At 33.8% G+C, this 42,939-nt stretch carries 43 protein-coding genes, 1 tRNA gene and 1 pseudogene; 13 read left to right on the forward strand and 32 right to left on the reverse strand.

Annotated features, from left to right (window positions below; all coding sequences use genetic code 11):
• Positions 1 to 163: 163 nt before the first annotated feature.
• The 8 genes from EBF09_RS05890 to EBF09_RS05925 all read right to left on the reverse strand — a co-directional run bounded on the left by EBF09_RS05890 (position 164) and on the right by EBF09_RS05925 (position 6,702).
• On the reverse strand, positions 164 to 721 hold the full coding sequence (locus EBF09_RS05890) for a D-glycero-alpha-D-manno-heptose-1,7-bisphosphate 7-phosphatase (RefSeq protein ID WP_121764210.1): 558 nt from the start codon (positions 719 to 721) through the stop codon (positions 164 to 166).
• 8 nt (positions 722 to 729) lie between these two features.
• Positions 730 to 1,275 (reverse strand): queuosine precursor transporter, encoded by a 546-nt coding sequence (locus tag EBF09_RS05895; protein ID WP_121764211.1) that lies wholly within the window; start codon positions 1,273 to 1,275, stop codon positions 730 to 732.
• 86 nt (positions 1,276 to 1,361) lie between these two features.
• On the reverse strand, positions 1,362 to 1,619 hold the full coding sequence (gene rpsR, locus EBF09_RS05900) for a 30S ribosomal protein S18 (protein ID WP_034291136.1): 258 nt from the start codon (positions 1,617 to 1,619) through the stop codon (positions 1,362 to 1,364).
• Positions 1,620 to 1,631: 12 nt separating this feature from the next.
• Entirely contained in the window at positions 1,632 to 2,156 is a 525-nt protein-coding gene (locus EBF09_RS05905) for a single-stranded DNA-binding protein (RefSeq protein WP_121764212.1), read from the reverse strand.
• Between the two features lie 16 nt (positions 2,157 to 2,172).
• Positions 2,173 to 2,583: a 30S ribosomal protein S6 gene (rpsF, locus tag EBF09_RS05910; RefSeq protein WP_121764213.1), complete on the reverse strand. Its 411-nt coding sequence runs from the start codon at positions 2,581 to 2,583 to the stop codon at positions 2,173 to 2,175.
• 81 nt (positions 2,584 to 2,664) lie between these two features.
• The gene (locus tag EBF09_RS05915) at positions 2,665 to 3,666 is read right to left on the reverse strand and encodes a DNA polymerase III subunit delta (protein ID WP_121764214.1); all 1,002 of its coding nucleotides are present in this window, start codon (positions 3,664 to 3,666) and stop codon (positions 2,665 to 2,667) included.
• A 67-nt stretch (positions 3,667 to 3,733) separates the two neighbouring features.
• The gene (locus EBF09_RS05920) at positions 3,734 to 5,893 is read right to left on the reverse strand and encodes an RNB domain-containing ribonuclease (protein WP_121764215.1); all 2,160 of its coding nucleotides are present in this window, start codon (positions 5,891 to 5,893) and stop codon (positions 3,734 to 3,736) included.
• Positions 5,893 to 6,702 carry an HDOD domain-containing protein gene (locus EBF09_RS05925; protein ID WP_121764216.1) on the reverse strand — a complete coding sequence of 270 codons (810 nt, stop codon included), beginning with the start codon at positions 6,700 to 6,702 and terminating at the stop codon, positions 5,893 to 5,895. The genes EBF09_RS05920 and EBF09_RS05925 overlap by 1 nt, the downstream gene beginning before the upstream one ends.
• Before the next feature lie 159 nt (positions 6,703 to 6,861).
• On the opposite strand from EBF09_RS05925, the gene EBF09_RS05930 reads away from it, so the two are divergent.
• Positions 6,862 to 7,800, forward strand: a complete 939-nt coding sequence (locus EBF09_RS05930; protein ID WP_121764217.1) for a DUF2860 family protein — start codon at positions 6,862 to 6,864, stop codon at positions 7,798 to 7,800.
• The gene (locus EBF09_RS05935; protein WP_121764218.1) at positions 7,800 to 8,030 is read left to right on the forward strand and encodes a DUF2798 domain-containing protein; all 231 of its coding nucleotides are present in this window, start codon (positions 7,800 to 7,802) and stop codon (positions 8,028 to 8,030) included. Before EBF09_RS05930 ends, EBF09_RS05935 begins: the two co-directional genes overlap by 1 nt.
• Before the next feature lie 144 nt (positions 8,031 to 8,174).
• Here the strand turns inward: EBF09_RS05935 and EBF09_RS05940 are convergent, their stop codons facing one another.
• The 5 genes from EBF09_RS05940 to pheS all read right to left on the reverse strand — a co-directional run bounded on the left by EBF09_RS05940 (position 8,175) and on the right by pheS (position 14,338).
• Positions 8,175 to 8,717, reverse strand: coding sequence for a YceI family protein (locus EBF09_RS05940; RefSeq protein ID WP_121764219.1), 543 nt, complete (start codon positions 8,715 to 8,717; stop codon positions 8,175 to 8,177).
• A gap of 116 nt (positions 8,718 to 8,833) precedes the next feature.
• A complete protein-coding gene (locus EBF09_RS05945) occupies positions 8,834 to 9,667 on the reverse strand; it encodes a 4-hydroxy-3-methylbut-2-enyl diphosphate reductase (RefSeq protein WP_121764220.1) in 834 nt (277 codons plus the stop codon).
• 14 nt (positions 9,668 to 9,681) lie between these two features.
• Complete coding sequence (gene aroA / locus EBF09_RS05950; protein WP_121764221.1) at positions 9,682 to 10,986, reverse strand: 3-phosphoshikimate 1-carboxyvinyltransferase; 1,305 nt, start codon at positions 10,984 to 10,986, stop codon at positions 9,682 to 9,684.
• Complete coding sequence (gene pheT, locus EBF09_RS05955; protein WP_121764222.1) at positions 10,983 to 13,346, reverse strand: phenylalanine--tRNA ligase subunit beta; 2,364 nt, start codon at positions 13,344 to 13,346, stop codon at positions 10,983 to 10,985. Before pheT ends, aroA begins: the two co-directional genes overlap by 4 nt.
• A complete protein-coding gene (pheS, locus tag EBF09_RS05960) occupies positions 13,343 to 14,338 on the reverse strand; it encodes a phenylalanine--tRNA ligase subunit alpha (RefSeq protein ID WP_121764223.1) in 996 nt (331 codons plus the stop codon). The genes pheT and pheS overlap by 4 nt, the downstream gene beginning before the upstream one ends.
• A 137-nt stretch (positions 14,339 to 14,475) precedes the next feature.
• Between pheS and EBF09_RS05965 the strand changes: the two genes are divergently transcribed.
• The gene (locus tag EBF09_RS05965; protein WP_121764224.1) at positions 14,476 to 14,856 is read left to right on the forward strand and encodes a histidine triad nucleotide-binding protein; all 381 of its coding nucleotides are present in this window, start codon (positions 14,476 to 14,478) and stop codon (positions 14,854 to 14,856) included.
• A 147-nt stretch (positions 14,857 to 15,003) separates the two neighbouring features.
• On the opposite strand, the gene EBF09_RS05970 is transcribed toward EBF09_RS05965, so the two are convergent.
• The 10 genes from EBF09_RS05970 to EBF09_RS06015 all read right to left on the reverse strand — a co-directional run bounded on the left by EBF09_RS05970 (position 15,004) and on the right by EBF09_RS06015 (position 24,904).
• Positions 15,004 to 16,560: a YifB family Mg chelatase-like AAA ATPase gene (locus EBF09_RS05970; protein ID WP_121764225.1), complete on the reverse strand. Its 1,557-nt coding sequence runs from the start codon at positions 16,558 to 16,560 to the stop codon at positions 15,004 to 15,006.
• A 10-nt stretch (positions 16,561 to 16,570) separates the two neighbouring features.
• Positions 16,571 to 17,077: a peptide deformylase gene (gene def, locus EBF09_RS05975; protein ID WP_121764226.1), complete on the reverse strand. Its 507-nt coding sequence runs from the start codon at positions 17,075 to 17,077 to the stop codon at positions 16,571 to 16,573.
• Entirely contained in the window at positions 17,077 to 18,201 is a 1,125-nt protein-coding gene (locus EBF09_RS05980; RefSeq protein WP_121764227.1) for a diguanylate cyclase domain-containing protein, read from the reverse strand. The genes def and EBF09_RS05980 overlap by 1 nt, the downstream gene beginning before the upstream one ends.
• A 16-nt stretch (positions 18,202 to 18,217) precedes the next feature.
• Positions 18,218 to 18,808, reverse strand: a complete 591-nt coding sequence (clpP, locus tag EBF09_RS05985; protein WP_121764228.1) for an ATP-dependent Clp endopeptidase proteolytic subunit ClpP — start codon at positions 18,806 to 18,808, stop codon at positions 18,218 to 18,220.
• Positions 18,805 to 20,103 (reverse strand): trigger factor, encoded by a 1,299-nt coding sequence (tig, locus tag EBF09_RS05990; protein WP_121764229.1) that lies wholly within the window; start codon positions 20,101 to 20,103, stop codon positions 18,805 to 18,807. Before tig ends, clpP begins: the two co-directional genes overlap by 4 nt.
• Before the next feature lie 111 nt (positions 20,104 to 20,214).
• Positions 20,215 to 20,910 carry an ABC transporter ATP-binding protein gene (locus tag EBF09_RS05995; protein WP_121764230.1) on the reverse strand — a complete coding sequence of 232 codons (696 nt, stop codon included), beginning with the start codon at positions 20,908 to 20,910 and terminating at the stop codon, positions 20,215 to 20,217.
• Positions 20,897 to 21,673 carry an ABC transporter ATP-binding protein gene (locus EBF09_RS06000; RefSeq protein ID WP_121764231.1) on the reverse strand — a complete coding sequence of 259 codons (777 nt, stop codon included), beginning with the start codon at positions 21,671 to 21,673 and terminating at the stop codon, positions 20,897 to 20,899. The genes EBF09_RS05995 and EBF09_RS06000 overlap by 14 nt, the downstream gene beginning before the upstream one ends.
• Complete coding sequence (locus EBF09_RS06005) at positions 21,673 to 22,875, reverse strand: branched-chain amino acid ABC transporter permease (protein WP_121764232.1); 1,203 nt, start codon at positions 22,873 to 22,875, stop codon at positions 21,673 to 21,675. The genes EBF09_RS06000 and EBF09_RS06005 overlap by 1 nt, the downstream gene beginning before the upstream one ends.
• Before the next feature lie 9 nt (positions 22,876 to 22,884).
• On the reverse strand, positions 22,885 to 23,784 hold the full coding sequence (locus EBF09_RS06010) for a branched-chain amino acid ABC transporter permease (protein WP_121764233.1): 900 nt from the start codon (positions 23,782 to 23,784) through the stop codon (positions 22,885 to 22,887).
• A 13-nt stretch (positions 23,785 to 23,797) separates the two neighbouring features.
• Positions 23,798 to 24,904 carry an ABC transporter substrate-binding protein gene (locus EBF09_RS06015; RefSeq protein WP_121764234.1) on the reverse strand — a complete coding sequence of 369 codons (1,107 nt, stop codon included), beginning with the start codon at positions 24,902 to 24,904 and terminating at the stop codon, positions 23,798 to 23,800.
• Positions 24,905 to 25,287: 383 nt separating this feature from the next.
• Here EBF09_RS06015 and EBF09_RS06020 point away from each other — a divergent pair, with 383 nt between their 5' ends.
• The 4 genes from EBF09_RS06020 to EBF09_RS06035 all read left to right on the forward strand — a co-directional run bounded on the left by EBF09_RS06020 (position 25,288) and on the right by EBF09_RS06035 (position 29,199).
• Positions 25,288 to 25,635: an ArsR/SmtB family transcription factor gene (locus EBF09_RS06020; protein WP_121764235.1), complete on the forward strand. Its 348-nt coding sequence runs from the start codon at positions 25,288 to 25,290 to the stop codon at positions 25,633 to 25,635.
• Positions 25,636 to 25,646: 11 nt separating this feature from the next.
• Positions 25,647 to 27,584, forward strand: coding sequence for a heavy metal translocating P-type ATPase (locus tag EBF09_RS06025; protein ID WP_121764236.1), 1,938 nt, complete (start codon positions 25,647 to 25,649; stop codon positions 27,582 to 27,584).
• Between the two features lie 584 nt (positions 27,585 to 28,168).
• Positions 28,169 to 28,858: an AzlC family ABC transporter permease gene (locus EBF09_RS06030; RefSeq protein ID WP_121764237.1), complete on the forward strand. Its 690-nt coding sequence runs from the start codon at positions 28,169 to 28,171 to the stop codon at positions 28,856 to 28,858.
• Positions 28,855 to 29,199 (forward strand): branched-chain amino acid ABC transporter, encoded by a 345-nt coding sequence (locus tag EBF09_RS06035; RefSeq protein ID WP_121764238.1) that lies wholly within the window; start codon positions 28,855 to 28,857, stop codon positions 29,197 to 29,199. The genes EBF09_RS06030 and EBF09_RS06035 overlap by 4 nt, the downstream gene beginning before the upstream one ends.
• A 141-nt stretch (positions 29,200 to 29,340) precedes the next feature.
• Here the strand turns inward: EBF09_RS06035 and ilvD are convergent, their stop codons facing one another.
• From ilvD to fliW, 6 genes and pseudogenes are all read right to left on the reverse strand, one after another.
• Positions 29,341 to 31,116, reverse strand: coding sequence for a dihydroxy-acid dehydratase (ilvD, locus tag EBF09_RS06040; protein ID WP_121764239.1), 1,776 nt, complete (start codon positions 31,114 to 31,116; stop codon positions 29,341 to 29,343).
• 61 nt (positions 31,117 to 31,177) lie between these two features.
• On the reverse strand, positions 31,178 to 31,492 hold the full coding sequence (locus tag EBF09_RS06045; RefSeq protein WP_121764240.1) for a DMT family transporter: 315 nt from the start codon (positions 31,490 to 31,492) through the stop codon (positions 31,178 to 31,180).
• Between the two features lie 92 nt (positions 31,493 to 31,584).
• A pseudogene (locus EBF09_RS06050) lies at positions 31,585 to 31,896 on the reverse strand (DMT family transporter); the annotation flags it as partial.
• Position 31,897: 1 nt separating this feature from the next.
• Positions 31,898 to 32,788, reverse strand: coding sequence for a tRNA (adenosine(37)-N6)-dimethylallyltransferase MiaA (gene miaA, locus EBF09_RS06055; protein WP_121764242.1), 891 nt, complete (start codon positions 32,786 to 32,788; stop codon positions 31,898 to 31,900).
• Positions 32,789 to 32,791: 3 nt separating this feature from the next.
• Positions 32,792 to 33,532, reverse strand: coding sequence for a pyrroline-5-carboxylate reductase (proC, locus tag EBF09_RS06060; protein WP_121764243.1), 741 nt, complete (start codon positions 33,530 to 33,532; stop codon positions 32,792 to 32,794).
• A gap of 23 nt (positions 33,533 to 33,555) precedes the next feature.
• Positions 33,556 to 33,990: a flagellar assembly protein FliW gene (gene fliW, locus EBF09_RS06065; RefSeq protein WP_121764244.1), complete on the reverse strand. Its 435-nt coding sequence runs from the start codon at positions 33,988 to 33,990 to the stop codon at positions 33,556 to 33,558.
• Between the two features lie 218 nt (positions 33,991 to 34,208).
• On the opposite strand from fliW, the gene EBF09_RS06070 reads away from it, so the two are divergent.
• Complete coding sequence (locus tag EBF09_RS06070; protein WP_121764245.1) at positions 34,209 to 34,874, forward strand: outer membrane protein assembly factor BamD; 666 nt, start codon at positions 34,209 to 34,211, stop codon at positions 34,872 to 34,874.
• A 5-nt stretch (positions 34,875 to 34,879) separates the two neighbouring features.
• Positions 34,880 to 37,294 carry an endopeptidase La gene (lon, locus tag EBF09_RS06075; protein ID WP_121764252.1) on the forward strand — a complete coding sequence of 805 codons (2,415 nt, stop codon included), beginning with the start codon at positions 34,880 to 34,882 and terminating at the stop codon, positions 37,292 to 37,294.
• Between the two features lie 51 nt (positions 37,295 to 37,345).
• On the opposite strand, the gene EBF09_RS06080 is transcribed toward lon, so the two are convergent.
• On the reverse strand, positions 37,346 to 37,936 hold the full coding sequence (locus tag EBF09_RS06080; protein WP_157978173.1) for a hypothetical protein: 591 nt from the start codon (positions 37,934 to 37,936) through the stop codon (positions 37,346 to 37,348).
• A gap of 156 nt (positions 37,937 to 38,092) precedes the next feature.
• Here EBF09_RS06080 and EBF09_RS09095 point away from each other — a divergent pair.
• From EBF09_RS09095 to EBF09_RS06095, 4 genes are all read left to right on the forward strand, one after another.
• Positions 38,093 to 38,168: transfer RNA gene (locus tag EBF09_RS09095), tRNA-Glu, on the forward strand.
• A gap of 43 nt (positions 38,169 to 38,211) precedes the next feature.
• Positions 38,212 to 38,679, forward strand: a complete 468-nt coding sequence (gene queF / locus EBF09_RS06085; RefSeq protein WP_121764247.1) for a preQ(1) synthase — start codon at positions 38,212 to 38,214, stop codon at positions 38,677 to 38,679.
• A gap of 28 nt (positions 38,680 to 38,707) precedes the next feature.
• Positions 38,708 to 39,985, forward strand: coding sequence for a homoserine dehydrogenase (locus EBF09_RS06090; RefSeq protein WP_121764248.1), 1,278 nt, complete (start codon positions 38,708 to 38,710; stop codon positions 39,983 to 39,985).
• Positions 39,982 to 40,383 (forward strand): YraN family protein, encoded by a 402-nt coding sequence (locus tag EBF09_RS06095; protein WP_121764249.1) that lies wholly within the window; start codon positions 39,982 to 39,984, stop codon positions 40,381 to 40,383. The genes EBF09_RS06090 and EBF09_RS06095 overlap by 4 nt, the downstream gene beginning before the upstream one ends.
• Here EBF09_RS06095 and EBF09_RS06100 read toward each other — a convergent pair.
• Positions 40,380 to 41,045 carry a potassium channel family protein gene (locus EBF09_RS06100; RefSeq protein WP_121764250.1) on the reverse strand — a complete coding sequence of 222 codons (666 nt, stop codon included), beginning with the start codon at positions 41,043 to 41,045 and terminating at the stop codon, positions 40,380 to 40,382. The genes EBF09_RS06095 and EBF09_RS06100 overlap by 4 nt on opposite strands.
• Before the next feature lie 12 nt (positions 41,046 to 41,057).
• The gene (locus tag EBF09_RS06105; protein WP_121764251.1) at positions 41,058 to 42,395 is read right to left on the reverse strand and encodes a TrkH family potassium uptake protein; all 1,338 of its coding nucleotides are present in this window, start codon (positions 42,393 to 42,395) and stop codon (positions 41,058 to 41,060) included.
• Positions 42,396 to 42,939 lie beyond the last annotated feature (544 nt).

Raw genomic sequence — 42,939 nt, forward strand, 5'->3', positions numbered from 1 at the left:
TATTAAAGATTAATATTTTAAATTTTTGAATTTTATTATAATTTTTTTTAAATTTTGATTTATTATTTTTTATTTATAGAATCTTTATTTTTACTTTAAATATTTTCAAATTGATTTAGTAAAATTTCATAGACTTTGGAAGCTGGTAAGCTTCACTTTTGATTTAAAGAATAATTTTTAAAGCTTCTTGGATACTTTTAATTTGATGTGTAGAATTTGGGGCTTCTCCCTCACCTATGTAGATTCTATTTTTCACACCCACAGCTTTACCTGCTTGCATATCTGTGTCTTTATCTCCTAGAATATAACTTTCATAATCGTCTAAATTTAGCCTAAAATCCTCACAAGCATCTTGCAACATCTTACTTTGTGGTTTTCTGCATAGACAGCCTTCTTCTTTTGTATGCGGACAATAATAAATCCCATCAAAACCTATATTTTTTGGCACAAAACCGCTTTTTCTAAGGGGTATGGTAAGCATAGAGTTAATTGCATTTTGCACAAAAGTGTGTAGTTTCAAAAGATCTTCTTTGGTAAATAATCCTCTATTAATACCTGATTGATTGGTTACCATAATACAAAGTGAATCTTGCTTTTTAAGCTCCAAAAAAAGCTCCATAAATCCCGGAGCAAAAAAGAAAGTTTCTATCTTAAAACTATAAGGGGAATCTTCTAAATTCACCACTCCATCTCTATCAAAAAAAACAACTTTTCTTTTCATATCTATCCTTAACGCAAAAAGCCAAAAGCCCCTCTAAGTCTAATTGCAAAAAGATAAAACCAAGGAGTATTTAAAAACGCTAAAATAAATTTAATCAAATAATCACCTAAAATAATCATAACAATACTTTGCCATGGCATTACAAACAAAAATCCTACAAAGAAAAAGATTACAGTATCTACAAGCTGTGAAGTGGCTGTGCTTCCCGCACTTCTTAGCCACCAAAGGCGTGGAAATTTTGACTTTAGATAATAAAAAGCATAAACATCTACTTGCTGTGAGATGAAAAATGCCATAACACTTGCTAGTGCTATTCTAAATTCTGCTAAAAACATAGAAGGGATAAAAGCACATAATATCCCTAAGCGCACCACTTTTAATACTTCTTTTTTACTATAACGCTCTGCTAAAATATCTGCTAAAAGAAAAGTGAAAGGATAGGTTAAAGCACCATAGGTTAAAAAATCGTTGATTTTAAATTGCACTAAATAATTGGAAGCTACAATCAATGATGTAAAAATGGTAACTGAAATAAATATCACTGAAAAAGGCATAATTCTCCTTAACAAATTAAAAAAAGTTCAAAGTATAAAATCTTTTTAAAAAGTTAATCCCTCTAAAAAGAGGGAACTATAAAAACTTAGATTTTAAAAGGGTTTTCAACCACTTTCTTTCTATCTACGATATATGGAATAAGCGCCATATGTCTTGCACGCTTGATGGCTACTTCTACACGCTCTTGCCATTTTTTAGAATTCCCTGTTAAACGGCGAGGCATAATTTTATATCTCTCTGATAAAGAATGCTTTAGCATATCTACGTCTTTATAATCAATAAACTCAATCTTTGCCTCTGTGTATCTACAATATCTTTTAGAATATCTCTTTTTTTCTGCCATTATTTATCCTTTTTAGAATGGTATTTCATCATCATTAATGTCAATTTCTGGGATTACTGGCTCTTTAGGGGGAGCTTTTTTAGGCATTGCTTGAGTTGTCTGGACTTGTGTATTATAAGAAGGCGTGTTATATTCTTGCTCGTATTCATTATAAGAGCTTCCATTATAGCCACCGCCATTATAATTGCCACCATATTCTTGCCCTTGACTTTGGCGACCTCCTAGCATTTGCATACTTTCTGCTGTAATGCTATGGCGACTTCTCTTTTGCCCTGTGTTATCTACCCAACTTTCTAAAACCAATCTTCCCTCAATCAAAACTTGTGAGCCTTTTTTTAGATATTGATTTGCCACTTCTGCAGTTCTACCAAACAAATTTACATCAATGTAGCACACTTCTTCAGCGGGTGTGCCATCTTGCTTTTTATAGCGACGATTAGTTGCCAAGCCTATCTTTGCAAGTGCAGAACCACTTGGAAGATAACGCAACTCTACATCTCTTGTCAGATTCCCTGCTAAAATGACTTTATTAAACATCTAAAATCCCTTAAAATTAGGCTTCCTCAGCCTTATCTTCTTTTTTGCTCTCTTCTTTTTCAGAAACTTCTTTTAAAGGAGCACCTTTTTTATTATGAATTGCTCTATCTACTAGAACTTCCCAAGCTTTTTGCTCTTTTTTGCTCTCATATTTAATCACAATAAAGCGTAAAACATCTTCATTAATACGATACAAACGCTCTAGTTCTAAAACAAGCTTAGGCTCTGCTTTGAAATAAATTACAAAATAATAACCACGCTTATTTTTTTTGATTTCATAAGCAAGATTTCTCATACCCATATCTAAAGTGGCACTAATTTGCCCGCCATTGTTTAAAATCGCACTTTTATAAAAATCAATTTTTTGTGTGATTTCTTCTTGTGTAAGAGTAGGTTTGATAACAAACATAGTCTCATAAAAACGCATAAAATCTCCTTTTGGATTTTGCCCTTTATCTTTATAAAAAGAGCAAGGAATTAATTTACAAAATAATTGTAAGCTTTGATTTTAGCATAAAATTTCTTCTAATTTTATTAAAGTATTTAAAAGTCCATTTTCTTTATTAATGCCTTTAATAGCCTCTTCACGCCTTGCATTGAGTGTATATAAAATTTTCTCATATTGATCTTGCTTTATCATAATGGCTATTTTTTTACGCTTTTCTAAAAGGGCTGGAGGAAGCTTGTAGCCTAACACCTCTTCGGAAGTAGCATTGCCATGAAGTTTAATATGAGAAAAAAACAAAAAATGTGTGAAAAAATACTTTTGCATATCATTAAGCAGTGAAATCTCTTCATAACCTTGCTCCAAAAAAGAACTTAAAGTTTTCAAAAAAGGCTTTTTAAAAATAAGAGCTTCCAAAATCTCTTCATAATCTATACTTCCTAGCCCATAGCCCAAACTTTGCACTAAATTAGAATCTATCTCGCCTTCAAATATGCTATATTTTTGCAATTCTGCGATTGCAAGTGCTAAAGAGTTATTTTGCTCTTCTAAAATTTTACGCAACAAAAAATCTGTAATTTGAATAGAAAATTTACTAGCAAATTCCCTTAAAATCTCTAAAGATTCATAAGGGCTTGGCAAGAAAAATCGTACTTCATAAACATCTTTTCCTTTAAAGCTCCCTGCCATTGCTTTGCAATCTTGTGCGTATTCTGCTTGGGTTTTATTTTCTGCTTGATAAAACTCTATGATTAGGTATCCACTTTGTGCTTTTAAAATGCTATCTATTAGGCTATCTAGTTGTTTTTTGGCAATCTTTTTATCGCATTTTATCCATACAAGATTTTCATCTCCAAAAAGCGAACCTTGTGTAAAACAAGAAAGTATGCTTTCATAGTCGTATTCCCCAAAATAAAAAGCATTTTTTTGCACGCCTCTTTCTAAAAGTATATTTTCTATCTTTTGCCCATAAAATCCGGGCAAAAAGCTTTCTTGTCCATAGAGTAAAATCGCCCTTATAGTTGCATTGCTTTTTATTTTGCTATCTAGCTCTTTTTTATACATTTTGCCTCACTTTTGTCCTTTTCTTTCTTGTTCTCTTTGCCTTTCCATAGCTTTTTGACGCTCTTTTCTACGCTTTCTTTTTAGACGCCTTTTTTCTTTTCTTCTCTTCTTGCAAGGCTTTTTTGGTGGCATTTTTTATTCTATTGGCTTCGTTTTGTGCTTTTGCTTGTTGCTTTTGTCTTAGAATCTCTTTTTTTTCTTGCAAGTAATTTTGGGCATATTTTTTATTTTTTAATCCCATAACCTCTTCACTTATTAACTCTACAATACGCCCATATACCTTAGCAGTCGCAATATTTACTTCTAAGATTTCCACTCTTGCTTTTTGATATTTTACACCTGTTCCTTTTATGCAAGTAACTCTAGCTCCTATGAGTGGATAAGTTGTGAGCGTAATGAGTTGAGGAGTATTTTCATTTGTGATTATCCCCTCATAAGTTGCTCCTATATGTTCGCTTAAATAGCGCGCAAGCTTCCTATCTTTAAAATCAAGCTCTACCTTGCTTGCTTCTTGCTCTAAGCGATTAAGCTCTTCGCACAATAAAAAAGGAGAAGGTATAGTCTCATTCCCTTTTTTAATCTGGATTTTATCCTTAATGAGCCTATGAAGGATTAAATCACTATATCTGCGAATAGGGGATGTAAAATGGCTATATTCGGCAAATCCTAAACCAAAATGCCCTATATTATAAGAAGCATAAAAAGCTTGTTGCATAGATCGGATGATTAATTTATCCACCTGTTCTCTCATTTTTAACCGCTTTGCTTTCTTTTGCACTTCTTGAATGCTTTTATGAAGTTCTTCTAAATTCTTTGGATATTTTGCTTCTTTAACAAGCCCCAAAAGTTGCAATTCTAAAAATAAATCTTTAATGCTTGCAGAGCGAGGCTTTGGATGCACCCTATAAATTCCAAGCTTTAGCCCCTTATCTCCTTGTGTGTTTTTTTTAGATAAAAAAATTGCACTTTGGATATTTGCTAAAAGCATACATTCTTCTATGAGATTATGAGAGAGAGTTTGTTTCTCTTGCAAAATGCCACTAATTTTTTGATGACTATTTAAAAGCAATCTATGTTCATCGTTTAAAAAATCATATCCCACTTTTAAGCGTTTTTCCCTTAGCTTAATAATCACTTCTTTTAAGCTTTCTAACATTTTTTGTATTGTGGGCTTTATAAGTTTGCTCATCTTTTGCTCAAAGAATGAATCTACATCCTCATAAGTTAGCTTTTGTTTTACCTTGATAATCGCCTCAAACACTTCAGCTTCCAAAACAGCTTTTGTGCGCTTATGAAAACGCATTTTCCAAACCATTGCAAGACGCAAATAATTTTCTTTTAAAGAGCAGAGATTCTCGCTTAAATTTCTTGGAAGCATAGGAATGGATTTATGCGGAAAATAAATGCTAAAGCCTCTTTTTTGTGCTTCTTGATCTAAATAAGAATTAGGAGTTACATAATAGCTTACATCTGCTATTGCTACATAAAGTGTGGAATTTTGCGCATCATAAAAAATCGCATCGTCATGATCTTTTGCATTTTTAGGATCTATCACACAAAAAGGAAGTTGTGTAAGATTCGCCCTTTCTTTATGATTTTTTAATAGCAATCTATCGCCAAACTTTTTAGCTTCCAATTCTGCATTAAAAGAAAATTTCTCGCTTTTTCCAAAACTTGCTAGGGAGATTACCTCATCAATATTTGCATCTTGCAATCTTCCTATCACTTCTATAATCTCGCCATTATCAGGATCTATTTTTAAAACCACATCTTTGGGAAGTGTGCGAAGAGATTTATTAGAAGCTTTAAGCTTATAGGTTATTTCATTTTGCAAACCTATCCCCAAAAACTCAAGCCCATATTGCTCTAGGGTGCAAAGGACGCCTTTTTTTTCCTTGCGTAAGATACAAATCACCCTACATAAGCCTTCTGTTTTTCTTAATGTTTTTATAAGAGCTATATCGCCATTTTTAGCATTATTTACACAGCCCTCTGGCATAAATAAAGTTTTTGGACTAAAAGGGGGAATTAGCTTTGCAAAAGCTTTTTTGTTTTTCTTAATGCCACAGATTCTAGCAATGGCAAATCTAGGTGCTAAGCGATAAAAACCATTTTCTACTAAAATCGCCTCTTCTTTTAAAAGAAAATCTAAGTCCTTTTTTAAGGTATCAGCAAGTTTGCAATCTTGTTTAATTCCATCTAAGAGAAGATTAATTAATTCAATCATTATTTTAAAGACAACTTATGTTTGTTTAAAACATTCAAAAAAGCTTCTAAAGGCAAATTGTATTCTTTGACTTTTTCATAGGCTTCTTGGATTTGCTCTTGCGTAAAAGCATAATAAGGGGTAATCAAAGAATTTACCACACGCAAAGGATAGACATATTCTTTTAAAGATTCTAAAATATCCTTAGAATTAATAGCTGTAATCACATCTATCATATTTTCTTCAAAATTCCACTTTTTAAGAAGCTCCTTTAAAACCTCAAAACAATCCATTCCCAACATTTGTTTTTCAATTTCTTGATTATGCTTAAAATCAGCTTTGGAGATTTTTTCATAAAATTCTTTATCTTTATGTGTTTTTATAAGATAATCTGCAATCACCACATTGCCAATATGCATTAAAACTACACTAGGTATCAACACTTCTAGCTTTTTATCTCCACAATACCACTGATACAAAAAAGCACTTCTTGCTTCTGTTGTATCATAAAATTGTTGTGTATCTAGTCCATAAGGAGAAAAATTTGGCACAAAGCTAGATTTCAAAGCGCTCGCAATTGCAATCCCCTTAATAGATGCAATACCAAACAAACTCACAGCAAAGCTCAATGTCTTCACTTGTTTTACATGTCCATATAAAGGAGAATTTGCAATTTTAATAATATTTGCTACCAAAAAGGGATCTTGTTCTATTAGTTGCACCACTTCTTTTAAAGTTACATCACTTTTAGAGCAAAGCTCTTGAAGCTGGGTAATAACTTTTGGAAGTGGGGGTAAAGATTCAATATTAGATAAAATAGAAATTTCCATAAAATAATCACACTTTTTATTTTGATACTTTTTAAATTCTTTTTTATGAATTTACCATATTCTACCAAATAAATATAAAAATCAAATTTAATATCTTTTAAAGATTAAAAGAATAAAATTCCGCTTTTTAAAATTTTTATTACTCAATTAGGAGATTTTATGTTAAATAAAATAATTATGGGCTCTCTTGTAGCGAGTGTTCTTTTAATAAATGCTAATGCAAATGAATTTGAGCACGATGGATTTGGGGGAAGTATCAGTTTAGGAGGCGGTGCAAGAAGTTTAAAGAGTAACATCAATCCTGCAAACGATGCAAGAAAAATCGGAAGTTATAATGATACACACAAAAGCAATGATGGGACAATTTTTGTAGGGCTTGATTTATACTATAAAGGCATTAGAGGGGAAGATAAAATCTTCTTAAAAAACTACAATGGACGCGATATTAGCGGACTTAGTGCAGGATATGCTTTTAATTATGGTGCTAACACTACTGAAATTGCTTTAGTAAGTGCTTTTGGCGAAGAGGCTTATGCAAACCCTTACCAGCTTAATGTAGATAGAGAAGTGGTAGATCGTTATCAAATCGGTGGAAGAATCGGGCATACTTTTAGATTTGGAGAAAATAGCAAAGTTTATGGAAATTATACTTTTGCAAAAGACGATTATGATAAAGAAGTTCTAGCAGAAAGCCTAAAAAGAGATGGTTATTTAAATGAATTTGAAATTGGATACGGATACAAAGGATACAGCATTGGGGCTTTTTATGATTTCAAAGATGCTAAAGGAGGCGCTGAAAGCTATGATAGCTATGGAATAAAGCTTAAAGCTAGCAGTAAAATCTTTGATGATAAAACTTATGCAAAAGCTGGTTTTGAATATGGCAAAAGAAACTATGATGATAAAAACATCATTTTTGACAAAAAAAGAGAAACGGATGTTATCAAACTAGATCTTACACTAACGCGTGAAGATATTTTTGGCTTTAATAATTTCTATGTATTTGCTAGCTATCTTTATGGAAACTATGGAGATGATATTGGTTTCTTTGATGAGCGATACCATATCGGTTTAGCGGGTGTAGGATATAGATTTTAATGTTTCCTAGAAAATTCTACCGACTCATTTTTACAACTCTTATGAGTTTTACTATGAGTTTTATGATGTCTGGGATTATTACTTATTTAAATCTTGGGCTAAGTAAAGATTTTCTCTCACAATGGCTAATTCATAGCTTCCCAAAAGCTTGGGTGGCTGCCTTTATAGTGGCTTTTATTATTATCCCAAAAGTGGCTAAAATCAGTGAAGCACTGATTAAAAAAGATTAGGTGTTATAAAGCAATTTTACAAAACTACAAACACTCTTTTAAACTTGATTAGTCTTGAATTGCAAACACCATTATTAAAAAATATTAAAAGTTAGAATTTAAATTTAGAGGAAATTGCGGGATAAAAAGCCAAAAAAGGCTTTATTATTGTGCGTTTGCACTTAGAGTGAGAATAATCTCCACTTCATCGCCTACAAGGCTGTCTTTTAAGCTAGATTCCCAAACTACACCAAAATCAGAACGCTTAATTTTTGTGGTTGCATTGATTTTTAAAGTTTTCCCCTCTAACTTTGGAGTTCCACTAAAAACCACTTCTTTTGTTTTATCTTTAATAGTAAGATTACCATAAATTTTACCCGCTTCCATTTTAGTCATTTTAAAAGTCATCGCAGGATATTTTGCAACATCAAAAATATCAGGCGCTCTTAAATGATCATCTCTTTGCTTACTTGCAGTATCCACAGAAGCAATATCCACACTACCCTCAAATGTATTTAAAGCTTTTTTACCCTCATCATAGTCAATCACTGCACTAAATTTTGTAAATTTTCCATCTACTTTTGTAAGTTTTAAATGGGATACTTTAAAATCCACTTTAGAATTTGCATTATCCAAAGCATAAGGAGTAGCTAACGCAGGCAAACTAAGCATAGCAACAATCGCCGAAATTTTTAAGAATTTTCTCATCTTATTTCCTTTGTTTATAAAATATACTTTTATTCTAGCATACTTTAAAGAAAATAATAATTTTTATAAAATAATTATTTTTATTTTATAAAAATTTGTGAATTTTTGTGGCATTTTTAAGAATCATTAAAACTTTTCAAGCGTTCTACCACTTTATCAATAATCCAATTTGGAGTAGAAGCTCCCGCACTCACACCACAAATCTTCTTACCTAAAAACCAAGATTCTTCTAGCTCTTGTGCTTCTTCAATCAAATAACAATCTTCACAAAATTCCTTAGAAATATTATAGAGTTGCTTGGTATTTGCAGAGTTTTTACCCCCAACAATCACCATAACATCCACCTCTTTAGCCAAACTTCTAGCGGAATCTTGATTATCAAATGTCGCATTGCAAATCGTATTAAACACGCGACATTCCGAGCATTGCGGTATCAAAAAGTCAGCAATTTTTAAAAATATTTCCACATTTTTAGTGGTTTGTGAAATGAGTGCAACCTTATCTAAAATCTTCACCCCTTTTAATGCTTCTAATTTATCAATCACTATGGGTTCGTTTTTGCAATAGCTCATCACCCCCTTAACTTCAGGATGTTTTGCATCACCAAAAATAATAATTTGATAGCCCTCATTACTCATTTTCTCACAAATTTCTTGAGGTTTGGTTACAAAAGGACAGGTAGCATCTGTAATATTAGGAGTTATCTTTTTTAACTCCTCTAAATCACTTTTAGTAATTCCATGTGTCCTTATAATCACCTCTTGATTAGGCTTTACTTCTTTTATATTTTCATTCACCACTACATTGAAATTTTCCCTCAAGCGCTCAATTTCTTTTGCATTGTGGATAAGTGGCCCTAGAGTAATACTATTTGGCTTACTTTCAGCAAGCTTTATTGCACGCCTTACCCCAAAACAAAAGCCATAATTTTTTGCTAATTTTACTTCCATATTTTCCCTATCTTTTAATTTTTCTCTTCTAGTGTTGTAATTTCTTTTAAAATATTTAAAAAATTAGGAAAAGAAATATTAATATATTCTGCATCTTTTATACAAATACCACTTTTCAACCCCGCAATAGCAAAGCTCATAGCAATTCTATGATCGCCAAAACTTACAACTTCTGCTTTTTTAAATTCACCCCCTATAATACTAAAGCCATCTTCAAGCTCTTTTGCTTCAATTCCACATTTCTTTAGGTTTTCCACCACCGCTACAATGCGATCACACTCTTTTACTCTTAGCTCTTTTGCATTTTTTACGATACTTTCTCCCTCTGCACAAGCCATAGCAATAGCAAGAGCGGGCAACTCATCAATCAGCCAAGAAATCTTGGAGCTAACCTCCACACTTTGCAATTTAAGAGGTGCTTTTAAATAAATATCACCGATATCTTCATAAGCACTTTGTGTGATTTTATACTCTATTTGCACACCCATTTTTTCTAAAATTTTAAAAGCTTCAATCCTTGTAGGGTTTAGCAACACATTTCTTAAAACACCGCTAGAATCTGGAGTGATAGCAATCGCCACCGCAAAGAAAAAAGCACTTGATGGATCGCTTGGAACTTTAATCTCTAAAGCTTTTAACTTTTCTTTTAAGGGAGTGATTTTAATCTTCACTTCTGTATTAGAAATTTCACTTTGTATTTTTGCACCCATACCACAAAGCATTTTTTCTGTGTGATCGCGACTAAGCTCCTCTTCATAATAAAAGCTTGTTTCCTTGGCAAAAAGCCCTGCTAAAATCAGTGCAGATTTTACCTGTGCACTTGGAATTTGACTTTTAAAGGTAAAGTTTTGCAAATTAGGATTCCCAACAATCACAATGGGAGCATATTTCCCCTCTTCTCTACCATAAATTGTAGCACCTATACTGCTTAGTGGCTTAGCCACTCTTCCCATAGGACGCACATTTAAATATTCATCTCCGCTTAATACAAAAAGTCCTTTTTGAGCGCTTAAAAGCCCCATATAGAGCCTTATTGCTGTCCCTGCATTGCCACATTCTAAGATTTCTTTGGGTTCTTCTATGCCATTTTTTGGAGGGATTAATTCTAAGCCTTTTGTGTGCTCTTTAACGCTTAATCCAAGCTTTTGAGCAATTTTTAGAGAATTTAGCGTATCCTCCCCTAAAAGGTAATTTTCCACAAAAGAAGGCTTTTCACAAAGCAAAGAAAAAATAGCACATCTATGTGAAATAGACTTATCAGGAGCTATCGAGCTTGAATCAAGATGAAAATGTTTTGTGGGTGCTATACTTATCGTCATCTTAACTCTACTTTAAATTTATCTTTTAGGCATTCTAAAACTTTGCTAGTAATTTCTACAATATCTTTTTCCTCTAAAGTTTTATGATTAGATTGTAATTCTAAGCGAATTGTTAAGCTAATCTTATCCCCCAAGCTTTCTTCTTTATAAACATCAAGAGGATAACTACTTACAATCTCTTCAATCTCTAAAGCTTGAATGGCTTGTTGTAACTTGTAATAAGGGATTTGCTTATCTACTAACACACTTAAATCTCTAATGGTTTTTTGGTATTTAGAATACATTTTAACTTCTAATGGTTGCAAGCTTAAATTTTCTAATGCAATTTCACAAACAAAAACATCTTCTATTCCAAGCTCTTTAGATACTTTAGGATGAAGCTTAGAGATAATACCTACTTCTTTTTCATTCTTTAGTATCTTAGCACATTGTCCTTTGTGAAACAAATCCTCATTGCAATTAGGATTCTCTTCTAGTCTAAAATCTCCGATCACGCGTGAAACCCTATCTGCAAAAGTATAAAATTCCCCTTGAAGCCCTTTTGCATGAGGATAACGCTCCTCTTTTAAAAATCCACTTTGCAAAAATGCGATTTTAACACTTTCGTTGCGATTTTCATCATATACAGAGCCAATCTCCATTAAAGAAACTGCATTAAAGCCATTATTATGATTACGCAATGCTGCTTCTACAAGCCCCACAATCATCGTAGGGCGTAAAGTATTTAAATCATTTGTAATAGGGTTTAGTAGCTCCAAATCCTCTCTTAGTGTTTTAAAGCCATATTTTTGGAACTTTTCCTTACTTCCAAATACAAAATGTATAACTTCATTAAATCCTACCCCTATTGCTTTTTTAGCATATTCTCTTTTTTGATAATAAAGATTATGCGATGGGTTAAGTTTATTGCTTTGAATAAAGTCAAGAGGAGCACTAGGTACACTATCGATCCCTACAAAACGAATGATTTCTTCTAATACATCTTGATAGCTTACAATATCGTGCCTAAAAAATGGAGGTGTTACCACAAGCAAATTTTCATCGTTTGGAATCTCCACTTTAAATTCTAAGCGTTTTAAGAGATTTGCAACTTGTGAGCGTTCTAGCTCCACGCCTACTACCTTAGAAGCCCTTAAAATATCAATTGTGATAGGATTTACTTGTGGTAATTCTATAAAGTCATGCCAATCTGTAAAAAAAAGAGTGCTTTGATGATCTATAACTTTATCACTTAAAAAATCAAATGCCAATTTCAAATCCGGATTGCTTCCGCGTGATGTGCGTTGAAAGATTTTAAGATTTGTTTTTGCTTTGGTTTCTAGCACTCTTTGTGCAATAATATGAGGAGGAATATAACTCGCTTCCAAAATAATAAAATCTTTTCCACAACTTCCATTTAATTCCTCTGTATTTGCTTCTAAACCAATAGTAGAAAGCTTTGCTTCGCCATTATAAACACTCTCAAAGCCTTTTTCATCTTTTTTGATACTTAATACCACGCGCTCTTGTTCTGCCTTATCACGAATTTGACAAAAACTTTGGGGATACGCATTTAAAATTACTCCAGTATAAAGCATACACAAAGAACTAAGGTTACTTAAATACCCCGCTCCAAGCGCTTCATTAAACCCCAAAAATAATAAAAACTTAAGAGGGATTTTAGCGCAAGAACTCTCTAAGGCACGATAAGCTAGGGAGCTTTCTTTTTTATCTTGCAAAATTACTTGCAAAACTCTTCCAATTCCAGGAGCATTTTCACTCTCTTTGGACTTTGGCTTATTAAGCTCTAATTCAAAAGCAACGCTAATATCCCTTGCTATCCCATATACACTCATACAATCGCCACGATTTGGCGTGATAGACACTTCATACACTTCATCATTAAAGACTGCATACTCACTTAGCTCTTTTCCTATGATTAAATCCCCTAGGCTAGAATCTAGCTCCATAATTCCATCATTAACAGCAGGGAAGCCAAGTTCGCTTGTAGAACAAAGCATACCACAGCTCTCAACTCCTCTTAAAGTAGCCTTTTTAATGGTAATTTGTGGTAAATTTGCACCCTCTAATGCCACTGCGACATATAAACCCTCTTTGGCATTTTTTGCTCCACATACAATCTGTCGCACTTCATATGCACCCTCTTTGCCACCAATAGCCACTTGACACACATTAAGCTTTGTTGCATCAGGGTGCTTCACACATTCAAGTATCTTTCCCACAACGACATTTTTAGGAGCCTTCAAGGTGCTAAAAGATTCAACTTCTAGTCCTATTTTATTTAAAGTGCTACAAATTTCTTGTGATGAAATTCCATTTAAAGGAATGATCTCTTCTATAATACTTCTTGTAAATTTCATTTAAATTGCTCCAAAATTCTTAAATCACTTTCAAAAAATGCCCTTAAATCTGGCACACTATAAGCAAGCATTGCAAACCGCTCAACCCCCATACCAAAGGCATATCCACTTACATTCTCATAACCCACTGCCCTAAAGACATTATTATCCACACAGCCACAGCCTAAAACCTCTAACCAGCCCGTATGTGAGCAAACTCTACACCCACTTCCTCCACAAAAAATACAGCTCATATCTACTTCAGCACTTGGCTCTGTGAAAGGAAAGAAGCTTGAGCGGAATCGCACCTTTACTTCCCCAAAAATATATTTTAAAAAGTCCTCTAAAATAAATTTTAAATTTGCAAAACTCACACTATCGCTCCCCTCTTCCACCACTAAGCCCTCTACTTGATGAAACATAGGAGTATGGGTTAAATCATAATCGCATCTAAAAACACTTCCAGGGCAAATCATACGGATGGGTGGCTTTTGACTTTCCATTGTTCTAATTTGCACAGGAGAAGTATGCGTGCGTAAAAGCTTCCCATCTTTAAAATAAAAAGTGTCTTGCATATCTCTTGCTGGGTGATATTTTGGTAAGTTTAATGCTTCAAAATTATGAAAATCATCTTCTACCAGGGGTCCCATTTCTAGCGAAAAATTCATAGAAGTAAAATATTCTACAATTCTATCCATCATAAGCATTACTGGGTGAATAGAGCCCCTCAAACTTGAAGGCGTAAAAAGACTAACATCAATTTTTTCTTGTTCTAGTTTTGCTTGAAGCTCTAAAAAGCTCAAAGCTTCTTTTTTATCACTAAGTGCCTTTTCTACTTCTAACTTGAGTAAATTTAACTCTTTTGCCTTTTGTTTTCTTTCCTCTTCACCTAAATCCCTTAAAGCACTAAAACTTGCTGTTAAGCTCCCTTTTTTACCCAAAAGAGAGATTCTAATCTCCTCTAGCTTTGCAAGAGTAGAGGCTTCTTTGATTTGCGTAAATATTTCTTTCACCTTCAATATCCTAATTTTTTGTAAAGTAACTTTGTGATTATAGTAAGAAAAAGATTTACTTAACTTAAGTTATATAATATAATTACAAAAACTAAGGATAAAATTTCACTTTATCCATTAAAACACAAAGGAATCTTATGACTGTATTTGAAAAAATTATAAAAGGAGAACTTCCTTGCAACAAAGTTTTAGAAAATGATGATTTTTTAGCTTTTCATGATATTGCACCTAAAGCCCCCATTCACATTCTAGTAATCCCTAAAAAATTTTATAAAGACTTTCAAACAATAGCTCCCGATGCAATGGTAGGTTTCACAAGCTTTATCCAACAGGTTGCAAAAGAAGTAGGATTAGATAAAAGCGGTTATCGCCTCATTAGCAACATCGGCATTGATGGGGGACAAGAGATACCCTATATCCACTTTCATATTTTAGGAGGCACAAAACTAAGATGGGACAATCTAGCACAAAATATCTCCGAAAAAGAAAGATTAGAGGAAGCCAAAAAAAGCCTATAATTAGGCTTTTATGTGTCCTTGCAAATTCTGCACAAGTAAATCACAACAAATAGATTGCAAATCTAAAAATAATTTTACCTACTAATTTTAATATCTCTTTAAAGAAATAATCATGATTTTTTTAAAACTTTTTGATAAGTTCTAGTTTTAGTTAATTTTACGGAAACTAAGTGCCTCTAGCAAATGCTCCTTATTTATAGAGATACTGCCATCTAAATCTGCTATACTTCTAGCAACACGCAAAACTTTTGCCCTGCTACGCAAAGACAGCAAAAAACGCTCTTGCGCCATTTGCATTATCTTCTCTCCCTCTGTATCAAGCCTACAAAATCGTTCAAACTCTTCGCCTTCCAGCCTAGAGTTAAAGCAGCTTTGCCCCCTTTGCTTTTGTCTTTTAAAGGCTCTCAAAACTTGTTCTTGCAGACTTTTAGAAGTTATCCTATCTTTACTTTCATCACCTTCTTGCATTTGCACCACTAAATCAATCCTATCCCAAAAAGGCTCTGAAATTTTATTCTTATAAGCATTAATTTCTTTTTCCGTGCATCTGCAAGACTTTTTAGGATTCAAAAGATTTCCGCAAGGACACGGATTCATCGCACCCACAAACATAAAATTTGTAGGAGTAGTGACTTTAGCATGAAGACGCGAAATGCAAAATTCATAATTTTGTAAAGGCTCTCTTAAAGACTCTAAAATATTTTTTGAAAAATGGGGCAATTCATCAAAAAACAACACACCCAAATTTGCACGCGCAATCTCTCCAAATTTAATAGAATTTGCTATCGCACTTCCCAAAATTGCTGCTTTAGTTGCACTATTATGCGGACTAATAAAAGGACGATAAGGAGAGAGCTTTAGCGTATGGGAGGCAATCTGCAAAATCTCTTCTAATTTCAAGGGTGGTAAAATAAAAGGGATTCTTTTGGCTATCATACTTTTGCCACTCCCTGCACTGCCCTCATATAAAATATTATGAAAACCACATGCACTAATTAGGGCAGCCCTCTTTGCCCTCTCTTGCCCTATGACTTCACTAAAATCCAAAGGAAATTCACAAAGATAATAAAATCTCTCTCCCAAAATTTCAAAATTTTCAAATTCTAAGTGGCTCTCATCTCCTAATTTTGCCTCACTAGGACTTTTTAAAATCTCCACTCCCTCTTGGAGCGTTTCTATATAATATGCTTTTAAATGAGGGATTTTAGAATAAAATTCTTTAGCTTCTTTTGGCAACAAAAAGAAAGCTTCTTGATACTGCGTTTTACTCAAAAGAGAAAGGATGAGCGGATAAATAGAATCAGTATTTTTCACCCTGCCATCAAGCCCTAACTCACCAAACGCAAACCATTGCTCCCTAACTTGTGCTTTTTTGCTTTCATTGTTTGTCGTTTCTTCTAAACTTTGCTTGATTTTGCTTTCTTTATCTTCTCCTAAAACAATAGCAAGCGCAATAGACAAATCATAAAAACTTCCTTGCTTTGGCAAATCTGCTGGAGAAAGATTGAGAGTAATTTTAAGCGGAGGAAATTTAAACTCATTGATTAAAAGCGAGGATTGCACCCTTTGCTTAGCTTCTTGGATAGCATTACCTGCTAAACCTGTAATTTGAAAAGATGGAAGAGCTTTGGTAAAGCTTACCTCCACTTCCACGACTTTTGCTTCTATGCCCTCCATCGTGGCACAATATAGATTTTTTGACATAACTTAGCTTTTAAAGCTTCTTCTTTTTCTTTAATTCTTTTTCAAACTTCTTGCGTTTTAAGATAGGAAGTTTATCCACAAATAAAATACCATTTAAATGATCAATTTCATGCTGAAAAGCCACCGCTAGATAATCTTGTGCTTCTATTTTTTGTGGCTCTCCATAGCGGTTTTGATAGCTGATTGTAACTTTTTTAAAGCGTTTTACATCCTCATAAAACTCCGGAACAGATAAACAACCCTCATTAAAAGAAATCTCACCCTCTTTATCCAAAATTTCTGGATTAATCACTTCTAATAAATCCTCTTTATTTTGGTTACCTTCCTCATCTGGGATACAAATAAGCAAAGCCCTTATGGGTTTTGCAACTTGAATGGCTGAAATTCCAACACCATTTTTAAAAAGCATTGCTTCATACATATCATCTAAAAGCTTATGTAGCTCTGCATCAAATTTCTCTACTTTGCTAGAAATTTGTCTTAAAAGTGGGTTTGGATAAGTAATAATCTCTAACATTATTTTTCTCCATAACATACATAAGAAACATTGTTTTGTATAGCTTTTTTCAATGCCTCATTAGCATTTTTCATAGCATCCTTAAAATTAAGTGTAGAATTTAGCTCTAAAATCCCACAATTAATGCCAAGCGTAACTTCCTCTTCTTCTAAGAATACACTTGTAGCTCCTATCATCTCAGAAATTTTATTGGCAAAGCGTTTTGCACTCTCTTTGTCACTATGGCTTAAAAGCACAGCAAAGATTCCCCCCTCGCAATACGCTATCACATCTACTCTTGTGGTTGCTTTTTTGAGTATCTTTGCCACTCCTTTATTGATAAGAATGTGATTTTTTTTCTGTTTCGTAACTTCATCAAGGTTCTTTGCAGTTTTAATTAAGACTAAAGAGGATTTGTATCTTATCTTTTTCATCTCTTCTAGTTCATAAGCCATCTTGCTTTGTAAATAACGGAGATTAAAAACACTATAAACAAGATTGAAAACTGCTTCTTCTTCAATGCTTTGCATAAGGTTTAAGCAATGGTCATAGCATTCTTTTGTTTCTACAATCTGCCCTTCAATCACTTTGGCAATTTTTTGTAATTCTTGCTCAAAAACTATAATTAAATTTTGTAAAATATTTGCATTTTGCACGGAATTTGTTTCTTTAATGCGTTTTTGCAAAACGCTTTGTAAAAGAGTGAGATTTTTATATAAAGAAGCGATTGTTTTTAATACACTAGAAACTGCTTGATTATTTTGTAAAACTTTTGTTTCAAGGGCAATTTGTTTTTTAATATTTGTTTGTTCTTTCTCTAAAATCTCTCCCGCTTCTTCTTGGATTTCTTTAGAGTTTCCATCAAGCATTTTTTCAAAATAAATTCTATAATTTGCTGGTGTTGGGGGAATGCCACCTTGAAGCATTATATTTAGAACTTCTTGTGCATAGCCTTGTATATCTTTTATAGAAGGATTCTCTAAAGTTTTATGTGAATTTTCTGCATGAAAATCACTTACTTCTGCTTCCTCAAAAGAACCAAAAGATGGCAAATTCTTTTCAAAATCTATGGCTTCTTCACTCCCCTCAAAGCCTCCTGTTTGAAAACTTTCTAATTCTGAAAAAGAACCAAAATCATTTGCCATCTCAAAACCTCAAAAATTATTTTAAACTTTTAGTTAGCACATTATCAATAAGCCCATATGCCTTAGCTTCTTGTGCGTCCATGAAAAAATCTCTATCTGTATCTATTGCAATTTTTTCTAAGGGCTGTTGCGTGTTTTCACTCAAAATTTTATTAAGAATTTCTCTCATTCTTAAAATTTCTTTTGCTTGTATTTCAATATCGCTTGCTTGCCCTCTAGCACCGCCTAATGGCTGATGAATCATAATTCTAGAATGGGGCAAGGAATATCTTTTGCCTTTTGTTCCGCAACTTAGCAAAAATGCTCCCATAGAAGCTGCTTGTCCTATACATATAGTGCAAATATCAGGTTTGATGTAATTCATCGTATCATAAATACTAAAACCACTCGTAATCACACCACCCGGAGAATTAATATAAAGATAAATATCTTTTTGGGGATCTTCTGCTTCCAAAAAGAGTAATTGTGCTACGATAGAAGATGCCACCACATCATTAATCTCTCCACTTAGCATAACAATTCTATCTTTCAAAAGGCGAGAGTAAATATCATAGCTTCGCTCTCCACGCCCTGTTTTTTCAATAACTACGGGAACATAATAGCTCATTTTGCCAACTTATCAAGTAAATTAGTAAGGATTCTATCTTCTAGCATTGCCATTTTGACTGCTGGAATTAGATTATTATTCTTATAGTATTCTAGCATTGCTTTAGGATCTTGACCCATAGCCATTGCTTCATAATAGATAGTATTAATCACTTCATTATCAGGGATATTAATACCCTCTTTTTTAGCAATCGCATCTACAATGAATGTAATTTTTACACTTTTTTGTGCATTTTCTCTTTGCTCTTCGCGTTTAGCTTTTAGAGCTTCTGTATCTTTAGCAAGTTTTTCTTGCTCTTCTTTGCTTAATGCCATAAATGTATTTCTAAACACTAAATCCATTTCTTGCTCTACAATGAGTTTTGGTAAGTCAAAATTAATATTTGCATCAAGATTATTGATAAGCTTTTCTTTAAGCTCTGTATTATAGAGATGTTGCTTTTTTTCTTTAGCGATTTGCTCTTTAATCTTTTCTTTTAAAGTTTCTACATTTGCATCTTTAACTTCAGGCAAAAGTGTCTTAGCAAAATTATCATCAATTTCTATTTTGCCTTTTGTTTGAATCTCATGCAACTTTACTTTAAACATTGCAGGTTTTCCCGCTAAATGTTTAGCTTGATAATTTTCTGGGAAAGTTACATTGATTTCTTTTTCTTCATCTACTTTCATACCAATAAGCTGATCTTCAAAACCTTCTATAAAAGACTTGCTACCAATTTGTAAAAGATACCCTTCTGCTTTTCCGCCCTCAAACGCTTCGCCATCCACAAAGCCTTCAAAGTCAATCTTTGCAAATTCACCTTCTTTTAGTTTGCGTCTTGCATCTTTAATGCCCACCAAAGGTGCTCTAGCACTTGCAATATCTTCTAATCTCTTAGCAATATCTTCTTCGCTAACCTCTAGCACTTTTACTTCTGGCACACATTTTTCTAAATCGCCAAGCTCAATATTAGGTGTCAAGCTAAGCTCAATTTGTATTTCAATCCCATCCTCTTTTTTGTCAAATTTTGTGATTCTAGGATCGCCAATTAAAGCACTTGGTTCTAAATTCAACTCTTTTAAAATATCTTTTAATAAATCTTGCACACATTCTCTTTGTGCGTCCTCTTCTAATCTCTCTCCATAACGAGCTTTTACCACTGCTACTGGAACATGTCCTTTACGAAAACCATCAATTTTTAAATTTTTACTAGCAGTTTTTGCAACATTTTCTAGTTTCTTATCTAGTAGCTCTTGTGGGATTTTCGCTTCTGCACTTGCATTAGCACTATCTATTCTATTTACTTTCAAGCTCATCTTGCTCTTACTCCAAAAATTAAATTGTTAAACTACTGATTCTAACAAATATTTTCTTAAAATACAAATGCCTTTAAAAATCGCCTTTTACTCAAAAAACTAAATTTATATTTAACCACCCAAATAGCGTTTTTTAATCTCAGGATCTTTTAAAATATTTTGTGCGCTATCATGCATTGTGATTTTACCATTTTCTAGCACATAAGCCCTATTTGCTATCTTAAGTGCTGCAAAGGCATTTTGCTCCACTAAAAGCACCGTAATTCCATTATCTTTTAAATTTGTAATAATCTCAAAAAGTTCTCCAACAACCTTAGGTGCTAATCCCAAACTAGGCTCATCTAACATCAAAAGTTTTGGTTCACTCATGAGTGCTCTAGCAATCGCTAGCATTTGTTGCTCTCCCCCACTCATAGTTCCTGCCATTTGTTTATAACGCTCTTTTAGTCTAGGGAAAAGACGATACATTTTGTCTTTCATTACTTCAAAATTTTCATCATTATTGTATGCGCCCATACGCAAATTCTCATCTACACTCAAGTTTGTAAAAACTCTTCTACCTTCTGGAACAAGTGCAATACCCCTTTGAATAATCTTATGTGTAGGGACATTAGAAATATTTGCACCAAAAAAACGTACCTTACCCTTTGTCTTTACGCTATGGACAATGCCATTTAAAGTAGAAGTTTTACCTGCACCGTTACTTCCAATAAGCGTGATAATTTCATGCTCTTCAATATGAAAATCTATCCCCTTTAAGCCTACAATAAGCCCATAATGCACTTCTAGGTTCTCAACTCTCAACATAATAATCTCCTAAATATGCTGCAATTACTTCTTTATTGTTAATGGCATCTTGAGGCTTTCCACTAAAAAGCTTCTTACCATAATCTAGCACCAAAACTTCATCGCATAATTTATTCACAAAAGGCATATCATGTTCAATAAGCATCACACTCAAATTAAAATCTTTTTTCATTTTAAAAATTAACTCGCAAAGCTCTTCAGTTTCTTTTGGATTCATTCCTGCTGCTGGTTCATCTAGCAAAAGCAACTTAGGATCAGTCGCTAAGGCTCTTGCGATTTCTACCTTACGACTATTACCATAGCTTAGTGAATCTGCGGGTAAATGAATAAAATCTTGTAATCCTAGATACTCTAAAAGCTCTATTGCTTTTTGCTTTACCCTTTTTTCTTCTTTAAAAAATCTTCCTACTCTAAAAACCGCTTCAAAAAATGTGTATCTTGCTTCATTGTGAAAACCTATCAATACATTTTCTAGCACACTCATAGAAGAAAAAAGTCTAATATTTTGAAAAGTCCTTGCTATACCTAAATTCACAATCGTATTTGGCTTATATTTTGAGATATTTTTACCCATAAAAGTAACTTTTCCACTTGTGGGCTTATAATTTGCAGTGATGATATTAAACATCGTAGTTTTTCCTGCGCCATTGGGTCCAATTAGACCAAATATCTCCTTTTCCTTAATAAAAAAACTTACATTATCAATCGCTTTTAATCCACCAAACTGAATGCTTACATTCTCTAATTGCAATAAAGGAGACACTATCTACCTCCCTTTAAAAAAGAAAATCTTCTTGTAGGATTTAAATCCCAAATCTCTTTTTTGCCCATAATTCCCTCACGCGCAAAAAGCATAATTATCACTAAAATCACAGAGAAAAACACCATTCTTAAACCCGGATAAGAGCCAAAATCTTCTCCAAAGAAAACTAAAGGCTGATCTAAGAATCTAAGCCATTCTCCACCGCCAACTACCAAAATCGCACCAATAATTGCTCCACTTGTGCTACCAAGCCCCCCTAAAACAATAATAATAAGAAGCTGAAAGGTAAGCTCAAAGCCAAAGATTTTAGGATCAATCGTAGTTAGCATAACCGCCATCAATCCTCCACCAACACCCTCTAAAAAGGCACTCGTAGAAAAAGCAAAAGTTTTAATTTTAAGTGTATTTATCCCCATAGCGATGGCTGCATCTTCATCATCTCTTACTGCTTTCATTGCGCGTCCATATTTTGAATACACGATTTGCAAAATCAAAATCACAGAAACAGCCGCTAAAATCCCACTCCAAAATAATACTGTGATATTAGCCCCATTACTAAAAGAATGCTGATGCACATAGCTAAAAGCTGATTTTAAAAATTCAGGCATAAACCCCGCTTGACTTAAAGAGAGTAGTAAACTTTCAATACCTTTTACAATACTATCTGAATTATTTGGAATATCATTTAAACCAATAGCACCATTTGTAAATTCAGGACTATTTGTCGCTACAATCTTAATAATAAAACCAAATCCTAAAGTAACAATCGCTAGATAATCGCCCCTTACTCTAAAAACAGGGAAAGATAATAATACTGCCAAAAGTGCGGCAACCCCCCCACTAAGGAGTAATGCAGGAAGTAGCTCTGAACTCATCATAAGCACTAAAGGATGCGGATCTGCTTCTTGAAACATATCCCACTTTAAATCTTCTCCTAGTAGCATAAGTGCTGTAATGTATGCACCCACCGCGACAAATCCATTAGGCTCCAAAGAAAGCTGTCCTGTAACTCCATTGATAAGATTATAACTTACAGCTAAAATTACAAAAATAAGAATGGTATTAAGAATCCTTAAAGAATAATCATTAAAAAAAGTTTGCGATGCAAACAAAAATACAATCATACAAAAATAGATAAAAAGATGAAAGCCTAAGGTAGAACCCATAGAATTTGATTGATAAATTTTCTGTAATTTTCCCATACACTTTCCTTAAAATCTACTTTTTTCTAAACGCCAATCACCCATAATCCCAACAGGACGGAAAAGCAATACAAGTATCAAAAATAAAAATGCAAAAGCATCTTTATATCCGCTAAATTCTGGGAAAAATGCTACCACCATAATCTCGGTAAATCCCAAAATAAAACCACCTAAAACGGCACCTCCTACACTTCCAATACCCCCTAAAACTGCAGCTGCAAATGCTTTTAACCCTATAAGAACGCCCATTAAAGGAGTGATTGTAGGATAAGAAATCGCATAAAAAATCCCACCAATTCCTGCTAAAATACTTCCTATTGCAAATACAAGTGCTATGATATTATTCACATTAATCCCCATAAGACGCACAGTATTAATATCAAATGCTGTAGCTCTAATTGCCATACCTTGCTTAGTCTTATAAAGGAACTGCAAAAGCACTACAAGCAAAATAAGTGTTACAGCAGGAATAATAAGAGTAATAGACATAAAATTCAGCCCAAAAAACTGAAGATTTTGTGAAAAGAAAGCAGGTGCTTCATAAGCAGTCGGCGAAGAACCAAAAGTAACACTAAAAAGATTTTCTAAAAAAAAGCTCACACCTATTGCAGTAATTAGCATAGAGATTCTAGGGGCTGAACGCAAAGGCATATAAGCAACTTTATCAATCCCTATTCCAAGCACCATACAAATAAGCACAGCCAAAATCGCAGATGCATAAAAAGGAAGCCCAAAAGAACTCATTGCAAAAAAACTTGCAAAAGCCCCCACCATCATAATATCTGCGTGTGCAAAATTAATAAGTCGCAAACAGCCATACACCATAGTATAGCCAATAGCAATAAGGGCATACATACTGCCCAAACTCAAACCATTAATACATTGCTGAAAGAAAGTTAAACTATCCAATATCCTACCTTAATTAAGGTTCAATGGTGGTTTTATACACCAATTTTCCACCTTTAACTTCATTGATAACAGCGCTTCTAATCGCCTCACCATTGTTAAGAGAGAATTTACCACTAATCCCCTCATAATCTTTTACATTTCTAATCTTATCATTAATACATTCTTTATCTTTAGCGCCACATTGTTCAATCGCTTGCACTGCTACACCATAAGCATCAGCAAGCATTGCACTAAATGTGCTTACTTCTTCTTTATATTTATCTTGATAAGCTTTGATAAACTTCTCACCCTCTGGCGTTTGCTTAGAGCTTGTGGAGTAATAATCTGTTACCATATAGCCCTCACCTGCTTCTTTTGCAATTTCAAAGAAGATTTTATTAGAAGTAAGCCCATCACCACCAATAGTAGGAACTTTTAATCCTAATTGCTGTGCTTGAGAAGCAATCAAAGCTCCTTCTGTATAATAAATAGGCAAATAAAGCACATCAGGATTTTTTGCTTTAATACTTGAGAGTTGTGCTTTAAAATCATGCGTTCCTGCTTGCGCTGTTGTTTCAATCACAACCTCACCTCCAAGTTTCTTAACTTGCTTTCTAAAAGCCTTAGCAAGTCCAATAGAATAATCACTGCTATTATCAAACAAAATCGCTACTTTTTTAGCACCTAAATCTTTAATTGCTAAATTTGCCGCAATAATTCCTTGAAAACTATCTGCAAAAGAGATTCTTGAAACATATTTTTTACCCCTTGTTACCCTATCATTTGTAGCCACAGGAGAGATTAGTGGAGTTTTACTATCGTCTGCGATTTTTGTCATCGCAAGTGCATTTGTAGAAATCATAGGACCAATTACCACGCTCACTTTATCGCTAGAAACAAGCTTTTGCATAGCATTTGCAGATTCTATTTTATCACTTTTATTATCTACTAATATTATTTGTATTTTATCTCCATTTTTGGTAGTGCTTTTAGCTTCATAAGCAAGATCAATCCCTCTCTTACCAAGCTCGCCAAATCCACCTACTGCACCACTCATAGGCAAAACAACACCTATTTTTACATCCTCTGCATTTGCCATTACACCACAAACTAATGCTAAAGATAAAAGAATCTTTTTCATCGCTATTTCTCCTTTGCATTTTTACAAAAAGTTATTTTTAAAAACAAAATGGCTAATTGTAAGCAAAATTTACTTTAATGTTCTTTAGTTTTAGAAGAGTTTTTAAAAGTATTTTTAAATTTATTGTAACCTTTTGAAACCATTATTTTAAAAATGTAACTTTTTATCAAAAAAATAATATCCTAAAACAAAATGCCTAGCATTTTTTAACTATCTCAACAAATTAAGTATCAAATGCAAATCAACCCTTTAGCCACCATAATTACTTAAAAAGTCTTGTAGCAATGCCCTTAAAAATCCTTAGCCACTTGACTTTTATTTTTGATTTTATATATAATTATATGAACATATATTCATATATAAAATTATTAAGGCTATCTACTATGGAAACTTGTGAAATTTGCACAAAAAGAGAAGAAAATTTAAAAAATGCTATTAAAGATTTACCCAAAGAAGAATTGCTCTATGATTTAGCGGAGTTTTTTAAGATTTTTGGGGATTCTTCTAGGATTTTGATTTTAAGCCTTTTACAAAGGGGCACATTTTGTGTGAGTGAGATCTCTTCTAGTCTTAATCTCTCTCCATCAGCCGTCTCTCATCAGCTAAGAATTTTGCGTCAAGCTAGGCTTGTCAGATACCAAAAACAAGGAAAAGAAGTGTTTTATGAGCTAGATGATGAACATATTAAAAAAATTATTGAACTTGGACTAGAACATTTAATAGAAATTTAAAGGATAGATTTATGGAAAAACAATGCTGTTGTGCTAGTGGCTCTTGTGCTAATACAAAACTAAATTCCCTGCAAAAACCACTTTTGTATTTTGGGATATTGCTTTATTTATTTACACTTGGGATTGATTTTAAAATTATCCCTTTAGAATTTAAATTTTTAGAAATTCTTTATATTTTTTGTTATTTTATTTTAGGATTTGGCATCTTAAAAGAAGCACTTTTAGGGCTTATTAGACGAGAATTTTTTAACGAAAATAGCCTTATGGCATTAGCCTCTCTTGGTGCTTGGATTATAGGAGATGGTGCTGAGGCTGTGGCGATTTTGTTTTTCTATCGCATAGGAGAAGCACTAGAAGATAAAATCGTAGAAAAATCCAAAGCTTCCATTAAAAGTCTTGCCTCTTTAAAGATAGAAAATGCAAAAATCTTGCAAAATGGCGAAATCTCTACCAAAAAGCCACAAGACATTAAAGAAGATGATATTATTGTGCTTTATGCAGGAGATAGAATCCCAGCAGATGGTATCATCATAAAAGGAGAAAGTAGTATTGATAATTCTGCCTTAAATGGCGAATCTTTACCACAAAGCGTAAAGGTGGGCGATAGTTTGCTCTCAGGTGGGATAAATCTTGATGGCACACTCCAGTTAAAAGCCACCAAAAGCTATGAAGATTCAGCCTTTTCAAAAATCATCAAACTCATAGAAGAAGGCAGTAGCAAAAAAAGCAAAAGCGAAGAATTTATCACAAAATTTGCTAGATATTACACACCTTGCGTTACGCTTTTAGCACTTAGCATTATTATCTTCCCCACCCTTTATTCTGGGCTTATCCACCCTAGTAGCTTTATGCTTGGAATAAAAGAAAGTTTTAATACTTGGCTTTATAGAGGGATTATTTTTTTAGTAGTTTCTTGTCCTTGTGCGCTTGTAGTTTCTATCCCGCTAACCTTTTTTGCCTCACTTGGTAGAGCCAGTAAAGAGGGGATTTTAATCAAAGGTTCAAGCTATTTAGAATCCCTTTTTTATGCCAATGCGATAATCTTTGATAAAACAGGAACGCTTACAAAAGGCGAACTTATCATAGAGGATATTATTACAAATGAGGGCTTTAAGAGTGAATTTGTCTTAGGAGTGGCAAAACTGCTAGAGCAAAACTCCAACCACCCCATAGCAAAAGCCATAAACTCTTCCAACCTCCCTTATACAAAGTTTAATCAAGAGCTAAGCTCCATTAAAGAAATCGCAGGAAATGGCATAAGTGCGATGCTAGAAGACAAACAAATTGCATTAGGAAATGCAAGATTTATAAGCAAAATTTGCAACATAGACTTACAAGAAGACAACCACAAAAAAGCACAAATTTTTATTAGCTATAATAATAAACTTTGCGGATTTATCTTACTTAGTGATGCTATTAAGCAAGAGGCTAAAGATTCTATTTTTCAAATCAAAAAAGAGGGAATTTCAGAGCTTTTTATACTCAGTGGTGATAAACAAAGTGTCGTAGAAGAAGTAGCTAAGCAAATAGGCATCAAAGAATACTTTGCCAATCTTTTACCAAAAGATAAAGTAGAAAAACTAGAATCTATTTTGCAAAAAGAAAGAAAGAAAGGGAAAAAGGTTGTTTTTGTAGGCGATGGGATTAATGATGCACCCTCTTTAGCCCTAAGCGATATAGGGATTGCAATGGGAAAGGGGAGTGATGTAGCACTAGAGGGGGCTGATATTGTAATTTTAAACGATGATTTAAACAAAATCCCAAAAGCCCTAAGTATCGCCCAAAAAACAAGAAAAATCCTATGGCAGAATATCATCTTTGCATTAGGGGTTAAAGTGGGGATTATGGTTTTAGGGGCTTTTGGAATGGCGAATTTATGGGTGGCACTTTTTGGCGATGTAGGCGTGGCACTCCTTGCACTCTTAAATGCAGTTAGAGCTATAAGATAATTTAGTATGATTGCTTGTCATTGCGAAGCCCTTTAGGGCTGAAGCAATCTACTGATATACACACAAACCCAAACTACCCGCCTTATCATTGCGAGAGCTTTAGCCCAAAGCATACAAGCGAAGCGTTATCCACAAACGAAGTGCAGTGCAAATCCATAAAGAGCAACCCTTAAAGATAAATCCATTAGACTACCATAGCTTCTTACAAAGCTTTGCAGTGATACTTTGGGTTACTCCATATTTTGTAAAAACTCCTCTCTATCATTATAGAAATAATCTCTATCACTGCGTGATTTGCATAAATAAATCATAGCAAACAACTTGCTTTGTATCGGTATTCTAAGCCACCTAGACAATCCAAACAAAATCTAGCAAGATGCAAAAACTTATAAATCTTCACATTAATCATTTAATAAATAAAATTGTAATCTAAAAAAACAAATTAAAGCAAATATTTTAAAAATAAAAAATTGTATTGACTTATAATATATTTTTATGATACTTTTACATCTTAAAATTATAATTTAAAAAAAATTTCTAAAAAATTTTTTAGAAAAATTAAAATTTCATAGCAAGAAAGAAAAGTGAAAAATTATTTTATAGATGGATTAAAAGATTCGGCTATTTTTGGTGTGTCTTTTATATTTTTGTATCTCTCCATTGGAGCAAATGGTTATGCAAATTCTCTAAGTTTTTTTGAGACGCTATCTACTACGCTTTTTGTATTCTCCACTCCTTTGCAATTCTTGCTTGTGCAAAGCTATAAAGAGGGCTATATACTAATCCCACTTATATTAGCTATGAATGCTAGATTCTTGCTTATGAGTGCGACTTTAGCACCCTATTTTAAAAATCAAAATATCATCAAGCTTAGTCTAAGCAGTATTATTATTTGTCCTTCTGTATTTAGTGGGTGTATTTCTTATTTTAAAAAGGCAAGTCTTCACCCATTTGCTTACTTTGTAGGACTTGGGATACCTATATGGTTAGTATCTATTCTCTCCACTGCCATAGGATATGAGACAGGCTCATCGCTTAATTCTCCACAATTAAAAGAAATCATCGCCCTTGTGCTTCCTTTGCAATTTACAGGTTTAGCAGCTAAGCATTATCCAAACTTAAAAGAAGTGAATTCTTACTTTTTAGGATTCTTGCTTGCTCCTTTTGGGCTAGCTCTTGCACCTAGTTATTATTTGCTTATTTTGCCATTTATTATCGGGTTTTTTATGGTTGTTTTTGATGAGATTCAAAGAAAAAGAGGAGGTGTAGCATGAGTTTTTGGGCTTTATTAATCTTTTCTGCTGTTAGTATTTTTGTGTTGCGTGTTGTGCCTTTTTTCTTTGCAAAAAGCACACTTTTAAGTAATCAAGATGGGGTTTTTTATAGATTCTTAACTTATAGCACACAGGCAATGCTTGGGGCAATCGTGTATGCCACTGCGTTTTTTAGTAAAGATATAGCAAGTCTTATAAGTGATTTTGCACTCATTGATGTAGTAAAACTTGCACTTTTAATCTTTATCTTTATTGCTACAATAATCACAAATAGGCTTTTAAGTGCATTTTTATTATCACTTGTTATTTTTGTAGGGTTTGTGCTGTGGTATGTTAAATAACTACTACACTACGCCAACTTTATTTGCTATGATAATGACAAAAAAAAAGGGGGGGGGGAGGGGTGTTATTGCGAGGAGCAGAGCAACGAAACAATCTAAAATTGCCATAGAAACTCCCAAAAAATAAAAATTATACAAAACCTACAACTCCGTCTTTAGCACCGCACCATTTGCTGCATTACTTACAAGCAATGAGTAGCGTTTAAGCCACTTACTTTTTATCTCCTTTTTAATCGGTTGCCATTTTGCTTTGCGAGATTCTATAATCTTAGAATCCACAAGCAGTTCTAAACTCCCCTTGCTTACTGAAATAGCAATTTTATCGCCATCTTCAATGAGTGCTATAAGTCCCCCTTCAGCTGCTTCTGGGCTTATGTGTCCAATACACGCTCCACGCGTCGCACCACTAAAGCGTCCATCAGTGATTAATGCCACGCTTTCTCCTAAGCCCATTCCCATAATAAGACTTGTAGGACTTAGCATTTCTTGCATTCCTGGCCCACCTTTTGGTCCCTCATAGCGGATAACTACGACATTTCCTGCCTTTACCTTGCCTCCTGCAATTCCTCTAATCGCTTCTTCTTGGGAGTTAAAACATACGGCAGTGCCTGCAAATTCTTTCATAGATTCAGCCACTGCTGCTACCTTTAGCACCGCTCCTTGCTGCGCTAGATTACCAAAGAGAATCTTTAGCCCTCCAACTTGTGAGTAAGCATTTTCATTGGTGCGAATGATAGAAGTATCGCTAATTTGTGCGTTTGCTATGCGTTCTCCTAAAGTCTCACCTGTGATTGTTAAAGCATCAAGGTATAAAATGGAATTAGATTCTAGACTTTTAGATTCTTCGCTATGCTCGGAATGACAAGTATGAGTAGAATCTATCAAATGATTACCCAAAGACGAATTTCTCTTAGCAACTTCATGCATTACGGCACTCACTCCCCCCGCCCTATTTATATCTTCCATATGCACACTACTTAGTGCTGGGGCGATTTTAGCGATGTGGGCTACATTTTTAGCTATTTCATTTATGTTATTTAAATCAAACTCCACTTCAGCTTCTTTAGCAATGGCTAACATATGAAGCACGGTATTTGTGCTTCCACCCATTGCCATATCCACGACAAAGGCATTTGTAATAGCCTTTTTGTTTAAGATGTTACGGAATCTAAATTTCTCACTTTTCTCTTCACTTAATGCAATCTCTACAATCCGCCTTGCAGCCTTTCTTAATAACTCTTCTCTCTCTTTTGTAAGTGCTGGAATTGTGCCATTGCCCTCTAGTGCCACCCCCATAGCTTCACATAGCGTATTCATAGAGTTTGCTGTAAACATACCGCTACAACTCCCCCCACCCGGACATGCATTGCACTCTATCTCATGTAATCTTTTTTCATCAATCTTGCCACTTGCATACGCTCCTACTGCCTCAAATGCAGAGTTTAAATCAAGTATCGTGCCATCTTCTAGCTTTCCTGCTAGCATTGGACCACCGCTTACAAAAATCGTTGGCACATTTACCCTTAATGCTCCCATAAGCATTCCGGGCACGATTTTATCGCAGTTTGGAATACAAATCATCGCATCTAAAGCATGTGCATTCATCACAGATTCTATGCAGTCAGCTATTAGCTCACGACTTGGAAGTGAATAAAGCATACCTCCATGTCCCATAGCTATGCCATCATCTACACCAATTGTATTAAACTCAAAAGGCACGCCACCAGCTTTTCTTATCTCTTCTTTTACAATTTGTGCGTATTTGTTTAAGAAAAAATGCCCCGGAATAATGTCAATATAACTATTTGCTACACCAATAAATGGCTTGTTAAAATCAGAATCTTTTAGCCCAGTAGCACGCAATAAACTCCTATGGGGTGCCCTCTCATAACCTTTTTTAATAATATCACTTCGCATAATTTAATCCCAATTAATATTTTTATAATATTCTAGCCTAAAAATCTTAAAATATAAATTCTTAACTCAATAATTTCAATCCCGCACTACAAAGTATAATCATCACAATAAAAAAGATTTTCCAAAAAGATTTTGATTCTTTATAAAAAATAATCCCCACAAGCACGCCTCCTGCTGTGCCAATCGCTGTCCAAATCGCATAAGCCACACCCACACTAATCCCTTCTAGTGCCAAAGTTAATAAAAACAAACTAAGTGCAAATTGCACTCCAATCCCTACTAAAAAAATCTTCTTGCCACTTAATGCATAAGATTTAAGTGCAATCACTCCCACAATCTCCATAAGTCCCGCCAAAAGCAAATAAAACCAACTCATTTATGATCCTGTATTGCTTGGATTTGATTATCTATTTCATCTAAATTTAAAGTCTTGCTTATCTCTGAAATCGCTTTAGAATCTTCTTTGTCACTTTCTTTGCTTACAAGTTTTAAACCTATCACGCAAGCAAGCAAAATCACAATCAAAGCAATCTGCAAAATATTAAAAGGAGCGTTGAAAAATAAAATTTCTCCCAAAACCACTCCACTAGCACCAATCCCAACAAACACAGAATAAGCAATACTCACTTCAATTTTTTTCGTCGCTAAAATCATACAAACAAAAGAGGTGCAAATCCCTAAAATTGTGAAAGTATAGCCCACATAAGTAGTAGAATACTTTAATCCATTCACCCAAAAAATCTCAACTAATCCACCAAAAATAATTAAAAACCACGCCATACTATTCCTTATCTTTTAATTCTTTGCAAATTGCCTCAAAAACTACACTTTTATCCGCTCTTAAATGCTCTTTAAATTGAGTTTTATTAAAAGTTTTTTGTCGCTTTGCAAGCTGTAAAGTATGCAATACAATAAGCTCTTCTAACTCTTTTAAAGATATCTTTTTTTCTAAAAACTCTAAAGTTTCTTTGATACCCACACTCTTAGCCCATTGATGCTTTGTCCCAAACTTTTTGGCTAATCTATCCACTTCATCTATTAGGCCTAAATTTAGCATTTTTTGCGTCCTTAATTCTAAACGCTTTTTTAAAGCTTCCCTTTCTAAAAAAATTTCATAAATTTCGCAATCTCGCAAAATGGGCTTAGGTGGATTTTTAGCAAAATAAATTGAAGGAGGCAATTCTGTGCTAAAATAAATCTCTAAAGCTCTCTGTATCCTATAAGTATCCCCATTTTTAAGCCCTTTTGCATAGGCACTATCCACACTGTTTAAAAACTCATAAGGATCTTTAAGGGAGCAAATTTGCTTTTTATGCTCTTCTGTGATTTGCGGAAGGGGTGAAATCCCACTTAGCAAACTCTTCAAATAAAAGCTACTTCCTCCAACAATTAGCAAATTTTTATTTTCTTGTCCTGCAAAACCTTTAGCCTTTTGAAATTCTGCAATGAAAGTTTGCACACTACTTGGCTCATCGGGTTCTATCACATCTATACCAAAATGCTTTGCAATTTCTCTTTCTTCTAAAGTGGGTTTAGCTGAAACTATATCAATCTCTTTATAAATACTAAGAGAATCTAAAGATAAAACTACACAAGGAATTCTTTTTGCTATCTCTAAAGAAAGATCTGTCTTACCAGATCCACTGCCCCCCAAAAGTGCGATTATATTCAAAGCTTATGCAAAATTCCTAGAAGCTAAAATCGCTTCTTGCAAAATGCCCCTTAGCGCATTTTTCTCTAAACTCATCACCCCTTGTGCTGTGGAACCTGCTGGACTCATTACGCTTTCTTTTAACAATGCAGGATGCTCTTTTTCTAAAAGCTCACCAAACCCTAAAAATAAGCCCTCCACAATCTCTTTAGACTGCGCTCTTGTAAGCCCATAAGCCACACCACAATCCATCATAGATTCTGCAATTAAAGCCAAAAATGCAGGAGAACAACCCCCAAGTGCCGCTGCAATAGACATATTTTTCTCTTCTATCCACACAGATTTTCCAATACTTGAAAAAATTTCCATTGCTTTTTGCCTACAACTCTCATCTCCACATAAAGTTGTTACACTCTTACCCACACTAGCACTTACATTTGGCATAGCACGGATATAACCCGCACTTTCCATTTTTTTTCTTAATGTATCTGTGCTTATTGCATTTAAAATAGAATATATCCCTTTTGCACAGCCTATATACCTAAACTCTTCTAACGCATAAGGCTTGATACACAAAAGAACTTCTTTAGAAGAAATATCAATTTCATTATCTTTAGAATATAAAGGATAAACTTCAAACTTTTCACAAAATGCTTTTATTTTTTCATTATCTCTACCACTAATGTTAATTTCATAATGCTCCTTTAACCCCACACATAGAGCTTCTGCCATTTTCCCATAGCCGATAATGAGTAAAGTTTCCACAAGCTTCCCTATCTATTATGTAACTATTCTGCTTTTTTATTAAAATCAAAAAACTTAGAAATAGGTTCTGAAAGCCCGAAATCTATATATTTATGGCTTTCTAAGACAACTTGCCCCATTGTTTGATTTTCAAAATTAAAGAGTAAAGGCGCTAAAAAATTCACGGTAGATTCCTCAATAGGCTCTTTAATGCAAACAATATTTAAAGTAGCCAACTTATCATTTTTAGCATCTACATTGCTCTTACCTTCTAACTCTAAAAGAGCTTTTAAAGGTGCTGGGATCTCAAATGTATAATCCGCCCTCATCGCATAAGGATTAACCAATGTAAAAGAAATACCATCATTCTCAAGACTTCTAAGACGCATAAAAGTTTCATCATCTTTTGCAATTCTCTCTAAAACCATCTTTTGAATGTGTTCAAATCCCAAAATGGGTGACTTTACTACAAATTCCATTAAATCGTCCCCTTTATAAAATAAAGTGCTTTTTTGAAGTTCTAAATTTGATGTGAGATTTTATCGCAAAGAGAGTAAAAAATCAATTTTATTTAAAAATTTTACAAATCCCTAATAAACTATTAGATATAATCCTATTTCTATTTTTTAGAAAGATTTTTATATACAAGGCTCTAGTATTAACGATATTTAGGGATTTAAAAGTTTAAGGAAGAATTATGAAAAGTCTTAAAATCTTTTTAGTATTTGTTGGCATTGTTTTGCTTTTTAGCAGTTGTTCTTCTAAGAGAAATGGTGGCTTAGCCTTAGATGAAGTGAATAAACCTGCAGATTATTGGTATGAAAATATGCTAAAAGAAATCAAAAATGGAGATTTAGAAAAAGCAGATAGTTACTTTACATCTTTGCAAAGCGAGCATTTACATTCTCCTTTATTAAAAGAAGCGATGTTGATTTTAGGAAAAGCACATATGCAAAATGAAGAATATTTGCTTGCAAGCTTTTATTATGATGAGTTTATCAAACGCTTTGGAAATAAAGAAAATATAGACTTTGCAAATTTCTTAAAACTTCAAGCAAACTATTTTGCCTTTGCAAAGCAACACAGAGATCAACAGCTTCTAATGGATTCTATTAAACTTGCACGAGAATTTAGCCAAAAATATCCTTATTCTCGCTATCGTCCCTATGCAGATATGATTCTCTTAAGGCTAGAGCTTGCAAATCTTAGCTTAAATAAAGAAATCATTAAACTCTATAACAAAAAAGATAAAGGAGATGCAGCAAACTTTTATCAACAAAAAATTGATGAAAATGCTTGGATAAAAGATGTATTCTACAAGGACGCAAAATCTCCTTGGTATCAAAAAATCTTTGAATGGTAGGAAATATGCAATTAGATCGTTATGGAAAATTCCCTAAACAATTACCTTTAATTATTCAAGAGGATATGTTTTTATATCCTTTTATGATTGCTCCCCTTTTTATAAGCGATGAGCAAAGTCAAAAAGCTATTGAATTAGCAATGAATAATGAAAATAAACTCGTCTTCATTGCTTCTTCTAAACACGAAGAAGAGGACGAAGAGGAAAACTCCTTTTATGATGTAGGGGTTATTGGCACAATTATGCGTCGTGTGGCTTTAGGCGATGGAAAAGTAAAGATTCTCTTTCAAGGGCTAAGTCGTGGCAAAATCCACTCTATTATCCACAAAGAACCCTTTATTGTAGAGGCTTCACCTATTCTTTCAAACCCCTACGATACAAACCGCGTAGAAGCTATGCTTTCTGTTTTAAAAGAAAAATTAAATGTGCTTTATAATATTTCTCAAAGCTTTCCACAAGACTTACTAAAAAGCATACACGATACAATGGATCCTAATCGCGCTGCAGATTTAATCGCTTCTGCGGCAAGACTTAAAAACGATCAAGCCTATAAAGTCTTTAAAGAAAGCGATCCAGAAGAGCGTCTTTTAACTCTTATTGATATAATCATGGAAGAAATCAAAGCACAGCAAATACAAAAAGAGATTAAAAACAAAGTTAATCACCATATGGAAAAAATCAATAAAGAATATTTCCTAAAAGAACAACTTAAACAAATCCAAAAAGAACTAGGTGTCAATGCCAATAAAGATACCGAAGTAGAAGAATACAAGCAAAAACTAGAAAAACTTAAAAATGCTATGAGCAAAGACGCCTATAAAGAGATAAGCAAACAAATTACAAAACTCTCTAGAATGCACCCTGATAGTGCCGATGCAAATCTTTTACAAAACTATGTGGAGCTTATGCTTGAAATTCCCTTTGGCAAACGCTCTAACAAGACTCTAAAAATTGAAGAAGTGGAAAAACAACTTGATAAAGATCACTATGCACTAAAAAAACCAAAAGAAAGAATCGTAGAATATTTTGCGGTGCGTGAACTACTTAGCCTAAGAGGCAAAGAAAACAATGAAAACAAAGGCACAATTTTATGCTTTTATGGACCTCCTGGAGTTGGAAAAACAAGCCTAGCAAATTCCATTGCCACTGCTTTAAAAAGAAAGCTAGTGCGTATTGCTTTAGGTGGGCTAGAAGATGTCAATGAACTACGAGGGCATAGACGCACTTATATAGGTGCAATGCCAGGAAGAATCATTCAAGGACTCATTGATGCAAAAGAAATGAATCCTATCGTAGTGCTTGATGAGATTGATAAAATCCATAATTCTTATAGAGGCGATCCCTCCTCTGTGCTTTTAGAAATTCTAGATCCTGAGCAAAATAAAGAATTTAGGGATTATTATGCAAATTTCAATGTAGATTTAAGTGAAATTATCTTTATAGCCACTGCAAATGATATTTCACAAATCCCAGCACCTTTGCGTGATAGAATGGAGTTTATAAACATTAATTCCTACACACCCAGCCAAAAAGAGCAGATTGCTAAAAAATACCTTATCCCTCAAGAGCTTAAAAAGCACGGATTAAGCAATGCTGAAGTTAACTTTAGTGTGCCTGCTATTAAGGTTTTAGTAGAAAAATATACACGCGAAGCAGGGGTTAGAAACCTAAGACGCAAAATCGCACAAATCTTACGCAAAATTGCTAAAGAGATTTTGAAAAATCCACAAGATAAAATCACAATTACCCCTAAAAATATTGCAAATTACTTAGATAAAATCGTCTTTGAGTTTGAAAATCTTAGCAAACATAATCAAGTAGGACTTGTCAATGGCCTAGCTTGGACAAGTGTGGGTGGCGATGTGTTAAAAATAGAAGCACTAAAAATCAAAGGCAAAGGCGGATTGCATCTCACAGGAAGTTTAGGCGAAGTGATGAAAGAGAGTGCAAAAATCGCCTTTTCTGTTGTAAAATCGCTTATTGATTCTAAAGTTTTAAAAATTGATACCTCGCTCATTCCGCTAAGCCCTAAAGAAAAAGAAGAAAAATACAAGCCAAGCCCTAGCGATATTTATAATCGCTTTGATATTCACTTGCATGTGCCAGAAGGTGCCACACCCAAAGATGGTCCAAGTGCTGGAATAGCGATTGCTAGTGTATTTGCCTCCTTGCTTACAAATCGCCCTGCAAGAGCCGATGTGGCAATGACAGGAGAGCTGACATTAAGAGGTAAAGTATTACCCATAGGGGGATTGCAAGAAAAACTAATTGCTGCTTATAAATCAGGCATCAAAGAAGTTCTAATTCCTAAGAAAAATTTTGAAAGGGATTTAGATGAGATTGATGAAGAGGTTAAAAGCGGATTAATTATCCACCCCGTAGAAGACTTTAAAGAAGTGCTAAAACATATCTTAGCTTAGTTTTAAGGGGCTACCCACCCCATTAACCCTTAACTAAAAATATAAAAACCCCTAATCTTTTAAATTCTCAATAATTTCAAGAAAAATATCTTTTGTTTGATTTTTTAGTGCCTGATAAGTATGTGGAGGAACCACAGCTATCATATCCGTTATAGGATCCCTTCTGGAGCTAGAAATCATATTATCCAATGCTTTAATATTTCCTTTTAAAATTTCTATGATTTTATGAGGATTATTCACAGCATCCTTTAATTGTGCGATATTGCCAGTATATTTGATAGAGCCCGTTAATTGATAAGATAAGACTGCACTGCTTGTAAGCTCTGCGATTGTAATAGTATGATAAAGTTCCTCTTTTATTTCTCCATTTAGATATTTTTCAAATAATAAATCTTTTATATCCCCATAAGTAATTTTTTTACCATTTTGCTCATTTTCTTGCAAATTATTAAATTTACTCACAAAAATATCTTCCTCTATTTCTCCTGTTAGATATTGCTTTAAAATATCTCCCAGGTTTTCTTTATCATTAGTTTTACCTTGAGATTTTTCTTTATCTTTTGAGGCAAGAAACCCATTATGACTACCTCTATGTATAGAATCAATATTTTGCAAATAAGATAAACTATTTGAAACTGCCATTCCACCCCCTTTATTTATAAAAAATTTATTATTATCAAGCAAAATTTATTCCTAACACTCTTATAAAATAATTCCTTAAAAATTATTTTTAATGAGAAGCCTTAAATAATGGTATAAAAAATTGCATTATAAGTATAAAAATGATAAAATCTAAACGACCCTTTCATCTAGTGGCCAAGGATAATACCCCTTCTAGGTATTTACGGAAGTTCGAATCTTCCAAGGGTCGCCAAAATGCTCTAAAAAGCTTTTTAGAGACAAACAAAAGGAAAAATATGGCTTTAAAGGCTTTAGGAAATAAGACAGAATATCACTTTAACTACAATAGTAATCTTTTAGAAACCTTCATCAATCCTCACCAAAATCGTGATTATTTTGTAAAGTTTAATTGTCCAGAATTTACAAGTTTATGTCCTATCACAAATCAACCCGACTTTGCAACGATTTATATTTCTTACATTCCAGATATAAAAATGGTAGAATCAAAGTCTTTAAAGCTATATTTGTTTAGTTTTAGAAATCATGGTGGCTTCCATGAAGATTGCGTCAATACAATCCTGCAAGATTTAATCAATCTTTTAGATCCTAGATACATTGAAGTATGGGGTAAATTCACTCCTCGTGGAGGCATTAGCATAGATCCTTATGCAAATTATGGTAAGCCAGATACAAAATACGAAGAAATGGCACACTATCGGCTATTAAACCACGATCTCTATCCAGAAACCATAGACAATCGCTAAAATCACACTAAAAAGCTTAGGAGCAAAAATGCAACAAAAACAATTAAATATAGGTATCATAGGGCTTGGAGTTGTCGGGAGCAGTGTGGCTAAAATCCTAAAAGAAAATAAAGAGCTTATTTGTGCGCGTGCAGGCTGTGAGATAAATATCACAAAAGGTGTTATCAAAAATATCAACAAAACAAGAGAAATTTTTGATTTTCCTATCAGCAATGAGATAGATAGCATTTTAGAAGATCCTAGCATTGATATTGTAATCGAGCTAACAGGCGGGATAGAGCAACCCTTTTTAATCGCGCAAAAAGCCTTAAAAAATGGCAAAGCATTCATCACGGCCAATAAAGCAATGCTTGCCTACCACCGCTATGATTTACAAAAAATAGCAGGAGATTTACCCATAGGCTTTGAAGCAAGTGTGGCAGGTGGGATTCCTATCATTAAAGCTTTGCGTGATGGATTAGGGGCAAATCATATCCTAAATATTTGTGGGATTATGAATGGAACTTGTAATTTTATCCTTACCAAAATGAAAGATGAGGGTGCTGAATATAAAGATGTCTTAAAAGAAGCACAAAGCTTAGGCTATGCAGAGAGCGATCCTACTTTTGATGTGGAGGGGATTGATAGTGCGCATAAGCTTTTGATTTTAGCTAGTATTGCTTATGGGATTGATGCAAAGCCTGAAGATGTGCTGATTGAGGGCATTACACAAATCACACAAGAGGATATTTCCTTTGCTAAAGAGTTTGATTATAATCTAAAGCTTGTAGGAATTGCCAAAAAAGATAAAGAAGCAGTAGAACTAAGGGTGCACCCCCTTTTACTCCCAAAAAGTCAAATGATAGGCAAAGTAGATGGCGTGATGAATGCAATTTCAGTTGTGGGTGATAGTGTGGGCGAGACACTTTATTATGGAGCGGGAGCAGGAGGAGATGCGACAGCTAGTGCGGTGATTTCTGATATTATTGAGATAGCACGCACCAAAAGTTCTCCTATGCTAGGTTTTAAAACCTCCATAGAAAAAGGGCTAAAACTTAAAAAAATAGATGAAATTTGCAGTGCTTATTATTTACGCCTTGAAGTGCTTGATAAACCAGGCGTTTTGGCTAAAGTGGCGCAAATCTTTGCAGAAGAGCAAATCTCCATTGACACGCTTTTACAAAGAAACTCCAAGCAAAATCGTGCTACTTTACTTCTATGCACTCATACCACAAAAGAGGCAAAAATAAAAACCGCACTAGAGAAAATAAAAAGCCTAGAAGAAGTGCAATCTAATCCTGTGATGATAAGAATCCACAAGCCTTGAAACTCACAAACCTTAAAAACCTTCTAAAAAAAACCAAAAAGGATGCTAACAACGCCTCTAAGCCCACCACCCAAAAGGGCAAGGAGGCTGAAGACTTTGCAATTAAGTTTTTAGAGCAACAAAACTTCACAATTATAACAAGAAATTATTTTAGTAAGTTTGGCGAGATTGATATTATCGCCAAAAAAGATGGGATTTTACATTTTATTGAAGTAAAAAGCGGCGATGGTTTTGAACCTATTTTTAATCTCACTAAAACAAAATTAGAACGAATCCAAAAAACTATTCATTGCTATTTAAAAAGCGATACTATAAGCTATTGTATTGATGGACTAATCTTGCACAAGCAAGAAGTGGGATATAAAATAGACTTTTATGAAAATCTTACAATGTTTTAGAGTGAAAATTTCTCCAAAGCCTCGCTAAATCCAAAAACAACCACCTTAGTATTTTCAAAAAGAGTTTGATTGATATCTGGGGATAAATCCCATTCTTTATCGCCATCTTTTTTTATAGCAATAATTTTTGCATGCTCTATCTCTTTTTTAGCGACAATTTTATTTAACAAATCATTCCCACTCATTCCCACATTATCTGAATTAATCTTAATTTTAATAATTTTAAGCGAGTTAGAAACATCCACAAGCTCAAATTCTGGATGTGCGATAAAACTCCTTAAAAGATGTTGGGAAGCTTCTTTTTCTGGATAGATTACTTTACTTGCTCCAAGACGCGAGAGAATCTTCCCATGAATTGGAGTAATTGCTTTAGCAATAATGTTTTTTACTTCTAATTCTTTAAGTGCCATCAAAGTTAAAATGCTTGATTCTATATTTTCCCCAATAGAAATAATCGCAAAATCTATATTAGAAAATCCTGCTTCTTTAAGAGCCAAAGTATCCGTAGAATCAAGCACAAAAGCCATTTCACTAAGATCTGCAAACTCCCTAACCACCGCTTCATCTTTATCAGCTATTAGCACTCTTTTTCCTTGCTTAATCAACCCACTTGCAATATAATAACCAAATTTACCTAAGCCTATTACTCCATAAGTTTGCATATTTTTCCTTTTTTAAATTAAAATTTTAGTTTCTGGGTAAGAGATTCTTGTCTTTTTCTTAGCCACCACGATACTAAGCGCAAAGGCTAAAACTCCAACTTTACCTGAAAGCATTAAAAGAATAATGATAAATTTCCCCATAGAATCAAAATTTGCCGATAGGCTTAAAATCCCGCCATCTCCCATGGAGAGCCCAACCGTCCCAAATGCCGAACAAACTTCAAATAATAATGCTAAAAATCCGCGACTTCCTCCATTTTCAAACAAAGAGAGTATCATCACACAAACGCTAATATACACAGAAGAAAGCGCAACAATCACAAAAGCACGATTAATAGTATCTTGTGCTATGGTGCGATGAAACACAATGGCTTCTTTGGAGTTTCTTAAAATACTAAAAGTATAGATAAATAAAATCGCAAAAGTAGTTACTTTAATCCCTCCTGCTGTCCCTCCGGGTGCTCCACCAATCACCATAAAGATAGAACCAAAAAACAAGCTCGCATCTTGAAAAAGACTTAAATCAAGTGTGTTAAATCCTGAAGTTCTATAATTCACAGCAGCAAAATAAGAGCTTAAGATTTTTTGCCAAAGGCTAAACTCGCCAATACTTTTTGGATTCTTGTATTCTAATAAAAACACCGATAAAAACGCAACTATAATCAAAAATGCAGTCGTTATAAGCACGGTTTTTGTATGAGTTGAGAGCTTTTCATTTTTTCTTTTTAAGCGGTAATAGCATTCAAGCAAAACCAAATACCCAAGCCCTCCTGCAATAATAAGCGTGGTGATTATAAGATTAATCGCTAAATCATCACGATACGCCATAAGCCCACTTTCAAATACAGAAAATCCCGCATTATTAAACGCAGAAATACTATGAAAAATCCCAAGCCACACAGCCTCCAAAAAGGGATACTCTAGCATAAAACGCATACTTAAAAGTAACGCACCCACCGCCTCAATCAACAACACCAAAATAAACATTTTTTTAATAAAGCCAATTGTGCCTTGCATAGTTGGCAAAGAAAGATTATCTTTAATAAGCTGGCGATTTTTATAGTCAATTTTTTTACGCAAAAGTAGATACACAAAGCTAGTAACGCTCATATATCCAAAACCACCAATTTGTATGATACAAATCAATACAAGTTGTCCAAAAAAGGTAAAATCCGCCCCTGTATTTTTCACAATAAGCCCTGTAACACTTACAGCTGAAGTTGTCATAAAAAATGCGTCTATAAAATCTATGGAACTTTTATGCATAGGAGGTAAAACCAAAAGCAAGGCACCTATAAAAGCAATAAGCGTATAGGCAATCAACAAATATCTAGCATTATAACGATTCATAAAACTACAAATACTCCTAAAAAAAGCTATCATTATACATTAATTTTTTATTTTTAAACTTAAAAATAAAATTCAAAATTTAATACAAACTCCTATATAGCCATATAAAGTGATTATTGAATTATTTTATAACTTTGTGCTTTTTCTTAAATAGACATAGCAAAAGATATTTGAAAACTTTTATAAATATTTCATATAAAGTTTATTTTTATATTTTAATGGCAACTTTAAAAAGACTACAACATAATAAACTCTAGTAATTAGTGCATAAATGAGAGCTTTAAAGGGCTTTTCAAGGAGTTAATGTTTTTAAAGATCAGTAAGTTTCAAAAAGATAAAAAGCTAAAATAATAAATTATAGTAGTGGCGGTGAGGCTTTAGGAGTTTTTTAAAAATTTTTAGGGTGAGGCTAGATAAAAAATCTGCGAACCCTATAAAATTTTTAAAATCTATTAAATGCTTACTCCAATACGAATTTTAAATCCTCTCAGCCATACAAGGATTATTTGTTTTAAAGTTTTCAGATACAACACAAGTGCTATAA

This window comes from Helicobacter burdigaliensis, from assembly GCF_003670295.1.
Taxonomy (GTDB): domain Bacteria; phylum Campylobacterota; class Campylobacteria; order Campylobacterales; family Helicobacteraceae; genus Helicobacter_D; species Helicobacter_D burdigaliensis.

Excerpts from the sequence above, each read along its gene's own strand:
- EBF09_RS05965 (WP_121764224.1), top strand. The coding sequence starts at position 14,476 with ATGACTGTATTTGAAAAAATTATAAAAGGAGAACTTCCTTGCAACAAA.
- EBF09_RS05905 (WP_121764212.1), bottom strand. The coding sequence starts at position 2,156 with ATGTTTAATAAAGTCATTTTAGCAGGGAATCTGACAAGAGATGTAGAG.
- EBF09_RS05980 (WP_121764227.1), bottom strand. The coding sequence starts at position 18,201 with ATGGCAAATGATTTTGGTTCTTTTTCAGAATTAGAAAGTTTTCAAACA.
- EBF09_RS05995 (WP_121764230.1), bottom strand. The coding sequence starts at position 20,910 with ATGTTGAGAGTTGAGAACCTAGAAGTGCATTATGGGCTTATTGTAGGC.
- lon (WP_121764252.1), top strand. The coding sequence starts at position 34,880 with ATGCAATTAGATCGTTATGGAAAATTCCCTAAACAATTACCTTTAATT.
- queF (WP_121764247.1), top strand. The coding sequence starts at position 38,212 with ATGGCTTTAAAGGCTTTAGGAAATAAGACAGAATATCACTTTAACTAC.
- ilvD (WP_121764239.1), bottom strand. The coding sequence starts at position 31,116 with ATGCGAAGTGATATTATTAAAAAAGGTTATGAGAGGGCACCCCATAGG.
- EBF09_RS06015 (WP_121764234.1), bottom strand. The coding sequence starts at position 24,904 with ATGAAAAAGATTCTTTTATCTTTAGCATTAGTTTGTGGTGTAATGGCA.
- EBF09_RS06100 (WP_121764250.1), bottom strand. The coding sequence starts at position 41,045 with ATGCAAACTTATGGAGTAATAGGCTTAGGTAAATTTGGTTATTATATT.
- clpP (WP_121764228.1), bottom strand. The coding sequence starts at position 18,808 with ATGAGCTATTATGTTCCCGTAGTTATTGAAAAAACAGGGCGTGGAGAG.
- aroA (WP_121764221.1), bottom strand. The coding sequence starts at position 10,986 with ATGACGATAAGTATAGCACCCACAAAACATTTTCATCTTGATTCAAGC.
- EBF09_RS05915 (WP_121764214.1), bottom strand. The coding sequence starts at position 3,666 with ATGTATAAAAAAGAGCTAGATAGCAAAATAAAAAGCAATGCAACTATA.
- EBF09_RS06020 (WP_121764235.1), top strand. The coding sequence starts at position 25,288 with ATGGAAACTTGTGAAATTTGCACAAAAAGAGAAGAAAATTTAAAAAAT.
- def (WP_121764226.1), bottom strand. The coding sequence starts at position 17,077 with ATGTTAGAGATTATTACTTATCCAAACCCACTTTTAAGACAAATTTCT.
- rpsF (WP_121764213.1), bottom strand. The coding sequence starts at position 2,583 with ATGCGTTTTTATGAGACTATGTTTGTTATCAAACCTACTCTTACACAA.
- EBF09_RS05925 (WP_121764216.1), bottom strand. The coding sequence starts at position 6,702 with ATGGAAATTTCTATTTTATCTAATATTGAATCTTTACCCCCACTTCCA.
- EBF09_RS06090 (WP_121764248.1), top strand. The coding sequence starts at position 38,708 with ATGCAACAAAAACAATTAAATATAGGTATCATAGGGCTTGGAGTTGTC.
- EBF09_RS06105 (WP_121764251.1), bottom strand. The coding sequence starts at position 42,395 with ATGAATCGTTATAATGCTAGATATTTGTTGATTGCCTATACGCTTATT.
- EBF09_RS05920 (WP_121764215.1), bottom strand. The coding sequence starts at position 5,893 with ATGATTGAATTAATTAATCTTCTCTTAGATGGAATTAAACAAGATTGC.
- EBF09_RS06035 (WP_121764238.1), top strand. The coding sequence starts at position 28,855 with ATGAGTTTTTGGGCTTTATTAATCTTTTCTGCTGTTAGTATTTTTGTG.
- EBF09_RS05970 (WP_121764225.1), bottom strand. The coding sequence starts at position 16,560 with ATGTCAAAAAATCTATATTGTGCCACGATGGAGGGCATAGAAGCAAAA.
- EBF09_RS05890 (WP_121764210.1), bottom strand. The coding sequence starts at position 721 with ATGAAAAGAAAAGTTGTTTTTTTTGATAGAGATGGAGTGGTGAATTTA.
- EBF09_RS06070 (WP_121764245.1), top strand. The coding sequence starts at position 34,209 with ATGAAAAGTCTTAAAATCTTTTTAGTATTTGTTGGCATTGTTTTGCTT.
- EBF09_RS06045 (WP_121764240.1), bottom strand. The coding sequence starts at position 31,492 with ATGAGTTGGTTTTATTTGCTTTTGGCGGGACTTATGGAGATTGTGGGA.
- EBF09_RS06005 (WP_121764232.1), bottom strand. The coding sequence starts at position 22,875 with ATGGGAAAATTACAGAAAATTTATCAATCAAATTCTATGGGTTCTACC.
- EBF09_RS06025 (WP_121764236.1), top strand. The coding sequence starts at position 25,647 with ATGGAAAAACAATGCTGTTGTGCTAGTGGCTCTTGTGCTAATACAAAA.
- EBF09_RS05895 (WP_121764211.1), bottom strand. The coding sequence starts at position 1,275 with ATGCCTTTTTCAGTGATATTTATTTCAGTTACCATTTTTACATCATTG.
- EBF09_RS06080 (WP_157978173.1), bottom strand. The coding sequence starts at position 37,936 with ATGGCAGTTTCAAATAGTTTATCTTATTTGCAAAATATTGATTCTATA.
- EBF09_RS05940 (WP_121764219.1), bottom strand. The coding sequence starts at position 8,717 with ATGAGAAAATTCTTAAAAATTTCGGCGATTGTTGCTATGCTTAGTTTG.
- pheT (WP_121764222.1), bottom strand. The coding sequence starts at position 13,346 with ATGAAATTTACAAGAAGTATTATAGAAGAGATCATTCCTTTAAATGGA.
- fliW (WP_121764244.1), bottom strand. The coding sequence starts at position 33,990 with ATGGAATTTGTAGTAAAGTCACCCATTTTGGGATTTGAACACATTCAA.
- EBF09_RS05935 (WP_121764218.1), top strand. The coding sequence starts at position 7,800 with ATGTTTCCTAGAAAATTCTACCGACTCATTTTTACAACTCTTATGAGT.
- tig (WP_121764229.1), bottom strand. The coding sequence starts at position 20,103 with ATGAGCTTGAAAGTAAATAGAATAGATAGTGCTAATGCAAGTGCAGAA.
- EBF09_RS05930 (WP_121764217.1), top strand. The coding sequence starts at position 6,862 with ATGTTAAATAAAATAATTATGGGCTCTCTTGTAGCGAGTGTTCTTTTA.
- rpsR (WP_034291136.1), bottom strand. The coding sequence starts at position 1,619 with ATGGCAGAAAAAAAGAGATATTCTAAAAGATATTGTAGATACACAGAG.
- EBF09_RS05945 (WP_121764220.1), bottom strand. The coding sequence starts at position 9,667 with ATGGAAGTAAAATTAGCAAAAAATTATGGCTTTTGTTTTGGGGTAAGG.